At 68.0% G+C, this 54,078-nt stretch carries 53 protein-coding genes, 1 tRNA gene and 1 pseudogene (2 of these 55 running past the window's edge); 22 read left to right on the top strand and 33 right to left on the bottom strand.

Annotated features, from left to right (window positions below):
• The 5 genes and pseudogenes from MF270_RS23130 to MF270_RS23115 form a co-directional block, all read right to left on the bottom strand.
• Nucleotides 1-487, bottom strand: partial view of an AAA family ATPase gene (locus tag MF270_RS23130; protein ID WP_238368157.1) — the 5' portion only. The gene continues 1,211 nt to the left of window position 1, outside the view; 487 of the gene's 1,698 nt are visible here — the first part of the coding sequence; it begins with the start codon at nucleotides 485-487; its stop codon lies beyond the left edge, outside the window.
• A 322-nt stretch (nucleotides 488-809) separates the two neighbouring features.
• A complete protein-coding gene (locus tag MF270_RS23125) occupies nucleotides 810-2,339 on the bottom strand; it encodes a site-specific integrase (protein ID WP_238368156.1) in 1,530 nt (509 codons plus the stop codon).
• Between the two features lie 54 nt (nucleotides 2,340-2,393).
• Nucleotides 2,394-2,540 (bottom strand): annotated as a pseudogene (locus MF270_RS28465) (DUF6538 domain-containing protein); the annotation flags it as partial.
• A gap of 64 nt (nucleotides 2,541-2,604) precedes the next feature.
• Nucleotides 2,605-2,680: transfer RNA gene (locus tag MF270_RS23120), tRNA-Ala, on the bottom strand.
• 95 nt (nucleotides 2,681-2,775) lie between these two features.
• On the bottom strand, nucleotides 2,776-3,096 hold the full coding sequence (locus tag MF270_RS23115) for a TIGR02300 family protein (protein ID WP_238368155.1): 321 nt from the start codon (nucleotides 3,094-3,096) through the stop codon (nucleotides 2,776-2,778).
• 100 nt (nucleotides 3,097-3,196) lie between these two features.
• Between MF270_RS23115 and MF270_RS23110 the strand changes: the two genes are divergently transcribed.
• Genes MF270_RS23110 through MF270_RS23100 form a run of 3 tightly spaced genes read left to right on the top strand, consistent with a single transcriptional unit; the run spans nucleotide 3,197 to nucleotide 5,768 of the window.
• Nucleotides 3,197-3,889, top strand: a complete 693-nt coding sequence (locus MF270_RS23110; protein WP_238368154.1) for a M48 family metallopeptidase — start codon at nucleotides 3,197-3,199, stop codon at nucleotides 3,887-3,889.
• 32 nt (nucleotides 3,890-3,921) lie between these two features.
• Nucleotides 3,922-4,578, top strand: coding sequence for a GntR family transcriptional regulator (locus tag MF270_RS23105; RefSeq protein ID WP_238368153.1), 657 nt, complete (start codon nucleotides 3,922-3,924; stop codon nucleotides 4,576-4,578).
• Nucleotides 4,578-5,768 carry a cation:proton antiporter gene (locus MF270_RS23100; protein WP_238368152.1) on the top strand — a complete coding sequence of 397 codons (1,191 nt, stop codon included), beginning with the start codon at nucleotides 4,578-4,580 and terminating at the stop codon, nucleotides 5,766-5,768. Before MF270_RS23105 ends, MF270_RS23100 begins: the two co-directional genes overlap by 1 nt.
• Here the strand turns inward: MF270_RS23100 and MF270_RS23095 are convergent.
• The gene (locus MF270_RS23095; RefSeq protein ID WP_238368151.1) at nucleotides 5,765-7,741 is read right to left on the bottom strand and encodes a lytic transglycosylase domain-containing protein; all 1,977 of its coding nucleotides are present in this window, start codon (nucleotides 7,739-7,741) and stop codon (nucleotides 5,765-5,767) included. The genes MF270_RS23100 and MF270_RS23095 overlap by 4 nt on opposite strands.
• Before the next feature lie 134 nt (nucleotides 7,742-7,875).
• Here MF270_RS23095 and dapA point away from each other — a divergent pair, with 134 nt between their 5' ends.
• Nucleotides 7,876-8,748, top strand: a complete 873-nt coding sequence (gene dapA, locus MF270_RS23090; RefSeq protein ID WP_238368150.1) for a 4-hydroxy-tetrahydrodipicolinate synthase — start codon at nucleotides 7,876-7,878, stop codon at nucleotides 8,746-8,748.
• 54 nt (nucleotides 8,749-8,802) lie between these two features.
• On the opposite strand, the gene MF270_RS23085 is transcribed toward dapA, so the two are convergent.
• The 5 genes from MF270_RS23085 to mnmC2 form a co-directional block, all read right to left on the bottom strand.
• Nucleotides 8,803-9,765, bottom strand: coding sequence for a zinc-binding metallopeptidase family protein (locus MF270_RS23085; protein WP_238368149.1), 963 nt, complete (start codon nucleotides 9,763-9,765; stop codon nucleotides 8,803-8,805).
• A 64-nt stretch (nucleotides 9,766-9,829) separates the two neighbouring features.
• Entirely contained in the window at nucleotides 9,830-10,321 is a 492-nt protein-coding gene (locus tag MF270_RS23080; protein ID WP_238368148.1) for an ureidoglycolate lyase, read from the bottom strand.
• Nucleotides 10,318-11,733, bottom strand: coding sequence for an allantoinase PuuE (gene puuE / locus MF270_RS23075; protein WP_238368147.1), 1,416 nt, complete (start codon nucleotides 11,731-11,733; stop codon nucleotides 10,318-10,320). The genes MF270_RS23080 and puuE overlap by 4 nt, the downstream gene beginning before the upstream one ends.
• A gap of 197 nt (nucleotides 11,734-11,930) precedes the next feature.
• A complete protein-coding gene (locus tag MF270_RS23070) occupies nucleotides 11,931-12,815 on the bottom strand; it encodes a DMT family transporter (protein WP_238368146.1) in 885 nt (294 codons plus the stop codon).
• A complete protein-coding gene (gene mnmC2, locus MF270_RS23065) occupies nucleotides 12,812-13,486 on the bottom strand; it encodes a tRNA (5-methylaminomethyl-2-thiouridine)(34)-methyltransferase MnmC2 (protein ID WP_238368145.1) in 675 nt (224 codons plus the stop codon). The genes MF270_RS23070 and mnmC2 overlap by 4 nt, the downstream gene beginning before the upstream one ends.
• 48 nt (nucleotides 13,487-13,534) lie before the next feature.
• On the opposite strand from mnmC2, the gene MF270_RS23060 reads away from it, so the two are divergent.
• Nucleotides 13,535-14,683 carry an NAD(P)/FAD-dependent oxidoreductase gene (locus MF270_RS23060; RefSeq protein WP_238368144.1) on the top strand — a complete coding sequence of 383 codons (1,149 nt, stop codon included), beginning with the start codon at nucleotides 13,535-13,537 and terminating at the stop codon, nucleotides 14,681-14,683.
• A 236-nt stretch (nucleotides 14,684-14,919) separates the two neighbouring features.
• Here the strand turns inward: MF270_RS23060 and purH are convergent, their stop codons facing one another.
• From purH to rbfA, 3 genes are all read right to left on the bottom strand, one after another.
• Nucleotides 14,920-16,512 carry a bifunctional phosphoribosylaminoimidazolecarboxamide formyltransferase/IMP cyclohydrolase gene (purH, locus tag MF270_RS23055; protein WP_238368143.1) on the bottom strand — a complete coding sequence of 531 codons (1,593 nt, stop codon included), beginning with the start codon at nucleotides 16,510-16,512 and terminating at the stop codon, nucleotides 14,920-14,922.
• Nucleotides 16,513-16,602: 90 nt separating this feature from the next.
• Nucleotides 16,603-17,340: a phosphodiester glycosidase family protein gene (locus MF270_RS23050; protein WP_238368142.1), complete on the bottom strand. Its 738-nt coding sequence runs from the start codon at nucleotides 17,338-17,340 to the stop codon at nucleotides 16,603-16,605.
• Nucleotides 17,337-17,732, bottom strand: coding sequence for a 30S ribosome-binding factor RbfA (gene rbfA, locus MF270_RS23045; RefSeq protein WP_238368141.1), 396 nt, complete (start codon nucleotides 17,730-17,732; stop codon nucleotides 17,337-17,339). The genes MF270_RS23050 and rbfA overlap by 4 nt, the downstream gene beginning before the upstream one ends.
• An 85-nt stretch (nucleotides 17,733-17,817) precedes the next feature.
• Here rbfA and dapB point away from each other — a divergent pair, with 85 nt between their 5' ends.
• Nucleotides 17,818-18,639: a 4-hydroxy-tetrahydrodipicolinate reductase gene (gene dapB / locus MF270_RS23040; RefSeq protein WP_238368140.1), complete on the top strand. Its 822-nt coding sequence runs from the start codon at nucleotides 17,818-17,820 to the stop codon at nucleotides 18,637-18,639.
• Nucleotides 18,640-18,728: 89 nt separating this feature from the next.
• Here dapB and MF270_RS23035 read toward each other — a convergent pair whose 3' ends face one another.
• Nucleotides 18,729-18,905, bottom strand: a complete 177-nt coding sequence (locus MF270_RS23035) for a DUF1674 domain-containing protein (protein ID WP_238368139.1) — start codon at nucleotides 18,903-18,905, stop codon at nucleotides 18,729-18,731.
• Nucleotides 18,906-18,969: 64 nt separating this feature from the next.
• Here MF270_RS23035 and MF270_RS23030 point away from each other — a divergent pair, with 64 nt between their 5' ends.
• Both MF270_RS23030 and MF270_RS23025 read left to right on the top strand, forming a co-directional pair.
• The gene (locus MF270_RS23030; protein ID WP_272490858.1) at nucleotides 18,970-20,382 is read left to right on the top strand and encodes an RsmB/NOP family class I SAM-dependent RNA methyltransferase; all 1,413 of its coding nucleotides are present in this window, start codon (nucleotides 18,970-18,972) and stop codon (nucleotides 20,380-20,382) included.
• 153 nt (nucleotides 20,383-20,535) lie between these two features.
• On the top strand, nucleotides 20,536-22,278 hold the full coding sequence (locus MF270_RS23025; RefSeq protein ID WP_238368138.1) for a heparinase II/III family protein: 1,743 nt from the start codon (nucleotides 20,536-20,538) through the stop codon (nucleotides 22,276-22,278).
• Nucleotides 22,279-22,370: 92 nt separating this feature from the next.
• On the opposite strand, the gene MF270_RS23020 is transcribed toward MF270_RS23025, so the two are convergent.
• Nucleotides 22,371-24,302, bottom strand: a complete 1,932-nt coding sequence (locus tag MF270_RS23020; RefSeq protein ID WP_238368137.1) for a vWA domain-containing protein — start codon at nucleotides 24,300-24,302, stop codon at nucleotides 22,371-22,373.
• Nucleotides 24,299-24,835, bottom strand: coding sequence for an RNA polymerase sigma factor (locus MF270_RS23015; RefSeq protein ID WP_238368136.1), 537 nt, complete (start codon nucleotides 24,833-24,835; stop codon nucleotides 24,299-24,301). The genes MF270_RS23020 and MF270_RS23015 overlap by 4 nt, the downstream gene beginning before the upstream one ends.
• A gap of 150 nt (nucleotides 24,836-24,985) precedes the next feature.
• On the opposite strand from MF270_RS23015, the gene MF270_RS23010 reads away from it, so the two are divergent.
• Nucleotides 24,986-26,494: a calcium-binding protein gene (locus MF270_RS23010; RefSeq protein WP_238368135.1), complete on the top strand. Its 1,509-nt coding sequence runs from the start codon at nucleotides 24,986-24,988 to the stop codon at nucleotides 26,492-26,494.
• A gap of 40 nt (nucleotides 26,495-26,534) precedes the next feature.
• Here the strand turns inward: MF270_RS23010 and MF270_RS23005 are convergent, their stop codons facing one another.
• Together MF270_RS23005 and MF270_RS23000 are read right to left on the bottom strand one after the other, a co-directional pair.
• On the bottom strand, nucleotides 26,535-26,765 hold the full coding sequence (locus MF270_RS23005) for a DUF2798 domain-containing protein (RefSeq protein WP_238368134.1): 231 nt from the start codon (nucleotides 26,763-26,765) through the stop codon (nucleotides 26,535-26,537).
• A gap of 311 nt (nucleotides 26,766-27,076) precedes the next feature.
• A complete protein-coding gene (locus MF270_RS23000; protein ID WP_238368133.1) occupies nucleotides 27,077-27,730 on the bottom strand; it encodes a peroxiredoxin in 654 nt (217 codons plus the stop codon).
• 147 nt (nucleotides 27,731-27,877) lie between these two features.
• Here MF270_RS23000 and MF270_RS22995 point away from each other — a divergent pair, with 147 nt between their 5' ends.
• Entirely contained in the window at nucleotides 27,878-29,323 is a 1,446-nt protein-coding gene (locus tag MF270_RS22995; RefSeq protein ID WP_238368132.1) for an aldehyde dehydrogenase family protein, read from the top strand.
• Nucleotides 29,324-29,451: 128 nt separating this feature from the next.
• On the opposite strand, the gene MF270_RS22990 is transcribed toward MF270_RS22995, so the two are convergent.
• The 3 genes from MF270_RS22990 to pdxR form a co-directional block, all read right to left on the bottom strand.
• The gene (locus tag MF270_RS22990; RefSeq protein WP_238368131.1) at nucleotides 29,452-30,099 is read right to left on the bottom strand and encodes an RluA family pseudouridine synthase; all 648 of its coding nucleotides are present in this window, start codon (nucleotides 30,097-30,099) and stop codon (nucleotides 29,452-29,454) included.
• Nucleotides 30,100-30,212: 113 nt separating this feature from the next.
• A complete protein-coding gene (gene xsc / locus MF270_RS22985) occupies nucleotides 30,213-31,985 on the bottom strand; it encodes a sulfoacetaldehyde acetyltransferase (RefSeq protein WP_238368130.1) in 1,773 nt (590 codons plus the stop codon).
• 134 nt (nucleotides 31,986-32,119) lie between these two features.
• Nucleotides 32,120-33,586, bottom strand: coding sequence for a MocR-like pyridoxine biosynthesis transcription factor PdxR (pdxR, locus tag MF270_RS22980; RefSeq protein WP_238368129.1), 1,467 nt, complete (start codon nucleotides 33,584-33,586; stop codon nucleotides 32,120-32,122).
• A gap of 79 nt (nucleotides 33,587-33,665) precedes the next feature.
• Between pdxR and MF270_RS22975 the strand changes: the two genes are divergently transcribed.
• A complete protein-coding gene (locus tag MF270_RS22975) occupies nucleotides 33,666-34,508 on the top strand; it encodes an oxygenase MpaB family protein (protein WP_238368128.1) in 843 nt (280 codons plus the stop codon).
• A gap of 142 nt (nucleotides 34,509-34,650) precedes the next feature.
• Here MF270_RS22975 and MF270_RS22970 read toward each other — a convergent pair whose 3' ends face one another.
• Nucleotides 34,651-35,418: an SDR family NAD(P)-dependent oxidoreductase gene (locus MF270_RS22970; RefSeq protein WP_238368127.1), complete on the bottom strand. Its 768-nt coding sequence runs from the start codon at nucleotides 35,416-35,418 to the stop codon at nucleotides 34,651-34,653.
• A gap of 1 nt (nucleotide 35,419) precedes the next feature.
• On the bottom strand, nucleotides 35,420-35,872 hold the full coding sequence (locus tag MF270_RS22965; RefSeq protein WP_238368126.1) for a MarR family winged helix-turn-helix transcriptional regulator: 453 nt from the start codon (nucleotides 35,870-35,872) through the stop codon (nucleotides 35,420-35,422).
• Nucleotides 35,873-35,963: 91 nt separating this feature from the next.
• Here MF270_RS22965 and MF270_RS22960 point away from each other — a divergent pair, with 91 nt between their 5' ends.
• Nucleotides 35,964-36,440, top strand: coding sequence for a DUF3237 domain-containing protein (locus MF270_RS22960; protein ID WP_238368125.1), 477 nt, complete (start codon nucleotides 35,964-35,966; stop codon nucleotides 36,438-36,440).
• Nucleotides 36,441-36,494: 54 nt separating this feature from the next.
• Here MF270_RS22960 and MF270_RS22955 read toward each other — a convergent pair whose 3' ends face one another.
• Together MF270_RS22955 and dapE are read right to left on the bottom strand one after the other, a co-directional pair.
• Nucleotides 36,495-37,076 carry a TIGR04282 family arsenosugar biosynthesis glycosyltransferase gene (locus MF270_RS22955; RefSeq protein WP_238368124.1) on the bottom strand — a complete coding sequence of 194 codons (582 nt, stop codon included), beginning with the start codon at nucleotides 37,074-37,076 and terminating at the stop codon, nucleotides 36,495-36,497.
• Nucleotides 37,077-37,081: 5 nt separating this feature from the next.
• Nucleotides 37,082-38,230, bottom strand: a complete 1,149-nt coding sequence (dapE, locus tag MF270_RS22950; protein ID WP_238368123.1) for a succinyl-diaminopimelate desuccinylase — start codon at nucleotides 38,228-38,230, stop codon at nucleotides 37,082-37,084.
• Between the two features lie 347 nt (nucleotides 38,231-38,577).
• Here dapE and MF270_RS22945 point away from each other — a divergent pair, with 347 nt between their 5' ends.
• Nucleotides 38,578-39,663, top strand: a complete 1,086-nt coding sequence (locus MF270_RS22945) for a Hint domain-containing protein (RefSeq protein ID WP_238368122.1) — start codon at nucleotides 38,578-38,580, stop codon at nucleotides 39,661-39,663.
• Nucleotides 39,664-39,679: 16 nt separating this feature from the next.
• On the opposite strand, the gene MF270_RS22940 is transcribed toward MF270_RS22945, so the two are convergent.
• Nucleotides 39,680-41,029: an aminotransferase class III-fold pyridoxal phosphate-dependent enzyme gene (locus MF270_RS22940; protein ID WP_238368121.1), complete on the bottom strand. Its 1,350-nt coding sequence runs from the start codon at nucleotides 41,027-41,029 to the stop codon at nucleotides 39,680-39,682.
• A gap of 112 nt (nucleotides 41,030-41,141) precedes the next feature.
• Between MF270_RS22940 and smpB the strand changes: the two genes are divergently transcribed.
• From smpB to MF270_RS22925, 3 genes are all read left to right on the top strand, one after another.
• Entirely contained in the window at nucleotides 41,142-41,618 is a 477-nt protein-coding gene (gene smpB, locus MF270_RS22935) for an SsrA-binding protein SmpB (protein WP_238368120.1), read from the top strand.
• A gap of 270 nt (nucleotides 41,619-41,888) precedes the next feature.
• Nucleotides 41,889-42,746 carry a 3-mercaptopyruvate sulfurtransferase gene (gene sseA, locus MF270_RS22930; protein WP_238368119.1) on the top strand — a complete coding sequence of 286 codons (858 nt, stop codon included), beginning with the start codon at nucleotides 41,889-41,891 and terminating at the stop codon, nucleotides 42,744-42,746.
• Nucleotides 42,746-43,930 carry an amino acid aminotransferase gene (locus MF270_RS22925; protein ID WP_238368118.1) on the top strand — a complete coding sequence of 395 codons (1,185 nt, stop codon included), beginning with the start codon at nucleotides 42,746-42,748 and terminating at the stop codon, nucleotides 43,928-43,930. The genes sseA and MF270_RS22925 overlap by 1 nt, the downstream gene beginning before the upstream one ends.
• 67 nt (nucleotides 43,931-43,997) lie before the next feature.
• Here MF270_RS22925 and MF270_RS22920 read toward each other — a convergent pair whose 3' ends face one another.
• Entirely contained in the window at nucleotides 43,998-44,708 is a 711-nt protein-coding gene (locus MF270_RS22920; protein WP_238368117.1) for a metallophosphoesterase, read from the bottom strand.
• 132 nt (nucleotides 44,709-44,840) lie between these two features.
• Between MF270_RS22920 and MF270_RS22915 the strand changes: the two genes are divergently transcribed.
• On the top strand, nucleotides 44,841-45,707 hold the full coding sequence (locus MF270_RS22915; RefSeq protein ID WP_238368116.1) for a hypothetical protein: 867 nt from the start codon (nucleotides 44,841-44,843) through the stop codon (nucleotides 45,705-45,707).
• A 99-nt stretch (nucleotides 45,708-45,806) separates the two neighbouring features.
• Here MF270_RS22915 and serA read toward each other — a convergent pair whose 3' ends face one another.
• Both serA and MF270_RS22905 read right to left on the bottom strand, forming a co-directional pair.
• Nucleotides 45,807-47,405, bottom strand: coding sequence for a phosphoglycerate dehydrogenase (gene serA / locus MF270_RS22910; RefSeq protein ID WP_238368115.1), 1,599 nt, complete (start codon nucleotides 47,403-47,405; stop codon nucleotides 45,807-45,809).
• 94 nt (nucleotides 47,406-47,499) lie between these two features.
• Nucleotides 47,500-48,654, bottom strand: a complete 1,155-nt coding sequence (locus MF270_RS22905) for a phosphoserine transaminase (RefSeq protein ID WP_238368114.1) — start codon at nucleotides 48,652-48,654, stop codon at nucleotides 47,500-47,502.
• Between the two features lie 218 nt (nucleotides 48,655-48,872).
• On the opposite strand from MF270_RS22905, the gene serB reads away from it, so the two are divergent.
• From serB to MF270_RS22880, 5 genes are all read left to right on the top strand, one after another.
• Nucleotides 48,873-49,739 carry a phosphoserine phosphatase SerB gene (serB, locus tag MF270_RS22900; protein ID WP_238368113.1) on the top strand — a complete coding sequence of 289 codons (867 nt, stop codon included), beginning with the start codon at nucleotides 48,873-48,875 and terminating at the stop codon, nucleotides 49,737-49,739.
• 374 nt (nucleotides 49,740-50,113) lie between these two features.
• The gene (locus MF270_RS22895; RefSeq protein WP_238368112.1) at nucleotides 50,114-50,443 is read left to right on the top strand and encodes an ArsR/SmtB family transcription factor; all 330 of its coding nucleotides are present in this window, start codon (nucleotides 50,114-50,116) and stop codon (nucleotides 50,441-50,443) included.
• A gap of 4 nt (nucleotides 50,444-50,447) precedes the next feature.
• On the top strand, nucleotides 50,448-50,915 hold the full coding sequence (locus MF270_RS22890; RefSeq protein ID WP_238368111.1) for an SRPBCC family protein: 468 nt from the start codon (nucleotides 50,448-50,450) through the stop codon (nucleotides 50,913-50,915).
• Nucleotides 50,916-50,917: 2 nt separating this feature from the next.
• A complete protein-coding gene (locus MF270_RS22885) occupies nucleotides 50,918-51,235 on the top strand; it encodes a YciI family protein (protein WP_238368110.1) in 318 nt (105 codons plus the stop codon).
• An 84-nt stretch (nucleotides 51,236-51,319) separates the two neighbouring features.
• Nucleotides 51,320-51,802, top strand: a complete 483-nt coding sequence (locus MF270_RS22880; RefSeq protein WP_238368109.1) for an RNA pyrophosphohydrolase — start codon at nucleotides 51,320-51,322, stop codon at nucleotides 51,800-51,802.
• Here the strand turns inward: MF270_RS22880 and MF270_RS22875 are convergent.
• The 3 genes from MF270_RS22875 to leuD all read right to left on the bottom strand — a co-directional run.
• Nucleotides 51,797-52,798: an endonuclease/exonuclease/phosphatase family protein gene (locus MF270_RS22875; RefSeq protein WP_238368108.1), complete on the bottom strand. Its 1,002-nt coding sequence runs from the start codon at nucleotides 52,796-52,798 to the stop codon at nucleotides 51,797-51,799. The genes MF270_RS22880 and MF270_RS22875 overlap by 6 nt on opposite strands.
• Before the next feature lie 23 nt (nucleotides 52,799-52,821).
• Nucleotides 52,822-53,670, bottom strand: a complete 849-nt coding sequence (locus MF270_RS22870; RefSeq protein WP_238368107.1) for a hypothetical protein — start codon at nucleotides 53,668-53,670, stop codon at nucleotides 52,822-52,824.
• Nucleotides 53,671-54,057: 387 nt separating this feature from the next.
• Nucleotides 54,058-54,078 carry the 3' portion of a 3-isopropylmalate dehydratase small subunit gene (gene leuD, locus MF270_RS22865; protein ID WP_238368106.1) on the bottom strand. The gene runs 585 nt beyond the window's last position, so only the last 21 of its 606 coding nucleotides appear in the window; the start codon falls outside the window, past its right edge; its stop codon occupies nucleotides 54,058-54,060.

The following is a 54,078-nucleotide window of genomic DNA, read 5'->3' as shown; positions in this document are numbered from 1 at the left end:
TACTTAAAGTAACGGCATAAAGTATTGTCTCTTGCACGGCTTTGTTTATGGTCGTCGAGTTGCCGTTGCGGGTAATGTGTCTCCGTAGGTGCACCCATTCCGAGTTCTCAAGCCACTTAGCTGCGGCGTCCCAGTCTGGCAGGAATAGGACGTCTGGAAAGCTACCTGATCCGAGGGGGGGGCAGAGCCAGAGGTGGCCTGCGTTGCAGAGTTTCTCGGATACAATTCGAACAGCCTTGTCTACAATTGCCCTCATCTCTTCTGTTTGGTTTGAAATCTCCGCTCGCTCCAGAAGCGCCGCACGAAGGCTGCTGCTTGGTACGCCAACTGCTGCCATGAACCTACCTGTCTTTGGACCCCGGTAAATGTCAACTGATCCAACCTCGGGTGCGATGGCGTCGCTGCTGGTTCCAAATGGCAAATGACCGTGGAGAAAGTTCAGGATAATTGACTTCCCGGCGTTGTTCTCGCGGATAAAAAAATTCATGTCCGAGAGTGGGGCAATAAACTGCGCCTCGGGTCCGACGCCTCGAAAGTGCTGCAATGCTATGGCTTCTACATATACTGGCATTAGTCGGTCCAAGTGGTGTCATTTTATCGGATCGAGACACATGTGTGCATCGGGTGCAAGTATCCTTGGTTCAGCCGGGGGTAATGACGATGCTGCGGAATGTGGCCCAGTTCAATGCCTGAGGTCGACAGGTCGAGAGTTGGCCAGGACTGGCTGTCCTAGAAATCGTCGGCGTTCGCTCCGATCAACAGTAGCATTGCCGCCTACGGACAAGCGATGTCGAACTCAGTGACTTCAACTAAGGGTGACGCCACACTTGTTGAAGGGACAGGTTAGGGTAGCTCACTCGCTCCATAGCTTCTAAGAGAACTGGCAGCGGTGCGTCGCCAGCTCCGTAGCGGCCAGCCATGCCATGTAGCGAGTGCCCTTGCAGAATATCTGCAATGTCAGGCATCACACGGCCCCGGCGACATGCGTCCTTGAAGCCGTGGCGGAATGAGTGGAACGACGTCTTCTCAGTCTTAGCCCCAATTGTCTTGAGGTAATTGGAGAAGTCCTTGGAGGGTCGGTCAGAAAAGTAGCCGTTCGGCCCTTGAGTGAGCGTTGGGAAGACCCTGTCTGCCCCCTTCGCACGTAGTACTGCTGCTGCGTACCGAAGAAAGCCGACGTCGACTAGCTGCGGGTGTATCGGTACCTTCCGTGCCTTTCCGGTCTTGATCCGCTGTGCGTCGTCGCCTTCGCGCAAGTGCAGGAAGGGAATACCGTCTTCCTCGTCAACGTCCTCTTGCCGCAGTTGGCAGAGTTCGTTCAGACGCGCACCTGTGTAGAGCCCCAGGAGGGGTAGCCAGAACCAACTGGTGCCAGTCATGTCAGTATTGCCCGGCTGCGCTCTGAACCGTTCGGACTTGCACCCGGTAAACAGTGGGCTCGAAAAGATGGTTTGCAGTTGTTCCTTGCTGAAGGGGTCAGCCTCGTCTCTTGCTCTGACCTTCTTCGCGACCTTCATAGGTCCAAAGATGTCGGGCACCGTCTCGTCAAGCTGCTTGTCGGCCCAAGTCCAAAGTGACTGCAGTCGCCCGAGTGCCTTGTTGACCGTGTTGGTCGAGATCACTGCGAGGCCGTGACGCTTGGCTGCTGCTACTGCTTCTCTGGGTGGCAGGTTCTGGGTCTCTGTGTACTTCTGGCGGTTGGCCGGTAGCTCCTGTAGAACTGCCTTGAACTCTCTGGCATCGGTCTTCTGGTAGCTGAGAATGGGGCGGTCGCCTGCCAACTCTAAGAAGAGGTGCACCCAAGACGCATAGTCTTTTCTGACCGTCTCAGCCCATTCGCCCGCCCGGAGAGCCTGCGCCTCCCGATCCGAGAACAGTTGGGACAGGAGAGGCCCCTGCGCCTTCTGAGCGGGCTCCTGAGCGCCTACTTTGCTCGCCACGCCGTGACTATGCGCGGCGGCGAGGTGGGCAGCCAGAGGCTCGCTCCGGGGCTCTGAGAAGTCATAGGCTTCCAGCCGCTCGCCATGCTCGGCAATCTCTTTGAACGCCCCGATCCGGCCAAGGCGAATTTCATTCAAGACCTTCGGGATTTGCGCGTCGTAGTCGCCGCGCGGAAGTCCTGAGGCCGAAAAAAACCGATTGAGTTCGTCACGGGCAAACTGTGACCCCATGGTCTTCCAATACTCGGCATTGCCTTGCTGCAGCAGGTCAAGAGCGCCACGGGTGCTTTCCTTCTCCTGTTCGGAGAATGGGCCCAGCTTGTCGCGGCGAAGTTTGCCTGCGTCGAGTTGGGAGCGAAAGTACTCCATCACTGCCGCCCGGAGTGTCGTGTGGTCCATGCTTGTGTCTTGAAGTCTTGAGTTCAGAGCCAAGCCGCAGCTTGAGAGATGTCGCGCCAACATGCCAGCCTCTTTCGGGCATCTTGTGCCAAGAGACAGGCGCACAGTCTTGCGGGACGTTGTCTGAATGTCAGTGGGGACGGGCCAGCGAAAGTAGAAGATGCCGTGCCGGGACTTGCTCAGGTACGCATGTAGCTTCATCGTGTGTCACACCTTGGTGTCACACCACTCTAATGTTCAGCTATCATGTTGAACTGAAAGGTTTTGGTGGAGCCTAGGGGGATCGAACCCCTGACCTCTTGCATGCCATGCAAGCGCTCTCCCAGCTGAGCTAAGGCCCCATCGTTGCGGCCCGTTCAGGCCGTGCGCCGCTATCTAGTTAAAGCCGGGGGCGGGATCAAGCGGAAAAATCCAGCCCCCGGATGCTTTTTTCGACTTACTCGTCGTCTTCCGAGGACACGTCAGCGATCTCGTCCAGCGAGACGTTGTCGTCTTCTTCCTCGTCGTCCAGCAGGTCGTCGTCGATATCCACATCGACGTCGTCATCATCGAGGATGATGTCCTCGTCATCCGTCGAAGCCTTGGCCTTGGCCGATTGTGCATCCTCGGCGTCCGCGGCGATCATGCGGCTCTTGCCGGTGTCCACGTCAACCACTTCCCCTGTGTAGGGGCTGATGACGGGGGTCTTGTTCAGGTCGTAAAAGCGCTTGCCCGTCGTCGGGCAGACACGCTTGATACCCCATTCTTCCTTGGGCATGGGTCATCCCTTTCCATGGTTCGGGTCATGTCGACAATCCGCGCCAACTGCCATATCGCATGGGGCGAGTCAAAGGCTTTGCACGCATTTCCGAGGGCATATGGGCGAACATATCCTGCCGGGCAACCCCCCTGTCGCACTTATCCTGCGTCGGTCGTCCCGGGCGCGGCGAATCTCGCTGCGGGTTTCGGGGCTGGACGGGCGCGTGACGCTGACCCTGCCAAGGGGCGTGAGCGAGCGCGAGGGCCTTGCCTTTGCCCGCGAAAAGGAGCGCTGGCTGCGCGGGCACCTGGCCAGCCAGCCGGGCGATGTGCAGGTCGTCCCGGGCGCCGTGATCCCGGTCGAGGGCGAAATGCTGGAGATTCGGCAGGGCGCCGGCCGGTCGCTCAAGCGGGCCGAGGGTGCGTTGCTGGTGCCGGGCGATCCGGCCCAGGCGGGCGCGCGGGTGCAGGGCTGGCTCAAGGCACTGGCGCGGGACCGGCTGGCGGCTGCGTCGGATCGGCACGCGGCGACGCTGGGACGGGGCTATGCCCGGCTGACCCTGCGTGACACGCGGTCGCGTTGGGGCAGCTGCTCCAGCCAGGGCGCGCTGATGTACTCCTGGCGGCTGGTGCTGGCCCCGGCAGAGGTGCTTGACTACGTGGCCGCGCACGAGGTTGCGCACCTGGCGCACATGGACCATTCGCGGGCCTTCTGGGACCAGGTGACGGCGCTTTACGGCGACTATTCCGCCCCGCGCGCCTGGCTGCGGACCGAAGGCTCGGCGCTGCACCGATACCGCTTCGGCGCTTGACCAGACGACGGTTTGTGATCACAACGCGGGCCATGACCACCGTCCAGACCCGCCCCGCCGAACCCCCTGCCGGCTCTGCCCATGACCGCGTCTACCGCGGCCTGCGCACGCGTATCATGCACGGCCAGCTGGCGCCGGGGCAGGCGCTGACCCTGCGCGGGATCGGCCAGGAGTTCGAAGTCTCGATGACCCCTGCGCGCGAAGCGGTGCGGCGGCTGGTGGCCGAGGGTGCGCTGTCCATGTCCGCCTCGGGCCGGGTGGCCACGCCCGAGCTTTCCAACGAGCGGATCGAGGAACTCGCCGCCCTGCGCGCCCTGATCGAGGTGGAGCTGGCCAGTCGCGCCCTGCCGCGCGCCCATATCGCGTTGATCGAGCGGTTGCAGACCATCAACGGTGCCGTGTCGGACGCCGTGGCGCGGCACGACGCGGTCGCCTATATCCGCACCAACCTGGAATTCCACCGCACGCTCTACCTGCGCGCCCAGGCGCCGGCGATGCTGGCCATGGCCGAAACCGTCTGGCTGCAACTGGGGCCGACCATGCGCGCGCTCTACGGCCGGTTGCGCCGGAAAGAGCCGCCGCATTACCACCGCCTGATCATCGCAGCACTCAAGGCCGGGGACGAGCCCGGGCTGCGGCTTGCCGTGCGGTCGGACGTGACCCAGGGTCTCAAGATGCTGGCCAGCTGATGATGGGGCTGGGGACGATCTTCATCACGCTCGGCGCGCTCTTCCTGTGCGGCCTGGTCGCCGACCAGGTCGGACGCCGCACCATGTTGCCGCGGGTCACGCTGCTGCTGGGGCTGGGTCTGCTGGTCGGCAGCGCCGGGTTCGACCTGCTGCCGCCCGAGGTCGCGGCGCTGTACGATTTCCTGTCGGTGGCGGCGCTGACCATGGTGGCCTTCCTGCTGGGCGGGGCGCTGACGCGCGAGAACATGGCCGCCCATGGCAAGGCGATCCTGTGGATCTCGCTTTGCGTCGTGCTGGTCACCGTGCCGCTGGTGGCCGGGGCGCTGTGGCTCGTCGGCCTGGCCCTGCCGGCGGCGCTGGCGCTGGGGGCGATCGCGGCGGCGACCGACCCGGCGGCGACGGAGGATTCGTTGCGCCAGGCCGGGGCCAAGGGACCCTTTGCCGAGACCCTGCGCGGCGTGGTGGCCATCGACGACGCCTGGGGCATGATCGTCTTTTCGCTGGTCATCGTGCTGGCCCGCATAGTCGTGGGCGAGCCGGGCGAAGCCGGCAGCGAAATGCTGGCCGAGGCGCTGGTCGAGATCGCGGGCTCGCTGGCGCTGGGGGCCGCTGTCGGCTTTCCGGCCGCCTACCTGACCGGCCGCCTGACCCCGGGCGAGCCGCAGCAATCCGAAGCTTTGGGCGTCGTCTGCCTGACCGCCGGTTTCGCCATCTGGCTCGACCTGTCGTTCCTGCTGGCCGGGATGGCGGCGGGCACGGTGATCGTCAACATGGCCCGCCACCACGACCGCGCGTTCCACGAGATCGAACACGTGCAATGGCCCTTCATGATCCTGTTCTTCATCCTCGCCGGGGCCTCGCTCGAGGCCGAGGCGCTGGCGCAGGTGGGCCTGCTGGGCGTCGTCTATTCCGTCGGCCGGATCGTCGCGCGGGTGATCGGCGGCTGGGCGGGGGCGCGGCTGGGCCAGCGGCCACGGGCGGAACGCGCCTGGTACGGCACGGCGCTGCTGCCGCAGGCGGGCGTGGCCGTGGGCATGGCGCTGGTGGCGGCGCAGGAACTGCCGATGTACGGAGACCTCATCCTCACCATGGCCGTCGCCACGACCGTGGTGTTCGAGCTGATCGGCCCCGTCGCCACCTTTTTCGCCGCCCGCCAGGTGGCGAAGGTCAGCAAGGCAGACACGATCTAGCGGTCGGCGGTGGGCAGTAGCGTCGTGCCGACCAGTTCCTGCGAGAACGGTACCGGGTGGGGCGCATGCCCCAGCCGGGCGCGGTAGACGGGCAGGCTTTCCGCCACGCGCATCACGTAGTTGCGGGTCTCGTCGAAGGGGATCGTTTCGATCCAGTCGATCACGTCGATCTCGCCCCGGCGGGGATCGCCGTATTGCTCCATCCAGCGGCGCGGGCGGGACGGGCCAGCGTTGTAGCCCGCCGACATCATGACCACGTTGCCGTCGAATTCGCGCGCCAGCTTGGAAAGGTAATGCGCGCCGAGCCGGGCGTTGTAGGACCAGTCCGACAGCAGCTTGCCGCCGTCATAGCCCAGCCCCAGCTCTCCGGCCATGGCCTGGGCGGTGGCGGGCATGACCTGCATCAGCCCACGGGCGCCTGCGCCCGAGACCACGCGCGGGTCGAATTCGCTTTCCCGGCGGGCGATGGACAGGACCATCTCGGTCGGGACGGGGTGCTGCATCTGCGCCACCGGGTGGATGGCGTAGTAGGGCTGCGCCACCTCGATCCCGAACTGCGCCGCGCGCTTGCCCAGCATCACGCCGATATGCGGCTGGCCCAGCGTGTCGAGCATGGCGCCCATCTGGCCCATCCCCGTCCGGTCCTGGCTTTCCGCGAGATGGGTGATGAAGCGTTCGGCCACGGCGATCTCGTCCGCGGCCAGCAGCAGGACGAAGGCATCGAAGACCGAGCTTTTCGTGAAACCCGCCTGCTGCCAGTCGCCGAAATCTTCGTCTCCGGCCAGCTTGGCGTCGAACGGCAGGCCCCCCGCCTCGGCGGCCAGCAGCCCGTAGAAGCTGGTCTGGTAGGCCGCGCCCTCGGCATAGGCGGCGCGGGCGCCGTCGGCATCGCCGGCCTCTTCCAGCGCGCGGCCCAGCCAGTAGCCGGCCCGTCCGATGGAAATCGGCGTTTCCACCGCGCCGCGGAAGGCGCGGAAATGCTGCGCGGCCAGCGCGGGGTCGTCCAGCTTGCGCAGGGCAAGGAACCCGGCAAGCCATTCCAGCGAGGCAAAGGTCGACCCATCCACAAGGTGATGGTTCGCGGCCACCGCATAGGCCGTCCGCATATCGCCGTCGCGCATCAGGTCGCGCGCAAGATCGCCGCGGCGGCGCGCCCAGGGGTCCGGCTCGCCCAGCGTCTCGAGTGTCGCGGAATGCGCCACCAGCAGTTCGAGCGCATCGGCCGTCCGCCGCTTGCGCATCCGCCATTCGTAGCGCTCGTAGGCCAGGCCCGGGTGATCGGCCAGCGAGGCGGGCACGGCCGCGATCAGGCTGTCCACGTTGCCGGCCATGTCGCGCAGGCCAAGCCGCGCCAGCGCCAGCGCTTTCCAGCCGTCGCTGACCAGAGGCAGCATCCGCCGCGCATCGCTTTCCCAGCCGTTCCACAGCGCGTGGTCCAGCCGCGCCTCGTGATGCGGGGCCAGCAGGTCGGACCAGCCGGCCAGCATCCCGGCTTGCTCGGTCTCGCCCATCTGCATGGTGCGCCAGGCCAGCACGATCTCGATCTCGGCCGCGCCCCGGTCGCCGCGCCGGTCGAGCGCCCCCGCCAGGGCCAGCGCCCCGGTGGCGGTCTGCGCGGCCTCGCCGTCGAAGAAGGCGAGGATCACCTCGTCCGACGCCCCGGCGATCGCCGCCTCGGACTTGCGGCGCAGCCAGTCCATGCCGGGCCAGTCGGGCCGCTCGGCGATGAACTCCATCACATGCTCGGGGGCGCCGCGCCCCGCGCGCAGCCGGTGCCATTCGATGATGTCCACCGCGACCTTGCCGTCGCCTTCGGCCAGGCGCCGCGCCTCGGCCCAGTCGCCGCCGCGCATGGCATCCATGGCCTGCGCCAGGGGACGCGGTGCGGCCTCCTGCGCGCGCAGCGCCGCCCCGCCGACCGACAGGCCGACAAGACACAGGACAAGGCTCAGCAATCGCAAGGTGGCTTGCATTTCTCACGTCTCTGGCGGATAGACACCAAACTTTAGCCCGTGCCCCCGCATGCCTCCAATCACATTGGCGACAGGGCGGCGCAGACCCCGGACCGGCGGGTCGAATTCCCCGCCCAGACAATGAGGAGCGTGTCATGTTCAAAGGCTCGATGCCAGCCCTGGTCACGCCGTTCAAGGACGGCGCCGTGGATCTGGACACGCTCAAGAAACTCGTCGACTGGCACATTTCCGAGGGATCGCATGGCCTTGTCCCCGTCGGCACGACCGGCGAAAGCCCGACCCTGACCCATGCCGAGCATGAGCTGGTTGTGCAAGAGGTCGTCAAGGCCGCCGCGGGCCGCGTGCCCGTCCTGGCCGGCGCCGGATCGAACAACACCGCCGAATCGCTGCGGCTGGTGGGCCATGCCAAGGACGTGGGGGCCGATGGCGCGCTGGTGGTGACGCCCTATTACAACCGCCCGACGCAGGACGGCATGATCGCGCATTTCTCGGCGCTGGAAAAGCTGGGCCTGCCGATCATCATCTACAACATCCCGATCCGTTCGGCAGTGGACATGACGCCCGAGACGATGGGCGTGCTGTCGCACCTGCCGAACATCGTCGGCGTCAAGGACGCGACCGCGGACCTTTCCCGCGTCTCCAAGCAGCGGCTGACCTGCGGGCATGACTTCATCCAGCTCTCGGGCGAGGACCCGACCGCCGTGGGCTTCAACGCGCAGGGCGGCGTCGGCTGCATCTCCGTGACCGCCAACGTCGCGCCGCGCCTCTGTGCAGAGATGCAGGAGGCGACGGCCAACGGCGAATACAAGCTGGCGCTCGAGATCCAGGATCGGCTGATGCCGCTGCACCTGGCGATCTTCACCGAGCCGGGCCTCGTTGGCGTGAAATACGCCATGAGCCTGCTGGGCCTGTGCGAGCCCGACGTGCGCACCCCGCTGGTGCCGCTGACCGAGCCCACGCGCGAAAAGGTCCGCCACGGGATGCGCCACGCGGGCCTGATCAACTGATCTGACCGGAATGGATTGACGGGACGGGGCGCGGCTTTCGCGCCCCGTTTTGCGTCACAGGGGCGGCATCCGCAGCCAGCGATGGACAAAGCCCAGCTTGTCCTGCACCCCCGGCCCGATCACGAAGGGGTAGAGATCGGCCAGGTCAAGCGCGCGGTTCACGTGGTTGATCGCCAGCGAGACGTCGATCGCCTCGCGCACCACGCGCTCCGCATCCTCTTCGCGATAGGCGTCGTAGCCCTCGGGCACCGATCCGGGCAGGGTCAACCCGGCCTGCGCCGCACTGTCGAGCATGTCGACGAGGTGCAGCAGGTGGGCCGTCGTCTCGGCCCAGTCCTCGTGCGGATGCGATGTCGCGTAGCTGGTGATGTAATGGCTGCCCGCCGGTTGCGGATCGGCGTAGTGGCGTTTCAGCGCATCGCCGTAATCGGCCCGCTCGTCGCCGAAAAGCCCCCGGAAGGCCGCCGGGAAATCGGGCCGCTGCATCAGCCGTAGGTGCAGGAAATGCGCCGTCTCGTGCCGCATGTGGCCGATCATGGTGCGGTAGAGCTCGCCCAGCTCTTCCTGCCGCTTCGCCAGCGTCGCCTCGGAGGCTTCGGAGACGTTGATGGTGATCAGCCCGTTCGCATGGCCCATGATCACGTCGGTTTCGCCCTTGGCGGTCTTTTCCGACAGCAGCCGGAACACCGGCCGGGCGCCGGGGTCATCCGGCGTGAACCAGCCCCAGCGCGCGAGGTTGGCGAGGATCCAGCGCTTGGCCTGCTCGGTCCAGCCCCACAGCTCGACGTTTTCCGGCGCGCCGAGGTCGGGCACCATCTCGGTCATCGCGCAGGACCGGCAAAGCCCGTCCGTCTCGGCCTGCCAGTTGCAGCCGATCTTGCTGCGGTTCCGGCAGGAGGCGCCGTGTACATGCATGTGCTGCGCATCCGGGTCGAAGACCACGCGCTGCCCGCATTGGCAGATCGTGTTGTGAAACCAGATCCGCTGGTTGCATGTCGGACAGGTGAAGGTCTGCATGGGGGTCGGTTCCTGCATTGTGCGGCGACCAACCCGCGGGGCCGGCGGCGGTTCCATGGCGCGCTCAGGCGCCGGCGACGATTTCCCAGGGCTCGGAGAGCGGGAATTCCTCGAGGTTGGCGCCGATGCCGATGCGGTCGATCACCGCGAACAGGCCGGGCGCATGAAGCGGCGTCAGCACCCCGTGCCAGGTCGCGCGGTGAAAGTTCACCCCCTGGCCCGGCGCGGTGACAAATGCGCGGGGCGTGCCTGGCCGCGCGCCCATGTCGGGCGCGACGATCACCAGGAACGGGTGTTCATGCATCGGCAGAAAGCACTGGCTGCCGTCCGGGTGCCGTTCCAAGAGGTCGAGCGTATAGGGCAGGCTGCGCGGCTCGGCATCGAACAGCGACACGCCCGCGCGCCCGCCGACAAGGTCGATCCGCACCCGGTCATGGTAGCGCCCGCATTTGCCGGCGTTGATGATCTTGTCGGGGTTGCCGGCGGTGTCGATCACCTGGCCGAAGGGGGCAAAGGCCTCGGACGTCAGCGGTTCGGTCGCGATCTGGCGGCTCATGGCAGGATGTCCTTGAGACGCCAGGCCGCGATGCGTTCGACCTGGGCGCAGGCCTCGGCGAACTCGGTCTCGGTGTCGTTCTCGATCCGGCGGTAGAAGGCCTCGAGGATCGACGCCTTGGTGTTGTCGCGCACCGCGATGATGAAGGGAAAGCCGTGCTTTTCGACGTATTGCGCGTTGAGCGCCTGGAAGGTCTCGCGCTCGGTATCGGTCAGGGCGTCAAGCCCGGCGCTGGCCTGTTCGAAGGTCGATTCCTCGGTCAGCCGCTTGGCCGCAGCCAGCTTGCCGGCGAGGTCCGGGTGGGCCTTCAGCACCTCGAGCTTCTTCTCGGTCGGTGCGGTGCGCAGCACGCGGGCGAGCGCATTGGCGAGGCCGGTGGCGGTGTCGTGGGCCGGGCCCAGCTCCAGCTCCCAGGCGCCTTCGGCCACCCAGGGGGAGTGTTCGACGATGCCGCCGTAGAGCGCGACAAAGCGCGACTTGTCCATCTGGCTCGGCCGCTCGAAGCGCTGGTGCGGATGGGTTTCGGCCCAGTGGCGCGCGATGTCGACCCGGCGCGGGGTCCAGACGCCGTCGAATTTCGCGATGTAGTCGAGGAACTTCTTCAGTCCCTCGATCTTGCCCGGCCGGCCGATCAGGCGGCAATGGAGGCCAATGGACATCATGGCCGGGCGGCCCGCCTCGCCCTCGGCGTAGAGCGTGTTGAAGGCGGCCTTGAGGTACTGGTAGAACTGCTTGCCCGTGATCCAGCCGGGGCTGGTGGCGAACCGCATGTCGTTCGCCTCGAGCGTATAGGGGATGATCAGCTGGTCGCGGTCCCCGACCTCGAGCCAGTAGGGCAGGTCGTCGTCATATGTGTCGCTGATATAGTCGAAGCCGCCCTCCTCGGCGACCAGCCGCACAGTGTTGGCGCTGCAGCGGCCGGTGTACCAGCCGACCGGGCGTTCGCCCACGACCTCGGTGTGCAGGCGGATCGCCTCGGCGATCGACGCGCGCTCTTCCTCCTCGGGCATGTCCTTGTGTTCGACCCACTTGAGACCATGCGAGGCGATTTCCCAGTCCGCGGCCTTCATCGCCGCGACCTGTTCGGGGCTGCGGGCCAGGGCCGAGGCGACGCCGTAGATGGTCAGCGGGATCTCACGCTCGGTAAAAAGGCGATGCAGCCGCCAGAACCCGGCCCGCGCGCCGTATTCGTAGATCGATTCCATGTTCCAGTGGCGTTGCCCCGGCCACATGGCCGCGCCCGCGATGTCCGACAGGAAGGCTTCGGAGGCGGCGTCGCCGTGCAGCACCGAGTTCTCGCCGCCTTCCTCGTAGTTCAGCACGAACTGGACGGCGACCTTGGCATTGCCGGGCCACCCGGCGTCCGGGGGGGTGGGGCCATGACCGATCATGTTGCGGGGATATCTGTTCATCGGCGGCCTCCGGGAATGTGGTCAGCGGGCTGGGGTGCCCCATGGGACAGGGTTAGCCCCGCCCATGCAGAAAGGGAAGGTCTGCCTGATCCAATTGGGTGCTACGCACGCATGTCGGATTGCGTTCGGGCCACGCAGGCCTTGGGGGGCTGTCTGCCCCCCAAACCCCCCGAAGGTATTTTCAAAACGATGAAGGATCAGGGGCGGCGGGCCCGCCGGGCGGTGCGTTGTTCGCGCCAGAGGGTGAAGAGGCCGGCGGCGATGATCAGGACAGCACCGATGGCCACGTTGGGGCGCAGGGTTTCGCCGAAAAGCGTGAGGCCGAGGGCGGAGGCGAAGACCAGTTGCAGGTAGGCGAAGGGCTGGACCGAGCTCGCCTCGGCCACCTCGTAGCACTTGATCAGCAGGAAGTGTCCGCCCGCGCCGGTGAGGCACAGGAGCGCCATCCAGCCCCAGTCGGGGGCCGTCATCGGCTCCCAGAACCAGGCACCGATGGCGGTCATGAGGATGACGCCCGGCACGCCGGTCCAGAAGAAGCTGGTGGAGGAACTGTCCTGCCGCGCCACGTAGCGGGTCAGCAGGCCGTAGAGCGCGAACATGAGCGCGGCGATGAGCGGCACGATGGCGGCGGGAGAGAAGACGTTCGAGCCCGGGTCGAGGATGATGAGGACGCCGACGAAGCCGACGCCGATGGCCGACCAGCGCCGCCAGCCGACCTTTTCGCCGAGGATCGGGCCGGACAGGGCCGCGACCAGCAGCGGGTAGGCGATGAAGACCGCGTGGCTTTCGACGAGGCCCAGGAGGGTGAAGGCGGCGACCATGACGCAGATCTCGGCCGCAAGAAGCAGGCCGCGGAAGATCTGGACCACGGGCTGTTTCGTGCTGACCGACCGGCGCAGGCCGCCCGGCGCGCGGGCGGCCATGGTGACGACGAAGGCGGCGAAGAACCAGTAGCGGATCATCACCACCATGTAGACGTTGTACTCGCCGGCCAGGTGGCGCGACAGCCCGTCCTGCATGGCAAAGACAAAGGTGGTGGCGATCATCAGCAAGATGCCGAGCCGGGTGTTCTGTTCGGTCATGCCGGGCGCCTCGCGCGGGTCATGTGGCGTTTGCGGCCGTAGCCTTGCGTGCGGGTGACGTCGAAACCGGCCTCGGCCAGCGCGCGGCGCACGTGGCCGGCAGCGGTGTAGGTCGCGGCACTGCCGCCCGGGGCGGTATGGGCGTGGACCTCGGCCATGAGCTCCGGCGCCCAGAGTTCGGGGTTCTTGGCGGGCGAGAAGCCGTCGAGGAACCAGGCGTCGGCCCTGCCGTCCCAGGCGGGCAGCGTCTCGCGCGCGTCGCCGGTGAGGAGGGTAAAGTGCAGGTCGGGCAGGTCGATCACCTGCGCCGTACCGGTCCAGTGCGGGGCAAGGTCATCCGCCACCGGCGCCAGCGCCGGAAAGGCCGCCTGGGCGCGGATCATGTCGGCGGGGGCCATGGGGAAGGCCTCGAAACTGGTGACATGCAGCCGACCGGGGATGCCCGTCGCGCGCCATGTCGCGAGCGCGGTCAGCAGGTTCAGCCCGGTGCCGAAGCCCAGCTCGGCCACTTGGAATCCATCGCGGAACCGCTCCGGCAGGTCGTTGCCGGCAAGGAAGACGTGGCGCGTCTCGTCCATCCCGCTGTCGAGCGAGAAATAGGGGTCGTCGAAGCGGCGCGATACGGGCACGTCTCCGGCGCGCCAATCAAGCTGGGGCGGGTGGTCGGTCATGCGGGGATACCTTAGAAGTCACGCAGACCTACGCATGGGGGCAGGGGAATGGCAAGCATCGACGTGACGATCCTGGGGGCCGGGGCCTTCGGGCTGGGCATCGCCTGGGCCTGTGCGCGGCGCGGGGCGCGGGTGCGGGTGGTCGATCCGGGTGGCGTCGGGGCGGGGGCCTCGGGCGGGGTCGTGGGGGCGCTGGCGCCGCATGTGCCCGAGGCGTGGAACGAGAAGAAGGCGTTCCAGTTCGAGAGCCTCGACATGGGGGAAGCGTTCTGGGGTGAGGTGGCGGAGGTCTCGGGCCTGTCGCCGGGCTACGCGCGGACGGGGCGGCTTCAGCCCCTGGCGGATGCGGCCGCGGTGAGCCTGGCGCAGGCCCGGGCCGGGACGGCGCGGGCGCTGTGGCAGGGGCGCTACGCCTGGGAGGTGATCGCGGCGGAGGGCGCGCCCTGGGAGCCGCAGAGCGCCTCGGGGATGCTCGTGCGCGACGACCTGACCGCGCGCATCCATCCTCGCCGGGCCTGTGCCGCGCTGGCGGGCGCGATCCGGGCGCGGGGGGGCGAGATCGTCGAGACGGCCGAGATGCAGGGCGTGGTGGTCCATGCCACCGGCTGGCAGGGCTTCGACGCGCTGAACACAGCCTTCGGGCGGCAGGTGGGGGTCGGCGTCAAGGGGCAGGCCGCGCTCTTGTCCTACGCCGCGCCGGACGCGCCGCAGCTCTTCGCCGACGCGCTGCATATCGTGCCGCATGAGGATGGGACCGTGGCCATTGGCTCGACCACGGAGCGCGACTTCGACGACCCGGCCAGCACGGATGCGCAGCTGGACGCGGTGATCGCGCGGGCGCGGGCGGCCTTTCCGGTGCTGTCCGAGGCGCCGGTGATCGCGCGCTGGGCCGGGGTGCGGCCCCGGGCACGCAGCCGGGCGCCCATGCTGGGCGAGCATCCGCTGCATCCGGGGCAATTCATCGCCAACGGCGGGTTCAAGATCGGCTTCGGCATGGCGCCGAAGGTGGCCGAAGTGATGGCGGACCTTGTGCTGGAGGGGCGGGATGCGATTCCTGCCTCCTTCAAGCCGGGCGCGTCTTTGCCGCCCGGACAGGAGGAGGCCATCCCCCGCCGGCCCGATGGGCCACAGGACGGGCAAGAGGGGGCCAGCCCCCTCGGCCTGCGGCCTCACCCCCGGAGTTTACGGGCACAATGAAGGGGATCGGGGCGCGCCAGGCTTTCAACTCTCGCAGACTATGTCCGCCGGAGGCAGCGGAACGACAGTCAGAAGGCGCCTTGTTCAGGATAGCTCGTTAGCGCGAGTGCTTTCACTTTTCCCGAAATACTCCCGCCGGAGGCATCAGGGCCATGAGACTGCGAAACGGCCAGGGACGGGGCGTCGCCTGGCCGCTTGCTCGGGAGCGGTCGCCGGTTGGAGCGCAGCGCGGCCGGTCAGTGGCGGAAGTGGCGCATGCCGGTGAAGACCATGGCCAGGCCGGCCTCGTCCGCCGCCGCGATCACCTCGTCGTCGCGCATGGACCCGCCCGGCTGGATCACGCTCGTGGCGCCGGCCGCGGCCGCTTCCAGCAACCCGTCGGCGAAGGGGAAGAAGGCGTCCGAGGCGACCGCGGACCCCTTGGTCAGCGGTTCGGGCAGGCCGAGGGCCTCGGCCATGCGTTCGGCCTTTTTCGCGGCGATCAGCGCGGAATCGAGGCGGCTCATCTGGCCGGCGCCGACACCCACGGTCGCGCCGTCCTTGACGTAGACGATGGCGTTGGACTTGACGTGCTTGCCGACCTTCCACGCGAACAGCAGGTCGGCCAGTTCCGCGTCGGTCGGTCTGCGCTTTGTCACGACCTTGAGGTCCGAAAGGCCGATGTGGCCCGCGTCCTTGTCCTGCACCAGCAGCCCGCCCGAAACCTGCCGGACCGTCATCGACGTCGCCAGCGGGTCGGCCAGCGCGCCGGTTGTCAGCAGGCGCAGGTTCTTCTTGGCGGCAAAGATCTGTTTCGCGCCCTCGGTGGCCTCGGGGGCGATGACGACCTCGGTGAAGATGCCGGTGATCGCCTCGGCCGTCTCTTCGTCCAGCGTGCCGTTCAGGGCGATGATGCCGCCAAAGGCCGAGGTGCGGTCGCAGTCGAAGGCGCGCCCGTAGGCCTCGGCCAGGGTCGCGCCCTTGGCGACGCCGCAGGGGTTGGCGTGTTTCACGATCACGCAGGCGGCGCCATCGGCGGGGGCGAATTCCGAGACCAGCTCGAAGGCGGCGTCGGTGTCGTTGATGTTGTTGTAGCTCAGCTCCTTGCCCTGGTGCTGGACCGCGGTCGCGACGCCGGGCCGGGCCGAGCCGTCGAGGTAGAAGGCCGCCTGCTGATGCGGGTTCTCGCCGTAGCGCATTTTCTGCGCCAGCGTGCCGGCAAAGACCCGGCGGCGCGGGGTCTCTGCGCCAATCGCGCAGGCCATCCAGGTCGAGACGGCCGCGTCATAGGCGCCAGTGCGGGCATAGGCGATCTGCGCCATCTTCTGGCGGAACGACAGCGAGGTCGAACCGGCGTTCGCTTCCAACTCGGCCAGCAGGGCGTGGTAGTCTTCCACGTCCACCACGGTCGTCACGAAGCCGTGGTTCTTGGCCGCCGCGCGGATCATCGCCGGGCCGCCGATGTCGATGTTCTCGATGCAGGTGTCGTAATCGGCGCCCTTGGCCACGGTTTCCTCGAACGGGTAGAGGTTGACGATCAGCAGGTCGATGGCGCCGATCTCGTGCTCTTCCATCGCCTTGACGTGCGCGGGGTTGTCGCGAAGGGCCAGCAACCCGCCGTGCACCTTGGGGTGCAGGGTCTTGACGCGGCCGTCCATCATTTCCGGGAAACCCGTGACCTCGGCCACGTCGCGCACATCGATGCCGGCCTCGCGCAGCATTCCGGCGCTGCCGCCAGTGGACAAGAGCTCGACGCCCTGCGCCGAGAGGGCTGAGGCAAGCTCGACGAGGCCGGTCTTGTCGGAAACGGAAATCAGCGCGCGACGCAGGGGCACGAGGTCGGTGGTCATCGGGGGGCTCCGGGGCAGCTTGTGGGCAGGATTCGCGCTTCCCTTACGCCATTCCGCGCCCGGATTGAACCGCGAGGATGTCGCGGGGCCTCAGCGGGGGACGACGGTGCCGAGGATCGGGCCCATGGTACGACCGCCGTCGCGGCGCCCGTTCGCCGGGTCGTGCAGGCGGCTGACGTTGCCGTCGAAGTAAAGCGCCTGGGGCAGCTCCAGCACGTCGCGGAAGAGGCGGCCGAACTCGTGGAAGGTCACCGGGTTCTGCGAGATGGCGAGGACAACGCGGTCGCCGGCCTCGGTCGTGCCGACCCCGTTGCGAATGTAGCGCGAGGTGCTGTCGACCAGGAACCGGGGGTGCAACGCGCCGTCGATCACCAGCATGGGGCCCGATTGCGAGGCATGGCGGCAGGCGGGCGGGGCAGCCTCGAAGGCCTTCGTCTCGATCACCCGCGCCCAGCCGTCGCCGATGCAGAAGACGCCGTTCGGCAGCAGGCCGAAATTGCCGGGACCGGCCGAGGTGACCAGCCGCATCTCCTGCTGGCCGTCCTCGACGTACAGGCCGACGGGGCGGCGGTCGTCGTGGTACATGCCGGCGTTCATCGCGATGCCAAGCCGCTTGCCTTCGCCCGCCAGCGCGGCATCGACATTGCGGAAATGGCCGTAGGGCGCGCCGGTCCCGTCGCGCAGGAACAGGCGCAGCTCTTCGGTGGCCGGGTCGATGTCGCAGATCGTGTAGCGGTTCGATTCGTGGTCAATCGCGCGGCAGTCCCCGGCGAGGGCCGGGGAGAGTGCCGGCACGAGCGCCAGCAGGGCGGCCAGCAGGCGTCTCATTCGTCGGTGTCCCGGCGCACCTCGTCCTGGTCGAACAGGCGGCGGGTGTCGTCCATCCGGTCAAAGGTTTCGTCCAGCCGGAACCGCATCTCGGGCGCATACTTGAGGTTCAGCCCCTTGGACACCTGGCGCCGGATCTCGCCCTTGTTGCGCGACAGGATCTTCAGCGCGTCCTCCTGCCCCTTGCCGGCCAGCGGCAGGACAAAGGCGGTCGCGACCTTGAGGTCGGGCGAACAGCGCACCTCGCCCACGGTCAGGGACAGGCGGTTGAGGTCGGGGTCGTGGATGTCGCCCCGCTGCAGAACCTCGGACAGGCGGCGGCGCAGCAGTTCGCCGACGCGCAGCTGACGTTGAGAGGGGCCGGGGCCGTCGTTGAATCGGGAGTTTGCCATGGGCCACATCTAGAGGGGCCGCGAGGCTTTGCCAAGCGCCCGGCTTTGGGCTAGCAAGGCCTCCGACGGGAAACAGGAGCAGATCATGAGCGACTTGCCGGGAATCGTGGTGACGGGCGCCTCGGGGCGCATGGGGCAGATGCTGATCCGCACGGTGCTGGAAAGCGACAAGGCGCGTCTGGTGGGCGCGGTGGAGCGCGCGGGCCATGACTGGGTCGGCCGCGACCTCGGGCAGGCCATGGGCGGCGCGGCGCTGGGCGTGACCGTGACGGACGACGCGCTCGAGGCGTTCTCCAAGGCGCAGGCGATCCTCGATTTCACCGCGCCCGATGCGACGGTGGGCTTTGCCGACCTCGCGGCGCAGGCGCGGGCGGTGCATGTGATCGGCACGACCGGCTTTGACGAAACCCACCTGGCGCGGCTCAAGGCGGCGGCGCGGCATGCGGTGATCGTCCGCGCTGGCAACATGAGCCTTGGTGTCAACCTGTTGACCACGCTGGTGAAACGCGTGGCGGCGGCGCTGGACGAGGACTGGGACATCGAGGTGGTCGAGGCGCATCACAACCGCAAGGTCGACGCGCCCTCGGGCACCGCGCTGATGCTGGGCGAGGCAGCGGCGGCGGGTCGCGGCGTGACGCTCGAGGACGTGGCCGACCGGGGTCGCGACGGGATCACCGGGGCGCGCAAGCCGGGCGACATCGGCTTTGCCGCGATCCGGGGCGGGACCATCGTGGGCGATCACGAGGTGATCTTTGCCGGCCCGCACGAGCGGCTGGTGCTGAAACACGTGGCCGAGGACCGGTCGCTGTTCGCGCGTGGCGCGGTGCGGGCCGCGCTTTGGGGGCAGGGCAAGGGCCCGGGCGGATACGACATGCTCGACGTGCTGGGGCTGGGTGACGGGGCGTGAGGCCTAAAATCCTTCTGACGAAGGATTTTACGCAGCCGCGCGCCGGAACGAAGATTATTCGTCAGAATAATCTTCCGGGTCCAGCCCGGTCAGAAATCGATGGCGAGGCCTTTCTTCTCCCAGTCGCCGTAGCGCACGGGCTCGGGCCCGTCGCGTCCCCCCAGTTCCTTGGGCATGTCTTCGGCCTTGGCGGCCTTGCGCCGCGCCTCGGCTTCGGCAAGGGCGCGCTGGGCGGCGGGGGGCAGGTCGGGGCGGGGATCGCTCATGGCTCTTCCTTCGGCAGGCATGGCTTGATATAGGCCCCCACCGCCCCTGCCGCAAGGAATGCCCATGGCCCGCCCTCCTGCCTGCCCGCCGAAATCCGACCGTTCCGACGGGGCCAGGCGCCCGCGACCGGGGAAAGGCGCGGGGCAGGGCGGTCAGCGAAAGCCCGGCGGGTCGGACAAGCGCGGCGGACCTGATGGGTCCGACAAGCCCCGCGCGCCGAAGACCGCAAGGGGCGCCGCGCTGGACATCCTCGACCAGGTGCTGGGCCACGGCCGGCTGATGTCGGAATTGCCGAACGCCTATGACGGCCTCTCGGCCCCGGACCGGGCCCGGGCCCAGCGGCTGGCCACCCAGACCCTGCGCGGGCTCGAGCGGCTCGACCGGATGCTGCAGAAGAACCTGCGCAAGCCGCCCGACCTGCGTATCCGCAACATCCTGCGCCTCGCCCTGTTGGAACTGGCCGAGGGCGGCGACGCCCATGGCATCGTCAACGAGGCCGTCGCGCTGGCGGGTGCCCGCTCCAAGACCGCCCATTTCAAGGGCCTCGTCAACGCCGTGCTGCGCAAGGAATCCGAGGAGGCCCCCGCTCGCTACGCTGCCCTGCGCGTCCCGCGCCTGCCCAAGTGGCTGCGCGGCCCGCTGGTCGAAGCCTGGGGGCCGGACGCGGTCGCGGCCATGGAGACCGTGCACTTCGCCGGCGCGCCGCTGGACCTGACGCCGAAAGCCCCGGCCGAGGCCGCCGCCTGGGCCGAACGGCTGGGGGCAGACCTGCTGCCCACCGGGTCGCTGCGCCTGGCCGACGGTGGCCAGGTCACGGCGCTCGAGGGGTTCGAAGCTGGCGATTGGTGGGTGCAGGATGCCGCCGCCGCCGTGCCTGCCCGCCTGCTGGCGGCACAGCCGGGCGAGAAAGTGCTCGACCTCTGCGCCGCGCCCGGGGGCAAGACCATGCAGTTGGCCGCAACCGGGGCCGCGGTCACCGCGCTCGACCTCAGCGACACGCGCCTTGCGCGGGTGCGCGAGAACCTCGCGCGCACCGGGCTCGAGGCCGAGATCCTCGCCGCCGACATGTTCGACATCACCGACGGCGGCTATGACGCCATCCTGCTTGACGCGCCCTGTTCGGCCACCGGCACGATCCGCCGCCACCCGGACCTGCCCCATGCCCGCGACGGCGCAGGGATCGGGGAGCTCATCGAACTTCAGTCCCGGATGATCGACCATGCCCTGACGCTGCTGAAACCCGGCGGGCGGCTGGTCTTCTGCACCTGCTCGCTGATCCCCGACGAAGGCGAGGTCCAGGTCGAAGAGGCCCTCTCGCGCCATGCCGGCCTGACCGTCGACCGTGCCGCCGCCGAAGCCTTGCCGGGGATCGACCAGGCTTGGGTCGGCCCCGAGGGCGGGCTGCGCCTGCGTCCCGATTACTGGGCGGACCGGGGCGGGATGGATGGGTTCTATGCCGCGCTGCTGCGCCGCTGATCCCGCGCGGACGCCGCTTTCCCGGGCGCCGTGCCGCCCGCGGCCGCGCAGGGGCATTTCTGCGGTGACTCGCCCGGCCGGCTCACCTATGTTGCTGGGCAAGAATAATCGCCCGCAGGGTGGATGGATCTAGGCAGGCAGGCCAGGGCGCGCATGGTGAACACCGACAGCTGGGCGGCGCGTTACACGCGATGGATGCACCGCGTCCACGCGTGGTGGGCCGGTCGTGCGCGCCCGGCGACGGCCTTTGTCTGGCAGCCCGAGCCGCGCTCGATCGGCACCTTCGCCAAGGGGCGGCAGCTGACCGCGGGCAACATCCTGTTCGCCGGCACGCTGATCGAGGCACCGGACGACCTGCTCTGGGACCTGCCCGCACCCGACCCGGCCTTCGAAGCGGAGTGCCACGGGTTCGTCTGGCTCGACGACCTTGCGGCCGTGGGCGATGCGACCGCGCGGGCCCGCGCGCAGGCCTGGGCCTGGGGCTGGATCGACGCCTACGGCCGCGGCAGGGGGCCGGGCTGGTCCCCCGAGCTGACCGGGCGGCGGCTGATCCGGCTGATCCACCACGCGATCTTCCTGCTGCGCGGCACCGATACCGCCCAGTCCGAGCGCTTCTTCCGCAGCCTCGGGCGGCAGACCATCTTCCTTGGCCGGCGCTGGCAGATGACCTCGCCCGGCTTGCCCCGGTTCGAGGCGCTGACCGGGCTGCTTTATGCCGGCATCGCGCTGGAAGGGATGGAGGCCCGGATCGAGCCCGCCCTGCGCGGCCTTGCCGCCGAATGCCGCGACCAGATCGACGCCCATGGCGGCATCCCGACGCGCAACCCCGAGGAATTGCTCGAGGTCTTCGCCCTGCTGACCTGGGCCATCGCCGCGTTGACCGACTCGCATCGCGAGGTGCCCAAGGCGATCCTGCACGCGGTCGAGACCATCGCCCCCACCCTGCGCATCCTGCGTCACGCGGATGGCTCGCTCGCCCGGTTCCATGGCGGCGGGCGCGGGGTCGAGGGGCGGCTGGACCAGGCGCTGGCCGCTTCGGGCGTGCGCGACCGCAACCCCGAGGGGCTGTCGATGGGCTTCGCTCGGCTCTCGGCCGGGCGCACCAGCGTGATCGTCGACGCCGCCTCGCCGCCGAAAGGCGCGGCCAGTTACAATGCCCATGCCTCCACGCTGGCGTTCGAGCTGACTTCGGGGCGGCGCAGCGTGATCGTCAATTGCGGCTCGGGCGATGTCTTTGGTCCGGAATGGCGCCGCGCCGGGCGGGCCACGCCGTCGCATTCCACGCTGGCGATCCAGGGCTATTCCAGCGCCCGCCTCGGTCGCCCCGGCCGCATCAACGGCGCCCGGCAGGAGATGTTGGTTGACGCCCCCGCGCACGTGCCGATCGAGATGAGCCAGGCGCCGGACGGCATCCGGTTCGAGGGCGGGCATGACGGCTATGTCTCGACCCACGGGCTGACCCATGCGCGGCGGCTCGAGCTGACCTTTGACGGGCGGGGCCTTGTGGGCGAGGACATGCTGATGTGCCTCGACGAGGCGGCGGAAAGAAAGTTCGACAAGGCGCTGGATGCGGCGATGCTGCAGGGGATCGCCTGGCAGGTGCGGTTCCATTTGCACCCCGAGGTGGTGGCCGAGGCCGACATGGGCGGCATGGCGGTGTCGCTGATGCTGAAATCCGGCGAGGTCTGGGTGTTCCGCCACGACGGCAGCACGCAGATGGTGCTCGAGCCCTCGGTCTACCTCGAGCGCGGGCGGCTCAAGCCCCGCTCGTCGCAGCAGATCGTGCTGAACGGGCGGTCGTTCAAGCCGATGAGCCGGCTGCGCTGGTCGCTGTCCAAGGCGCAGGAGACGGCTGTGGCGATCCGTGATCTGCAACGGGACGAGCTGAAGATCTGACCGGGGCGCGGCGTGGCGTCGGTTGGATGTGAGTATTTTTGGAATAATGAAAGCAGGGGGCCGGGCGGTGAGGTTTCGCCCGGCCCTTTCGGTCAGCGGGCCGAGAGGGTTTCGGCCATGCGCATGAGGCGGACAGCTTCGGCGCGGTAGCCGAAGGGGTCGTCGCCCCGCGCGCCGTTGGCCAACGTGATGGCGTCGTCCCAGGACCAGCCGCCGAGGTAGGTCCCGCCGCGCAGGAGCTGGCCGAAGCCGGCGATGGCGGCGGCAAAGCGCAGCTCTGCGTCGGGGTCGGTTGTCTCGGAGGGGAGGGCGGTTTCGATCAGCTGGCTGACCTCCTGCCCCGGTGCCTTGTAGCGCAACTTGAACCAGCCCGGCTCGCCCGCGTCTCCGACCACGGGGGCGGGCTGGTAGCGCAGGGCGTCGTTGAGGATCGCGGCGCTGCCCACGGGCGTCAGCTCGTAAAGCGCGGTGACCTGGAGACCGGCGCCGATGTCGCCGGCATCGACCGCATCGTTGTTGAAATCCTCACGCCGCAGGGCGCGGGTCTCGTAGCCGATCAGGCGGTATTCGGCGATCTCGGCGGGGTTGAATTCGACCTGGATCTTGACGTCGTCGGCGATGGGGAAAAGCGCGCCGGTCAGCTGGTCGGACAGCACCTTCTGCGCCTCGGACAGGGTGTCGATATAGGCCGCCGTGCCGTTGCCGTTCTGCGCCAATGCCTGCATCGTGGCATCGTCGAGGTTGCCGCGCCCGAAGCCGAGGACCGACAGGTAGGTGCCGCCGTCACGCTTGCCCGCAATGTAATCCTTCAGCGCCTCTGGATCGCTGAGGCCGACGTTGAAATCGCCGTCGGTGGCCAGGAGGATGCGGCTGACCTCGCCATCCGCGGTCATACCCTCGGCCACCGCATAGGCCTGTTGCAGCCCTTCCTGCCCGGCGGTCGACCCGCCCGCCTCGAGCCGGTCGAGCGCGCCCAGGATCGCGGCGCGGTCGGCCGCCGGGGTGGGGGTGAGGACCTGGCCCGCGCTGCCGGCATAGGTCACGATGGCCACCTCGTCCTCGGGGCGCAGTTGCGACAGCATCAGCGACAGGCTCTGTTTCAGCAGCGGCAGCTTGTCCGCGTCCTGCATCGAGCCCGAGGTGTCGATGAGGAAGACGAGGTTCAGCGGCGGGCGATCCGCGACGGGCGGCAGGGCGCCCTGGATCGCGACGCGCAGCAGCCGGGTGTCCGCGTTCCACGGGGTCTGGGTCAGCGTGAGCGTGGGGCGGAAGGCAGCGGCGGGTTCTGGCGCGGGATAGGCATAGGGGAAGTAGTTCACCATCTCCTCGATCCGTACGGCCTCGGCCGGGGGCAGGTCGCCGCGCATCAGGGACGAACGCAGGATCGACCACGACGCCGTGTCGACATCGACCGAGAAGGTGCTGACCGGCTCCTCGGCCACCCGTTTGACGGGGTTCGGGTCGGCATGGGCGAAGGCTTCGGTGTCGGCCTCGGGCAGGGGGCGCATGTCGGGCAGGGGCACGGGGCGCTGCATGGCGGGGGCCGGGGCCGATTTCATCGCGCGGCCCATGGCCTGGTCGGGAGCGGACGGGAGGGCGGCCGTCTCTTCGACGATGACCGGAGCCTCGATGATCGGCTCGGCGAGGGTTTCGGGCGCCTCGCGCTCGGCATCGGCCAGGGTCGCGTCGTCGCTGCCGACCTCGGCCCTCATCGGCGCGCGGCCGGGCAATTCGGTGAGTTGCGGCAGGGCCACGACGAGGCCAAGCGCGACAAGGGCGGTGGATCCGGCCAAGAGGCCGCGATGTCCGATCTGGGCAAACATGTCTTTCACTCCTGCAAGAAGCCCCCGACGGGGGCGATCAGGAGTAGGACGCAGCCCGTCCCGCGATCCTTGTAGCGCATCGAAATTTTTTCGCGCCAGCGCCAGATCGGCCGCCTTGCGGGCGGCGTCCGGTTCGGGCGTGGCGGCGCGGATGGCGGCGGCCAGGTCGTCCAGATCGTCGAAATCGTCGGGGTCGCTCATGGCGCGCCCTCCTTGTCCTTCAGCGCGCGGAGGCGTTTCTTTGCCTCGCTCACGCGCCATGAAATCGTGCCTTCGCTGACGCCCAGAACCTCGGCCGCCTGGGCATGGGTCATGTCGTCCAGCACCAGCGCCAGCGTGTCGCGCAGGTCGTCCGGCAGGGCGCGCATGGCGCGGGTCAGCCAGTCGAGCCGCTCGGCCGCTTCGTCCATCGCGGCTTGCCGAGACAGTTCCCAGTCGCCCCAGCCGCCGGCGGCGCGGGCATGGGCCGCCTGGCGCCGCCGCCGGTCATGGGCGGCATTCACCACCACGCGGTAAAGCCAGCTACGCAGCGCCGCGCGCCCGTCGAACCCCGCCATCCTGGCGGGCAGGGCGGCGCAGATGTCCTGGGTCAGATCCTCGGCCTCGGCCCGCGATCCGGTCAGCCGGAACGCCAGCCGGAAGAGCCCGTCGTAATGCCGCCCCAGCAGCGCGGCAAAGGCCGCCCCGTCGCCGCCTGCCGCGGCCCGTGCCAGGTCCTGGTCGTCGCATTCCATCCGCATCACCAAGATAGGACGCAGCCCAAAGGTCAATCCTTGGCGCGGATCTGACACTTTCTGCCGGCTCCCGTCCTGCGCGACGTCCAACATTTCCAGACCCCGTCGGATCTGGCACAGTGACCGGGCATTGTTCAGAGGAGATTTGCCATGGCCACGTTCTTCATTCCCTCGAGCGGCGGCGGGACCGGCGTGCAGCACACGCTGGCCCAGGCCGACGATATCCTGGTCGCCAGCGGCGTCGAACGCTACAGCGAAAACGATTCGGTGATCGTCGGTGCCGGCAACAACTTGGTTATGCTCTCGCCCGATGCGACGCTGGCCACCTTCTCGGCCTCTTACGGCGAATCGGCCATCCAGCTGGGCGAAAACACCGTTTCGGCGTCGGGCAACAACAGCGTCACGATTTCGGACGGCGCCAGCATCATCTCGAACAACGCGGGCGTCGCGTTGTACGGGGGCGACGGCCATGTCACCAATTTCGGCACGATCAGCGCCGAGACCGTGGGAGTCGAAGCGTCGAACGGCGATCTCGGCGTCAATGTCGTCATGAACCACGGGGCCATCACCGGCATCTCGATCGCGGTGCGCGTCTGGGAGGGCTCGATCATCCACAACTTCGGGACGGCCTCGGGCCAGTTCTTCGGCCTTGTCGGCCGGGACGGGGGCAACCTCATCACCAATTTCGGTCAGGTTGCGGGAAATGCGGCCATCTGGATGGGAGGCACCGGAGCGGGCGACGACACCAACCAGTTCGTCAATTCGGGCGCGGTGCTGGGCGGTGATTACGGCGTCTTCAGCAATGCCGGGGGGATCGCGATCACCAATTCCGGCACGATCTCAAGCCTGGGGCAGGACTCCGGCGTCGCGACGATCTATCACAACAGCACCGATACCGCGGGCAGCTACGCGCTGTACAACACCGGCGTCATAACGGGCGCGCGCGCCTATTGGGGCGCCACGGTCACCGACGAAATCGAGAACGCGGGCGTGATCCTTGGCCAGATCGACCTGAACGCGGGCAACGACCTTTACAACGGCCGGAACGGAGAGGTCACCGGCCCCGTGTCGGGCGGCGACGGGGCGGACAGGCTGTATGGCGGGGACGAGGACAACCACTTTGCAGGGGACGCAGGCGATGACGAGCTGCGCGGCGCCGGCGGGTCGGACACGCTGCAGGGTGGGGATGGGCTCGACACGCTTGGCGGGGGCGACGGGGACGACCGGCTCGATGGCGGCAAGGGCGCGGACGAACTGCGCGGCGCGGCCGGAGAGGACACGCTGTTCGGCGGCGACTGGCGTGACACGCTGCACGGCGGGTCGGGCGACGACACGCTCTTCGGTGGCGGCGGCGACGATTCGCTGTTGGGCGGCACCGGCGATGACACGATGACCGGCGGCTCGGGGGCGGATGTCTTCGTACTGGGGCCCTGGTCCGGGTCGGACCTGATCACCGATTTCCAGGACGGCATCGACAAGATCGACATCAGCCGGTTCGGGCTGCAGGCCGGCGCCTATGGCACCGATATCGCCCCGGCAATCAGCGGCGCCGGTGGCGGCAGCCTGCGGTTCGACCTTGCGCAGATGGGCGGCAATGGCATCGTCATCATCGAGGGCATCTGGATCGGCCAGGTCGACGCGAGCGATTTCATCTTTTGAACAGGGGCGCCGGGGGGGGCGCAGCCCCCGGCGCCGCCATTCAGGCGGGCCCGCGCATTAGCGTGCGCCGGGCCAGCCAGAAGGCCAGCGGCCCGACGCCCAGGCTGAGCACGAAGGCAATGGGCCAGGCCATGGCAAAGGTCGCCGGCCAGGCGGCCAGCCACTCGCGCGTCGCTCCCATGTGGATCAGCCCCATGATCCCGCTCATGGAAAACGCCATGAGGCAGGAGATGATGAGTTGCGACAGGATGACGATACGTTTCTCGAGCATCTTTCTCTCTTTTCGGTCAGGTCCGGCCGGGGCCGGATGAAGGGCCGGGAAAGAAGATGCGGGCGGATCGCACGGCGCACCTCTGCCCCGGCGGGGAAGGGTGCTGCGGGATCGCGGAGCGACGAAATCCCGCGCGGGAATCTCCGCGGGGTGGCCGGGGTAACCGGACCGGCCTGCCATTTTTCAGCTGACCCGATGATGGCGACGTGTCGGGCGCGGGGCAAGGCGCATTGCCCTGTGCGCCGGGGCACAGACGGACAAGGGGCGCCCGCCGGGGCGCCCCTTGTCGTCAATCCGGGCAGGCTGGCGGATCAGGCCGGGGCCTTGGTCGTGCGCAGGTAGGGCAGCTTGACGTCGATCTCGCCGTATTTCTCGCGCGCCTGGTCGTCGTTCAGCGAGGTGGCGACGACCACGTCCTGGCCGACCTCCCAGTTGGCGGGGGTGGCCAGGGGCTGGCCATAGGTCAGTTGCAGTGCATCGAGCGCGCGCAGCACCTCGCCGAAGTTGCGGCCGATGGTCATCGGGTAGGTCATGGACAGCTTCAGCTTCTTGTCCGGGCCGACGATGAAGACCGAGCGCACGGTGGCGCTGTCGGCGGGCGTGCGGCCATCGGGCAGGTAGGCCTCGGCGGGCAGCATGTCGAAGGCCTTGGCGACCTCGAGCCCGTCATCCGCGATGATCGGGAAGCCGGCCTTGGCGCCCGAATAGCTTTCGATGTCGCCCTTCCATTTCTTGTGGTCCTCGACCCCGTCGACGCTGACGCCGATCACCTTGGTGCCCCGCTTGGCCCATTCGTCGGCCAGTTGCGCCACGGCGCCGAATTCGGTCGTGCAGACGGGGGTGAAATCCTTGGGATGCGAAAACAGAATCGCCCAGCTGTCGCCGATCCAGTCGTGGAAGGTGATCGTGCCCTGGTCGGTCTCGGCGGTGAAGTTGGGGACGGTATCGTTGATGCGCAGACCCATGTCGTGTCCTTTCGTTTCGCATTGCGGAATGTGGCTCTCTCCATGGGGAAAGCTATAGTCGCAAGGGCGTGAATTAAAGGGGCCTGAGGGTTGCGGCAGATCTGCACGGGTGACAAGTTGCGCGCCAAACCCCGAGGAGGTCTTACCATGATCGAGAAACGACAGTTCTACATCAACGGCGCCTGGGTCGATCCGGCCAGGCCGCATGACCACGAGGTCATCAACCCCAGCACCGAAGAACCCTGCGCGATCATCTCGCTGGGATCGCAGGCCGATGCCGACGCCGCCGTCGCCGCCGCCAAGGCCGCGCTGCCCGGCTGGATGGCGACCGACCCCGCGGACCGCATCGCGCTGATGGAAAAGCTGGCCGAGATCTACAAGGCCCGGTCCGAGGACATGGCCCAGGCGATCAGCACCGAGATGGGTGCGCCCATCGACCTCGCGCGGTCGAGCCAGTGGGGCGCGGGCTATGGCCACCTCAAGACCTTCATCAAGGCCGGCAAGGCGTTCCAGTTCGAAAAGCCGCTGGGCGACCATGCGCCGAACGACCGGATCATCCACGAGGCGGTGGGCGTCTGCGCGCTGATCACGCCCTGGAACTGGCCGATGAACCAGGTGATGCTCAAGGTCGGCGCGGCCATGGTCGCCGGCTGCACCATGGTGCTGAAGCCGTCCGAAGAGAGCCCGCTGAACGCCCTGCTGCTGGCCGAGATGATCGACGAGGCAGGTTTTCCGGCGGGTGTCTTTAACCTGGTGAACGGCGATGGCGCGGGCGTCGGCTCGGCGCTGACGGCACACAAGGACGTGGACATGGTCAGCTTTACCGGCTCGACCCGCGCCGGGATCGCGATCTCGAAAAGCGCCGCCGAGACGCTGAAGAAGGTGCACCTGGAGCTGGGCGGCAAGGGGGCGAACCTTGTCTTCGCCGATGCCGATGACAAGGCCGTCAAGCGCGGCGTGCTGCACATGATGAACAACTCGGGCCAGTCCTGCAATGCGCCCAGCCGGATGATGGTGCAGGCCGAGGTCTATGACCAGGCGGTCGAGACCGCGGCCGAAGTGGCGTCGAAGGTCACCGTCGGCCCCGCGTCGGAAGAAGGTCGCCACATCGGCCCCGTCGTCAACGCCGTGCAGTGGGAGAAGATCCAGGGCCTGATCCAGAAGGGCATCGACGAAGGCGCCCGCCTTGTCGCCGGCGGCACCGGGCGCCCCGAGGGTCTGAACCGCGGCTTCTTTGTCCGCCCGACGGTCTTTGCCGACGTGACCCCCGACATGACCATCGCGCGCGAGGAAATCTTTGGCCCGGTCCTGTCGATCATGAAGTTCGAGACCGAGGAAGAGGCCGTCGCCATGGCCAATGACACGGAATACGGGCTGACCAACTACGTCCAGTCGGGCGATGCCACCCGCCGCCAGCGCCTCGCGCGCCAGCTGCGGTCCGGCATGGTCGAGATGAACGGCCAGCCGCGCGGCGCCGGCGCGCCCTTCGGCGGGATGAAGCAGTCGGGCAATGGCCGCGAGGGCGGCACCTGGGGCATCGAGGATTTCCTTGAGGTCAAGGCGGTCTCGGGCTGGGCGAATACCGACGCCTGACCCGCGCGCGCCATCGGCGTTCCCGACCTGAAAACGAAGAGGCGGCGCCCAATGCTGGCGTCGCCTCTTTCCGTTTCCGTCCGGCCGCCTCCGGCGGGAGTATTTGAAGAAAAATGAAAGCTGCGGGGCTAGAACGGGGCCTTGGCCCGGAACGTCATGCCGCGCCCGCCATCCGGGTGGCGCAGCCGCAGTTCTTCGGCATGCAGCATCATCCGAGGGTATCGCGCGGCCGTCTCGGGCGCATACAGCGGATCGCCCAGGATCGGATGCCCCAACGACAGCGTGTGCACGCGCAGCTGGTGTGACCGGCCGGATTTGGGCATCAGCTTGACGCGGCTCTCGTCGTCATCGGCCTTGACCACGCGCCACTCGGTCAGGGCGGGCTTGCCGGTCTCATGGCAGACCTTCTGCAATGGCCGGTTCGGCCAGTCGACGATCAGCGGCAGGTCCACCGTGCCGGTCTTCGGCTCGAGCCGCCCGGCCAGCCGCGCCACGTAGGTCTTCTTTGTCCCGCGCTTTTCGAATTGCAGGCCAAGGTGGCGCTGCGCATGGGGCGTCAGGCCATAGACCATGACGCCGGACGTATCCCGGTCGAGCCGGTGCACCAGCAGCGCGGTCGGAAACGCCTCCTGCACGCGGCTCAGCAGGCAATCTGCCAGGTGCGCCCCTTTGCCCGGCACGCTGAGCAGCCCGGCCGGCTTGTCGACGACCAGCAGCTCGTGGTCCTCGTGCAGCACGACAAGCGGATCTTCGGGCGGGTCATAGGGATCGGACATGACGCCCAGATACGTGCCCGCGCGCCCGCAGACAAGGGCACCGATCCGCTCTTCATTGTGCCCCTAAACTCCGGGGGTGTGGGGGCTGGCCCCCACGTGCCCGGCCTCGGCGCTCAGACCGCCTGGGGCTTCATGTCCGCCGGGTCGATCCCCGCGACCGCAACCGGCTTCTTCATCGCGTCGCGGCGGAAGGGTTCGCCCAGTTCCTGGTTGATCAGCGCCTCGATCAACGTGGTCGTGCCGGCCATCTGGTCCGCGATGGCCTGTTCCAGCGCCGCCTTCAGCTCGTCCATGGTCCGTGCGACGACGCCCTTCAGCCCGCAAGCCTGCGCAATGCCGGCATAGCTGACCTGCGTGTCCAGCTCGGTCCCGACGAAATTGTCGTCGTACCACAGGGTCGAGTTTCGCTTCTCCGCGCCCCATTGGTAGTTGCGGAACACGACCTGCGTGATCGCCGGCCATTCCCCGCGCCCGATGGCGGTCAGTTCCGTCACCGCGATGCCGAAGGCGCCGTCGCCGGAAAAGCCCACGACCGGCACGTCCGGACAGCCGATCTTGGCGCCGACGATGGAGGGCAGGCCATAGCCGCAGGGGCCGAAAAGGCCGGGGGCCAAGTACTTACGCCCCTGCTCGAAGGTCGGGTAGGCGTTGCCGATGGCGCAGTTGTTGCCGATGTCGGACGAGATGATCGCCTCTTTCGGCAGGGCGCTTTCGATGGCGCGCCAGGCCATGCGGGGGCTCATCCAGTCGGGCTTGTCGGCGCGGGCGCGTGCGTTCCAGGTCGTGCCCGGATCGTCGTCCTCGTGGTCCATGCCCGAAAGCTGCTGCGCCCAGGCGCTCTTGGTCTGCGCGATCAGCGCGCGGCGTTCGTCGCGCCCCTCGTCCCCGGCCGTGCCCGAGAGTTTCTCGAGGATCGACCGCGCCACCTTGCCCGCATCCCCGACGATGCCGACGCTGACCTTCTTGGTCAGCCCGATCCGGTCGGGATTGATGTCGACCTGGATGATCTTGGCCTCCTTGGGCCAGTAGTCAATCCCGTAGCCCGGCAGAGTCGAGAAGGGGTTGAGCCGCGTGCCAAGTGCCAGCACCACGTCGGCCCTGGCGATCAGCTCCATCCCCGCCTTGGACCCGTTGTAGCCCAGCGGCCCGGCGAACAGCGGATGCGAGCCGGGGAAGGCGTCGTTGTGCTGGTAGCCGACGCAGACCGGCGCATCGAGCCGCTCGGCCAGCGCCATCGAGTCCGGGATCGCCCCGGCCAGCACCACGCCCGCGCCGTTCAGGATCACCGGGAAGCGGGCGGTCGACAGCAGCTCGGCCGCCTTGTCCAGCGCCGCCTCGCCCCCGCCGGGGCGTTCGAACTCGACCACCTCGGGCAGGTCGATGTCGATCACCTGCGTCCAGTAATCGCGGGGCATGTTGATCTGCGCGGGCGCCGAGGCGCGGCGGGCGTTCAGGATCACGCGGTTCAGCACTTCGGCCACGCGCGACGGGTCGCGCACCTCTTCCTGGTAGGCGACCATGTCCTTGAACAGCGCCATCTGCTCGACCTCCTGGAAGCCGCCCTGGCCCAGCGTCTTGTTGGCGGCCTGCGGGGTGACCAGCAGCAGCGGCGTGTGGTTCCAGTAGGCGGTCTTGACGGCCGTCACGAAATTGGTGATGCCGGGGCCGTTTTGCGCGATCATCATCGACATCTTGCCGGAGGCGCGGGTGTAGCCATCGGCCATCATCCCGCCCGACCCCTCGTGCGCACAGTCCCAGAAGGTGATGCCGGCCTTGGGAAAGAGATCCGAGATCGGCATGAAGGCCGAGCCGATGATGCCGAAGGCATGTTCGATGCCGTGCATCTGCAGCACCTTCACGAAGGCTTCTTCGGTGGTCATTTTCATGGGCGGTCTCCTTGGTGGGATTCGGGGCATCTTCGGCCTTGGTCGGTTCAAGCAATAGGCCGGGCGGCGTGGAAAGTTTAGGGCCAATGCGCCCGTTGGCCTATAGCCACATCCCGCATGGATCGCCCAAAAAATCAGGCCTGCATGGCCGCGATCTCACGCGAAATCAGGGCGATTCCCGCTGCGATCCGGTCCATCGGGATCGACGAATACGCCAGCCGGTAAAAGTGCGCCGGAGGGGTCGCATCGGCAAAGAAGGGCGCGCCCGGCTCGATGATGACGCCCTGCGCGCGCAGCCGCTCGGTCAGCGCGGCGGTGTCGATCCCGTTCGGCGCGCGCATCCAGAAGGCCGAGCCGCCAAAGCGCGCCCGCCCGGCGATGTCGAGGCCCTGGGCGTTCAGCGCCTCTTCGGTCACGCGGCGGCGCTCGGCAAAGCGCTTGCCGGTGCGCCGGATCAGCGCGTCGTAATGGCCAAGCGACAGGAAATAGGCCGCCGTGCGCTGCATCAGCCCCGGCGGGTGGCGCAGCACGCTGGCGCGCAGGGCGCGGGCCTCGCGGATGAAGGGCTCGGACCCGACGAGGTAGCCGAGGCGCAGGCCGGGAAAGAGCGACTTGGAGAAGCTGCCGACATAGATCACCCGGCCATCGGGATCGAGGCTTTTCAGCGCGGGCAGGGGCGGCGAGAGGAAGGACATCTCGAACTCGTAATCGTCCTCGACGATCAGCGAGTCGAGGGCGCGGGCGCGGTCCAGCAGGGCTTGGCGGCGGGGCAGTGGCATGGTGGCCGTGGTCGGGCATTGGTGCGACGGCGTGACAAAGATCACGTCCGCCGCCTCGGGCAGCTGTTCGGGCGGCAGGCCGTCGCCGTCCACGTCGATGGGGGCGAGATGGCAGCGCGACTGCGTGAGGATGTCGCGCAGGGCGTGGTAGCCGGGGTTCTCGATCACCGCAGTCCGGCGCTGGGTCAACAGCACCTGCGCCGTGAGCCAAAGCGCATTCTGGGCGCCGAGGGTGACAAGGATCTCTTCGGGCCGGGCGGTGATGCCGCGCCGGGGCAGAGTATGGCGGGCGATGAATTCGACCAACTGCGGGTCGTCCTGGTCGTATTGGTCGGCGGTCTGGGCGGTGAAATCCTTCTGCCCCAGCGCCTGCACCGCGCAGAGCCGCCAGTTGGCGTGGTCAAACAGGGTCGGGTCCGCCTGGCCGTAGACGAAGGGGTACCGCGCCTCGGCCCAGTTGCCGGGCTTTTCGGGCGTGGCCCCGCCCGAGAACCGCTGGCCGATGGCGCGGGTCCAGTCGACGCGGTCGCGGTCGGGGCGGCGCGGGGGCGTCGGCGGCGGCTCGGGCGCGTTGTCGCTGACGTAATAGCCCGAGCGGCCGCGCGCGGTGAGGTAGTCGTTGGACAGCAGTTCGGTGTAGGCGAGCGTGACCGTGATCCGGCTGACCCCGAGGTGGGTCGCCAGCTTGCGCGACGAGGGCAGCTTTTCGCCCGGCCGGAAGCGACCCGACAGGATGCCGCCCGCGATCATCTGCTGGATGCGCGCCTGCAGGGTGCCTTGCCCGGCCGGGTCGAGGAACAGGGTTTCGACGGGGATCGCCATGGCGGAAGGCTAACTGGCGCCAAACCGCTCGGCAACTGGCCTCATGGCGCGGCGGGGGAAGCTGTGGCACATTCGGGCCATGACAGACGCGCCCGACTTCGACATGGACCTTGCCCGGGCCGAAGCCATCGCGCGGCGGCTGAGCACGCTGACCTTCGCCTGGGATATCGAGAAGGCGCTCGAATTCGCGCTGTTCCGCACCTACGCGGTGCCGGCGATCTCGGGCCTGCTGGCGCGGACCGGGGCCTTCGAGACGGCCACCCGCAAGCGATATGACGACACCGAATTGCTGCTGTCCGAGCCGATGGAGCATGGGCTCGACAGCGCCCGGGGGGCCGAGGCCATCGCCCGGATCAACGCGATCCACGGCCGCTTCCGGATCGACAATCGAGAGATGCTTTACGTGCTCAGCACCTTCGTGCTGGAGCCGATCCGGTGGATGGAGCACTACGGTTGGCGGCCCTTCACGGGTGAGGAAAAGCGCGCCTGGGTCCTGGTCTACCGTGCGCTGGGCGCCCGGATGGGGATTGCGGATATCCCCGAGGACCTGGCCGGGTTCGAGGCGCTGAACGCAGCCTACGAGGCCACGCAGTTTCGCCAGGCCGAGAGCAATGCGCGCATCGGCAAGGTGACGCTGGACCTGCTGCTGGGGTTCTACGCGCCGAAGGTCCTGTTCCCGGTTCTGCGGCCGGTGGCCTATTGCCTGATGGACCGGCCCCTGCTTGTGGCGATGGGCTTTCCCGAGCCGCCGCGCTGGCTGCGGTGGGTCGTGCTCGGTGGGATGAAGGCGCGGGCCATGGTGCTACGGGAGCTGCCGAAGCGGCGGCGGCCGCGGTTCATCACGGCGCGGAAGCGGCCGACCTACCCGGGTGGATATGTTATTTCGCAGCTGGGGAACGGGCCGGTGGGCGCGGGACGCTGAGCGGGGCGCGTCTGGCGGATCGGGTTTGCATATTTGGGGAAAGGTGAAAACTGCGGCCCGTGCGGGGCGGCGGCCGTGGATTGAGTATTTGTGGAATAGTGAAAGCAGGGGGGGGCGCGGACCTGGGCCCGCGCCGATGGGTTCAGCGCGGGGCCATGCGGATCGCGCCGTCGAGGCGGATCGTCTCGGCGTTCAGCATGGAGTTTTCCACGATGTGCTGTGCCATGGCCGCGAATTCGGCCGGATCGCCGAGGCGCGAGGGGAAGGGGACCTGCTGGCCAAGGCTCTTCTGTGCGTCTTCTGGCAGGGAGGCCAGCAGCGGCGTCTTGAATATGCCCGGCGCGATGGTACAGACCCGGATGCCGTATTGGCTGAGGTCGCGCGCCATGGGCAGGGTCATGCCGACGATGCCGCCCTTGGAGGCGGAATAGGCGATCTGGCCGATCTGGCCGTCGAAGGCCGCGACCGAAGCGGTGTTGACGATGACGCCGCGCTCGCCGTCCTCGGTCACCGGGTCGCCCGCCGCCATGACGGCGGCCGCCTGGCTGGCGCAGTTGAACGTGCCGGTGAGGTTCACCGCGATGCACTTGGCGAAGGTGCCCGCATCATGCGGCGCGCCGCGGCTGACGGTCTTGGCTGCCGGGCCGATGCCGGCACAGTTGACCAGGATCTGCAGCCCGCCGCGCGCGTCCTTGACCGCTGCGATGCCGGCGGCGACGCTTTCGGGGTCGCTCACGTCGACCTTGTGGAAGGCGCCGTTCAGCTCGGCCGCCTTGGCCTCGCCCGCTTCGGCGTTCATGTCGAAGACGGTGACATGGGCGCCGGCGGCGGCCAACGCCTCGGCCACGGCCGCGCCGAGGCCCGAGGCCCCGCCGGTCACGATGGCGGTGGTTTCGGAAGTGATCTTCATCTCAGCTCTCCTCGCTCTGGATTGTCGAAAGCAGGGCCGTCAGCTGCTGGGCCTCGGCATCGGACAACCCCGACATGATGGTGCGCTCGGCGCCCTGGATGGCGTCGCGGGCGCGGATGTAGAAGTCCTGGCCGGCTTCGGTCGGGTGCAGCGCATAGGCACGGCGGTCGCCGGGCACGCGTTCGCGGGTGATCAGGTCGCGGCTTTCCAGCTCGTCCACGATCACCACGGTGCCCGAGCGTTCGATGGCCAGCGCGCGGCTGATCTCGGATTGCGAGATGCCGGGGTTGCCGATCACCACCGAGAGCACCGAGAAATTGCGCTGGGTCAGCTGGAATTCGTCGAGAACCGGCTTGAGGTCGCGGTGAATGCGCATGTAAGCCCGCTTCATCCGGTAGCCGAGGATGGATTCCAGGTCTGACAGGTCGGGGGCGCGTTTCTCGGTGTCCACCATGTGTCCGGCCCTCCCCGCCAGGAAATCGGTGTTGCAACAGTTCGGAAACCGAACGATGCCGAAGGAACAGCCAGAGGGAGGCTTTGTCAACATGTCCGCGACGTCCATTTTACCGGCGCCCAGCCTGAGCCATGTGTGTGACCTGACGGTCGCGCTGGATCCGATCCGCGAGATGGGGCGCGGGCGGGCCGGGCAGCGGCGGATCATTCCCATCGTCGGGGGCGTGATGGAGGGACCGCGGCTGAACGGGCGCATCCTGAACGTGGGCGCCGACTGGCAGACGATCTGGGAGGGCGGCGTGGCCGAGCTGGACACGCGCTATGCGCTCGAGACCGATGATGGGGCGCTGATCGAGATCATCAACTACGGGTTTCGCCATGGGCCGGCCGAGGTGATGGCGCGGGTCGCGGCGGGCGAGGAGGTCGACCCGGGCGCCTATTACATGCGCACCCATGCAAAGCTCGAGACCGGGGATGCGCGCTACGATTGGGTGAACCGGACGCTCTTTGTCGGGACCGGGGCGCGGATGGCGGGGCAGGTGAAGATGTCGATCTTTGCCATGGACTAGCCTGCGGTCAGGCCGTGGTGCCCGTGGCAGGGGCAGGATGCCTCCGGCGGGAGTTTAGGGGCACAATGAAGCGGGCAGATCCGCAAGCGTGTCGACGTCGCGCAAGGTGTCGGTTGTCGCAAGGCGCAGATGACCGAGTTGCGCCCGCGTGTCGGCCAGGGTCTGCGGGCTGGACCAGCGGATGTTGCGGAACAGCGGGCGCGGGGCCGGGGCGGAGGGCGAGAGGCCGACCAGCCAGAAGCCGCCGTCCTCCGAGGGGCCGAAGACCATGTCGTGGCTGGCGAGACTGTGCAGCGCGCGCGCGATATGGGCCGGGGTCACGCCGGGGATGTCCGAGCCGATGAGGACAGCCGGGGCGGGGCGTTCGGCGCGCAACAGGCGCTCCATCCGGGCGCCGAGGTCGCCGGGGCCTTGCGCGCGGCGCGTGCCGGCGGGCAAGGCACGGCTGGTCAGCGCGCTGTCGGGCGCAACGGCAAGGGTGATGTCCCAGCGCGGGTCCGTGAGGCGGCGGGTGAGGCGCGCCAACTGGTGCCGGTACCACCAGGCAGCGGGGACCAGGCCGATGTCCTGCCCAAGGCGGGTCTTGACGCGGCCTGCCCGGGGTTCCTTGGCCATGATGATCAGGCGGGGGCGCATGGCCCTCAGGCGAAGTAATCGGTGAGGATGCGGGAATAGATCGCCTTGAGCTGGGTGATCTGCTGGGTGGGCACGCATTCGTCGACCTGGTGCATGGTCTTGCCGACCAGGCCGAATTCCACCACAGGACAGTGCGATTTCACGAACCGCGCGTCGGACGTGCCGCCAGTGGTCGAAAGCTCGGGCGTGACGCCGGTCTCGGCGGCGACGGCGCGCGACACGAGGTCCGACAGCTCCCCCGGCGGGGTCAGGAAGCTTTCGCCCGAGATCTTGAGCCGCATGTCGATGGTGACGCCGAATTCCTCGGCGACCTTGGCCGCCTCGGCCTCGAGCCACTCGGTCAGCGAGGCGCCGGAATGGCTGTCGTTGAAGCGGATGTTGACCGTGCCGGTGCAGCGTGCCGGGATCACATTGGTGACGATGTTGCCGGTGTCGATGGTCACCACGGCGAGGGTCGAGGGGTCGAAATGCTCGGTTCCCTTGTCCAGCTCGTGGCTCGCCAGCCGGTCCATCAGCCGCGACATGGCCGGCAGCGGATTGCGCGCGCGGTGCGGGTAGGCGGAATGGCCCTGCACGCCTGTCACGGTGAACCAGGCCGACATCGACCCGCGGCGGCCGATCTTGATCATCTCGCCCATGGTGTTGGGGCAGGTCGGCTCTCCGACCAGGCAGTGCGTCATGCGCTCGCCCTGCTCATCCATCCAATCCAGCAGGGCGGTGGTGCCGTCTACGGCATCGCCTTCCTCGTCCCCGGTGATGGCCAGGATTACGGCGCCGTCCGGGGGCGTCTGGCGCACGAAATCCACCGCCGCGGCGGCAAAGGCGGCGACGCCCGATTTCATGTCCGTCGCACCGCGGCCGTACATCACGCCGTCCACGATCTCGGCGGCAAAGGGCGGGTGGGTCCAGGCCGCCGCATCGCCGATCGGCACCACGTCGGTATGGCCGTTGAACCCGAAGGACTTGTTCGCCCCCCTGGCGCCCCAGCGGGCGTAGAGGTTGGCGATGCCGCCCCGGTCGACGCGGGTACAGGTGAAACCCGCGTCGGTCAGCAGCTCCTCGAGCAGGACCAGCGCGCCGCCCTCCTCGGGCGTGACCGAGGCGCAGCGGATCAGCCGGGCGGTCAGGTCGACGGGATCGACGGGTGTGCTCATGCGGGCCTCCTGTAGCTGCGCCTTGGATGCGTGGTCGCGGCGCGGGCTTCAAGCAAAAAATGTGGCACAAAGGCCGCAGCGGGGCGGGGCAGGCCGGGCCCTTGGTCAACAAGCCATTTGCAAATCCGCGCCGCCATGGGACCATCAGGCCAAGGATAAAAAAACCGCCCCGAGGCAGGGCACAGGCGCGGCCGCGACCCCGAGCAGGGCCAGCCCGCAGATCGAACCGGACCCGTCGCGCACCCTTGGGGGCGGGGCCTGTCCGTCGTCCTGCCCTGTGTGCGGCCCAAGAGGCACCGCATGACCGCCGCATTGCACTCCGTGATCCCTGCCCCTGGCAGGCCCGCATGACCTGGCTCGCGCTGGCCACGCACGAGATGGCGCGCTTTCACCCGGCCGGCATCGGGTGCGACAAGCCCGCCGGCAGCATCGGCGCGAGCGAGCTTCTGCCGCGCGGGTCGATGATGATCGAAACGCGGATCTCGGCTGATGCGCGGCCGCAAAGCCTGCTGGAATTCAAGCGCATGCATCCCTGGAAGGGGCGCGTGTCGGTGCAGGCGATTCCGGGCGGGGCGATTGCGCTGATCCTCGTGCAGGGGACGGACGTGTTCCACACCGTCCTGTCGCATGGCACCGACCGGCGGGCGGACGTGTTGCGCATCACCTACAGCTGGGATGCGCCCCGGCGTTGGGGCCGGCTGGCGATCGAGCGGCCCGAAAGCGAAGGCGTGGTGATGGTCGAGACGCCGCCGCCGCCGCCGCTGATGCTCGAGGATATCCGCGTCATGGCCGAACGGCCGCGGCTGCGCCGGATGGATCGCGACATGATCTATTTTGCCGTGTCGGACCGGGTCGAGCCGCTGGGTCCGATGCCGGGCCTGACCATGGCCGCGCCGGTCGCGGTGCCCGGCGGTACGCGGCCCGCGCGCGACCTGCGTCCCGGCGACCTGGTCGAGACGCGCGAGCGGGGGGCCATCCCGGTGGCCGAGGTCATCTCCCGCGTGGTGCCGGCCCAGGGCAGCTTCGAGCCGATCCGCCTCCGCGCCCCCTATTTCGGTCTGACGCGCGACGTGGTGGTCGCTCCGCAGCAGCGGCTGGTGATCGGCGGGTCCGAAGTCGAATACCTCTTTGGCAAGGAATCCGTGCTGGTGCCGGCCCAGCACCTTGTCCACGGTTCTGCCGCCGTCGCCGAACGCGGTCATGCGCTGGTGCGCTACACGCAGGTGCTGCTGGCCGGCCATGAAACGCTCGACGTCATGGGCGCCCCGATGGAGAGCTTCTACCTGGGCCGTATTCGCCGCCACCCGCTGACCCATGCGGCGAGCCTCGTGGCGCACATCCCGCGCAGCCGGCTGCCGGAACATGCCCATTCCGGGCACCGGGTGCTGGCCCCGTTCGAGGCAATCACCTTGGCGGAAGCCCGCGCCGCGTAAGGCGCGGGCACCGGTGTCACGCGGCCGACAGGCCCGCGTCGATGGCCGAGAGCATGGTGGCGATCTCACCCTCGGTGATGATCAGCGGCGGCGACATCATGATGTTGTTGCCCGAAGGCCGGACCATCGCGCCGCTCTCGTAGATCACCTTGTGGATCTTGCCCACGGTGGCCGCATCCAGCGGCGTCCTGGCGGCCTTGTCCGACACCAGCTCGAACGCGGTCATCAGCCCGTGGCCGCCGCGCACGTCACCGATCAGGCTGTGCTTGCCCGCCAGCGCCTTGAGGCCGTCGTACAACTGCTTGCCCCGTGCGGCGGCATTGGCGCGCAGGTCCAGCCGCTGGGTTTCCGCGAGGCAGGCGACGACCGCCGCCGCGCCGACCGGGTGGGCGGAATAGGTGTAGCCGTGGTAGATGCCTTCGCTCTCCGGCGCGGTCTCGAACACCTCGGCCACCTGGCCCGCGATCAGCGCCGCGCCGACCGGGTAGTAGCCGCTGGTGATGCCCTTGGCGGTGCTCATCATGTCCGGCTGCACGCCCCAGTGCCGCGCGCCAGACCAGTCGCCGGTGCGTCCAAAGCCCGTGATCACCTCGTCCGAGATCATCAGGATGCCGTGGCGGGTGCAGATCTCGCGCATCAGGGGCATGAAGGTTTCATGCGGGACGATCACGCCGCCGGCGCCCTGGATCGGCTCCATGATGAAGGCGGCGATGGTGCCCGCGCCTTGGAATGCGATCTCGTCCTCCATCGCCTGGGCAATCAGCTGCGCCAGCTTGGCGGGGTCGGTCTCGTGGAACGGGTTGCGGTAGGTGTAGGGCGACGGCAGGTGGAAACAGCCCGCCAGCAGCGGCTCGTAGGCGGTGCGGAAGCGGTTGTTGCCGTTCACGCTTGCGCCGCCGAAATGGGTGCCGTGGTAGCCCTTCTTGAGGCTGAGGAACTTCACCCGGCCGGGCTTGCCCCGCAGCTTGTGGTACTGGCGGGCAAGGCGCAGGCAGGTCTCGACCGAATCCGAGCCGCCCGAGGTGAAGAAGACGCGCTCCATCCCGTCCTCGGCAAAGAACTCCTGCACGGCATAGGCGGCCTCGATCGCGGGCGGGTTCGAGGTGCCGAAGAAGGCCGAGTAATAGGGCAGAGTGCCCAGCTGGTCTGAGATGGCCTGTTTCACCGCATCGTTCGAATAGCCGAGGTTGACGCACCAGAGCCCGCCCACGCCGTCGATGGCGCTGTGGCCGTCGATGTCGGTGATCCGCACGCCCTCGGCGCTTTGCACGATGGTGGGCGGGTTGGCCCGGGCGACGCCGGGATGGCCCATCGGGTGCCAGAGCTGGCGGGCGTTGTTCTCTTTGAGGAAGTTGGCGTCTTTCATGGGGCACCTCTGGCAAACCGTTCGCGGCGGACGGTATCACGCGGCCCGGGGCACAGGAAGCGGCGCGCGACACGTGGACAGCGCGCCTTCGAGCCACTAGATACGCCTGACCATGGCCAAGAACCCGAAATCAGATCCGAACTACAAGGTGATCGCCGAGAACCGGCGGGCCCGCTACGATTACGCGATCGAGGACGACCTCGAATGCGGGATCATGCTGCAGGGGTCCGAGGTGAAGTCGCTGCGCGAGAACACGGCCAATATCGCGGAAAGCTACGCGGCGGTCGAGAATGGCGAGCTGTGGCTGGTCAACAGCTACATCGCCCCCTACGAGCGCGCCATGTTCGGCCACGAGGAACGCCGCCGCCGCAAGCTGCTGGTCAGCCGCAAGGAGCTGGCGCGCCTCTGGAACGAGACCCAGCGCAAGGGCATGACGATCGTGCCGCTGGTGCTGTACTTCAACCACAAGGGCATGGCCAAGCTGAAGGTGGGCATCGCCAAGGGCAAGAAGGTCCACGACAAGCGCGAGACCGAGGCCAAGCGCGACTGGAACCGCCAGAAACAACGCCTGCTACGCCAGGGCGGCTGACCGGGTCGGGCGCATGTGGCGGGCGTTTGCCTCCGCATTGGGCGGATGCACGGGTCGCGGGTCCGGGATGCCTCCGGCGGGAGTTTATTGGCAAGATGAAGCAGGGGATCCGATCCTTCATTCATCTTGCCCCTAAACTCCGGGGAGTGTGAGGGGCTGGCCCCTCACTCCGACCCACGTCTCATGCGCCGCGCACTGAGTTTGGCTTGCCACCCCTTCCCCCCGGATGTAGGGAAGGCGGCGACCGAAATCAGCCCGAGGGCCCGAGGCATGGCGCAGGACGATCCCCGCACGCTCGTATCGACCGACTGGCTTGGCCGGCATCTGAAGGATCCCGACCTCAGGATCCTCGATGCCTCCTGGTACCTGCCCGCCATGGAGCGGGACGGGAAAGCCGAGTACGCGGCGCAGCACATTCCCGGCGCGCGCTACTTCGACATCGACGAGATCAGCGACCTGCGCAGCGCGCTGCCGCACATGGCCCCGCCGGTCGAGAAGTTCATGAGCCGCATGCGCGCCATGGGCGTCGGCGACGGCCACCAGGTGGTGGTCTATGACGGCGCCGGGATCTTTTCCGCCGCCCGCGTCTGGTGGTTGTTCCGGCTGATGGGCCAGATGGACATCGCCGTGCTGGACGGGGGCCTGCCCAAGTGGCTGGCCGAGGGGCGTGAGGTCGAGGACCTGCCCCCCGTCATCCGCGACCGCCACATGACCGTCCGCCGCCAGAACCAGCTGGTCAAGGACGTGACGCAAGTGGGCGCGGCCTCCAAGCTCGGCGATCATGAGATCATCGACGCCCGCGGCCCGGCGCGGTTCCGGGGCGAGGAACCCGAGCCGCGCGACGGGCTGCGGTCGGGGCATATCCCCGGCTCGAAGAACGTCTATTACCGCGACCTCGTGACCGAGGACGGCACGATGAAGGAGGCGGCGGAGCTGCGCGCCACCTTCGAGGCCGCCGGCGTCGACCTTTCCAGGCCCGCGATCACCACCTGCGGCTCGGGCGTGACCGCCGCCATCCTCAGCCTCGCGCTGGAGCGCATCGGCAAGACCGACCATTCGCTTTATGACGGGTCCTGGGCCGAATGGGGCCAGTTCCCCACCCTGCCCGTCGCAACCGGAGACAACTGATGTTCGAGACCCTCAAGGAACTGCCGGGCGACAAGATCCTGGCGTTGATGGAGCTCTACCGCGACGACCCGCGGGCCGAAAAGATCGACCTGGGCGTCGGCGTCTACAAGGACGCGACCGGCAAGACGCCCGTCATGCGCGCGATCAAGGCCGCCGAGAAGCAGCTGTGGGACCAGCAGGACAGCAAGTCCTACGTCGGCCTGCTGGGCGACAAGGCGTTCAACGACGCCATGGTCGAACTGGTGCTGGGCGATGCCGTGGCCCGGGATACCGTCGCCTCGGCCGCGACGCCGGGCGGCACGGGTGCCGTCCGCCAGGCCTTTGAGCTGGCCGTGCGCGCCAACCCGGATGTGACCGTCCACGTGTCGAACCCGACCTGGCCGAACCACGTGTCGATCCTGACCTACCTGAAGCTGCCGACTCAGACCTACCGCTACTTCGACGAGGACACCTGCGTGGTGGACTTCGACGGGATGCTCGAGGACCTCAAGAAGGTCAAGAAAGGCGACCTGGTCCTGCTGCACGGCTGCTGCCACAACCCGACCGGCGCCAACCTGTCGATGCCGCAATGGCGCGAGGTCGTGGCCGTCTTGCAAGAGACCGGCGCGATCCCGATGATCGACATCGCCTACCAGGGCTTCGGCGACGGGCTCGACGCGGATGCCGAGGGCACGCGCCTTATCGCCGCCTCCTGCCCCGAGGTGATCATCGCCGCCTCCTGCTCCAAGAACTTCGGCGTCTACCGCGAGCGGACCGGCATCCTGATGACCGTGACGCATGACACGTCGCGCACCGCGATCAACCAGGGCACGCTGGCGTTCCTGAACCGGCAGAACTATTCCTTCCCGCCGGACCACGGCGCCCGCGTCGTCACCATGGTACTGACCGATCCCGAGCTGCGCGCCGACTGGAAAGCCGAGCTGGAGGATGTCCGGCTTGGCATGCTCAAGCTGCGCGAACAGCTGGCGGGCGAGTTCCAGAAACTGTCTGGCTCGGACCGCTTCGCCTTTGTCGCCACGCACCGCGGCATGTTCTCGCGCCTCGGGTTGACCGAGGAGATGGTGATGAAGCTGCGCAAGGATAACGGCATCTACATGACCGGGGACAGCCGCATCAATATCGCCGGCCTCAACGCCCAGACCGTGCCGGTGCTGGCCAAGGCCGTGATCGACGCCGGCGGCTGAACCGGATCGACGCGAAATCAGACGGGCGCGCTTCCACGCGGGGCGCGCCCTTTTTCGTGGGCGGGGCCTAGATCTCGACCCGGCCGTGACGGGTCAGCAGCCAGCCCCGCGTGCCCTCCAGCACCAGCGGCCAAAGCTTGCGCCCGTAGCCTGTGCCACCGTCCATGTTGATGCGGTTCGGATAGCGCATCGGCGCCTCGAGCGCGGTGTGGCCATGCACCACGAGTTTCTCGAAGGGGGCGTCATGCTCGAGAAAGGGCGTGCGGATCCACAGCAGGTCATCCTCGACCTGCGCGGTCAGCGGCACACCCGGCCGGACCCCGGCATGGCAAAAGAACACATCCTCGGTGTCATGGCTCAGGCGCAGGCTGCCGAGAAAATCGACATGGGACTGCGGCACCGCCTCCAGGGCGTCGCGCCGCAGCTCGGAGAGCGGCCGGTCCAGCCCCTCGACCCCGTAGGAGCCCAGCGTGGTGCGTCCACCGACGTTGTCGTGCAGCCAGCTGATGCCTGACCGGATGTTGCGGTCATGCACGATCTCGCGGGTCAGGAACCATTGCATCATCCGGTCGTGGTTGCCCTTGAGCACGGTCCAGTCGCGCCCCGCGGCGATCCCGTCGATCAGCCGCTGGATCACGCCGCGGGCATCGGGCCCGCGATCCACCAGGTCGCCCAGGAACACGATCCGGGCATCCGGCCCGCCGTCGGCCTCGATCTTCTCGAGCGCCCAGTCCAATTCCCCGGAAAAACCGTGGATATCCCCCAAGACATAAATCATGGCGTGACGGATATCCGCGTGGGCGGGATTGTCCAGAGGAGTGAAGGCAAATTTAACCAATCTTCTTCATCAAGGGCGACAGCGTGGCAGAACGCCACGTTTGCGGGCACGGGCTGGATGGAGTGCAGGGCGATGGCGGCAGGACGAAGAGGGGCGGCGCTGCTGGTGCTGGGCCTGCTGTGCGGCTGTGCCGCGCCGATGGGCCCGCAGGCGCCGATTGCCAGCGTCGCGCCGTCGCCCGGCAAGGTGCTGGCCGCGCAAGAGGCGCGCGCCCTTGTCGAACGCGAACGGGTGGAGGCCGCCGCGCGCGCCCGGGCCGAGGCGCAGGCGAGGGCCGAAACGGCCCGCAAGGCCCGGGAAGAGGCCGCCGCGGCCCGGCGCGAGAAGGTGGCGAACGAGCGGATGCAGAAACTGGCGCAGGCCCGGACCAAGGAGAATACGTTGCTGGCCCGGCGCAAGGCCCAGATCGCCGCAAAGGAGCGCGAGGCCGTGATCGCCGCGCAGCGGGCCGCCGCCGCCCAGGCCGCGCACGAGGCGGCGAAGGCGGCGATCCCCGTCTACCCCTCGACCCCCGGGCGGCCTTACACCGCCATCGGCCCGATCCGCGCGGTGGTCACCCGCCTGCTGCCGATCGAAGAGGCCCCGTCCGAGGCCAAGGCCATCGACGCCCTGCGCGAAGTGGCGCTGAAGCAGGGCGCGGATGGCATCATCCATGTCAGCGTGTCCGAGATGCACCGCGTGCCGATGACCGGCGGTGGGCGCACGGCCACCGGGCTTGCCGTGCTGTTCCCGGACCCGGCGCCCGCGCCCGCCGGCCCCGCCCCGATGAGCGCGATGCGCACGGCGCCTGTCGCCTTTGTCCGCCCGGCGGTGGCTCCGCGGGCTGCAGTGCCGGTGCCGGTGCCGCAGGCGTCCCGATCCGTGTCTCTGCCACCACCCGCCACCCTGCCCGCGCGGCTGCCCGGGGCCGATTCGCTGTTGGCGCCAGAGGAAGGCTGACCGCCAAGCCGCCGCGGATCGCTTGCCGATACCGCAAAAAAAAACCGCCGCCCGCGGGATGCGGACGGCGGTCATGTCATGGCCGATGGCCGGGGCGGGTCAGGCCACGTCGAAACTCAGCGTCTTGACCTGGCCGAACATGCCGGTCGCGCAAAGCTCTTTCAGCGCCTCCTCCTGCACGGCCTCGTCGACGTAGAGCAGGGCGATCGCCTCGCCGTTGGCCTCTTTCCGGCCGAGGGTGAAGTTGGCGATGTTCACGCCATGCTTGCCCATGGTCATGCCCAGGGTGCCGATGATGCCCGGCACGTCCTCGTTGGTGGTGTAGACCATGTGGGCGCCGACCTCGGCGTCAATGTTGATGCCCTTGATCTGGATGAACCGCGGCTTGCCGTCGCTGAACACCGTCCCGGCCACCGACCGCTCGCGCTTGTCGGTCACCACGGTCACCTTGATGTAGCCGTCGAAGGCGCCCGACTTGGCCTGGTTGGTGGTCGAGATGTTGATCCCGCGCTCGGTCGCGATGACCGGGGCCGAGACCATGTTCACGTCCGGGTTCGCGCGCTTCATGATACCGGCGATGACCGCGCAGTTCAGCGCGTTCAGGTTCATGGTCGCGGCGACACCGTCGTAAAGGATGTTGATCGCCTTGATCGGCTCGTCCGTCATCTGGCCGACGAAGTTGCCCAGGTGCTCGGCCAGCTTGACCCAGGGGCCCATGACCTTGGCTTCCTCGGCCGTCATCGAGGGCATGTTCAGCGCGTTTTCAACGGCGCCGTCCAGCAGGTAGTTGGCCATCTGCTCGGCCACCTGCAGGGCGACGTTTTCCTGCGCCTCGGTGGTGGCGGCGCCGAGGTGCGGCGTGCAGACCACGTTGGGCAGGTTGAACAACGGGTTCTCGGTCGCCGGCTCGACCGAGAAGACGTCAAAGGCGGCACCGGCCACGTGGCCGGACTTCAGCATGTCGGCCAGCGCTTCTTCGTCCACCAGGCCGCCGCGGGCACAGTTGATGATCCGCACGCCCTTCTTGGTCTTGGCGAGGTTCTCGCGCGACAGGATGTTGCGGGTCGTGTCGGTCAGCGGCACGTGCAGGGTGATGAAATCGGCGCGCTTGAGCAGGTCGTCGAGGTTCTCGATCTTCTCGACGCCCATCTTGTCGGCCTTTTCCTGGCTCAGGAAGGGGTCGAAGGCGATGACCTTCATCCGCAGGCCCTTGGCGCGGTCGCAGACGATGCCGCCGATGTTGCCGGCGCCGATCACGCCCAGGGTCTTGCCGGTCAGCTCGACGCCCATGAACTTGGACTTCTCCCACTTGCCGGCATGGGTCGAGGTGCTGGCCTCGGGGATCTGGCGCGCCACCGCGAACATCATCGCGATGGCATGTTCCGCCGTCGTGATCATGTTGCCGAAGGGCGTGTTCATCACGATGATGCCCTTCTTGGAGGCGGCTTCCTTGTCGACGTTGTCGACACCGATGCCGGCGCGCCCGATCACCTTGAGGTTGGTCGCCTTCTCGATGATCGACGGCGTCACCTTGGTGGCCGAGCGGATGGCGAGGCCATCGTAATTGCCGATGATCTCGGCCAGTTTTTCCTTGTCCTTGCCGACTTCGGGCATGAAGTCGACTTCGATGCCGCGATCCTTGAAGATCTGCACGGCAGCGGCGGAAAGCTTGTCGGAAATGAGAACCTTGGGGGCCATGTCTCTGGTCCTTGGATGGAAGGAGGGGGAGGGTGGGCGCCGCGCGCCCACCTGGAAAGGGGTGTCTTGGAAGTTGGGCCGCAGGCCCGCCGGATCAGGCCGCCTCGGTCTGCTCGGCCAGGACCTCTTCGAAGGCCCAGGTCAGCCAGGTCGTCAGCTTTTCGACATCCGACGATTCGACCGTGGCACCGCACCAGATGCGCAGCCCGGCCGGGGCATCCCGGTAGGCGCCGATGTCATGGGCGGCGTTCTGGTCGTCCAGCTTCTTGGCCACGGCCTTGGCAAAGGCCGCGCCGTCCTTGATCCGGTCGTCGGTGAACTTGAGGCAGACGCTGGTGTTCGACCGCGTGGCCGGGTCGGTCGCCAGGTTGGCGATCCAATCGTTGCGATCGCAGAAGTCCCACAGCACCTTGGCGTTGGTGTCCGCACGCTTCATCAGCGCGGGCAGCCCGCCGATCTTGCGCGCCCAGTCCAGCGCGACAAGGTAATCCTCGACCGCCAGCATCGAGGGCGTGTTGATCGTCTCGCCCTTGAAGATGCCTTCGATCAGCTTGCCGCCCTTGGTCAGGCGGAAGATCTTGGGCATCGGCCAGGCCGGGGTGTAGCTTTCCAGCCGTTCGACGGCGCGGGGGCTGAGGATCAGCATGCCATGCGCCGCTTCGCCGCCCATCACCTTCTGCCAGGAGAAGGTCGTAACGTCGAGCTTGTCCCAGGGCAGGTTCATCGCGAAGGCGGCCGAGGTGGCGTCGCAGATCGTGAGGCCCGCGCGGTCTGCGGGGATCGCGTCGCCGTTCGGCAGGCGGACACCGCTCGTGGTGCCGTTCCAGGTAAAGACGACGTCGGTGTCGAAGTCGATGGTGGTGAAGTCGACGATCTCGCCGTATTCGGCGGTCTTCACCTCGGCCTCGATCTTGAGCTGCTTGACCACGTCGGTGACCCAGCCGGCGCCGAAGCTTTCCCAGGCGACCATGGTCGCCGGGCGTGCGCCCAGCAGCGACCACATGGCCATCTCGACGGCGCCGGTGTCGGACGCGGGCACGATGCCGATCTTGTAATCGGCGGGGATGCCGAGGATCTCGCGCGTGCCTTCGATGGCGGCGGCGAGCTTGTCCTTGCCGATCTTGGCACGGTGCGAGCGCCCGAGGGCGGCATCGGCCAGCATGTCGACAGTGAAATGAGGGATCTTGGCGCAGGGGCCAGAGGAGAAACGCGGATTTGCCGGCCGCGTTGCCGGGTGCTTGATAGCCATGTCGGCCTAACCTTCCAGATAGATGCCCCTCGTTGGGGAGGGGTGTCCCGCGGTCGGATGTATGGGGAGGCGCGAAAACGCGCAAGACGGAAAATGCGTCCGAATGGTCGCATCCGGGCTGGAATGCGATTGCGGGCGTTCCGATCGGAAACTTGGGCTGCGGGCTGGATTTGCCGCGCGCGGCGGGCTAAGGGGCCGCAAACCGCAGGAGGTGGCCCATGTATATCGCAACCCTGATCGCCCGGCCGGGCCAGCTGGACGCGGCGCTTGTCGAAAGCCTGCGCAATGCCTGGGGCGGCGGCGACGCGCTGTGGCTGGCGCCAGACGAGGCGGCGGAGTTCCCGCTCGCAGTGATGCCGGCGAATCGCTGGGACGTCTGGGCCGACATCCAGCCGCTGGGCGTGGACCTGATGGTGCAGCCGGTCGAGGGGCGGCGCAAGCGGCTGCTGATCGCCGACATGGACAGCACGATGATCCAGCAGGAATGCATCGACGAGCTGGCCGATGTCGCCGGCGTCGGCGCCCGGGTCAAGGAGATCACCGCGCGGGCGATGAACGGCGAGCTGGATTTCGAAGGCGCGCTGATCGAACGGGTCGGCCTGCTCAAGGGCCTGCCCGAGGGGATGATCGCCGATGTGCTCGAAACGCGGATCACCCTGATGCCCGGCGGCCCCGAACTGCTGGCCACCATGCGCCGCGACGGCGCCTATGCGGCGCTGGTCTCGGGCGGGTTCACGGCCTTCACGGCGGCCGTGGCGGGCCAGCTCGGCTTTGACGAGAACCGCGCCAACACCCTCATCATCGAGGGCGGCGCGCTGACCGGAGAGGTCGGCCGCCCGATCCTTGGCCGCGACGCCAAGGTGCAGGCGCTGACCGAGATTTCCGCCCGCTTGGGCCTGACGCCCGCCGATGCCATCGCCGTGGGCGACGGGGCGAACGACCTTGGCATGCTTGGCCTCGCCGGCACAGGCGTCGCGCTGCATGCCAAGCCCAGCGTGGCCGCCGAATGCGACGTGCGCGTCAATCATGGCGACCTGACGGCGCTGCTGTTCCTGCAAGGCTACGCGCGGTCGGACTTCGCCTGAGCGTTTCGCCGGGCGGATCCGTCAGGAGCGAGGGGCCAGCCCCTCGCGCTCCCCGGAGTTTATTGGCAAGATGAAGGGGATCGGGGCGCGCCTGGCCAGAACGTTGCGCTCTGCTTGTCCGTCGAAGTCTGCTGCCGTGGACATTGGCACGGTCAGTCGTGGCCAGCACCGTCGCCCCTGCTTTCACTTTTCCCCAAATACTCGTTCCGACGGCGCAGCCTTGGCTGACCGCGGGGTTCGTGCGGGGCGCCGGGGCGAGGGGCCGGCTGCTTCCGACGGCTTTGCCCGGGGTTGGGACGGGGCCGACTCCGAGTGATTTATGGAATCTTTAATTAACGGTTGTGTGAAATAAAGGAATCGGTCATGCTTGACCCATGATCGACATGACCCGCACCTTCGCTGCCCTCTCGGACCCGACTCGCCTGAGTTTGGTCGAGTACCTGATGCGGCAAGGCGAGCAACCCGCCGGTGCTCTGTCCGAGCTGACCGACATCTCCGCCCCGGCCGTGTCGCGCCACCTCAAGGTGCTGCGCGAGGCTGGCGTGATCGGGCAGCGCGTCGCCGGAACCCACCGCTATTACAGCGTGAATCCCGAGGCGATGCGGGCCATCGCGAGCTGGACCATGGATCACAAGGCGTTCTGGGCTGGCAGCCTCGAGCGGCTGGACGGGTTGCTGGCCATTGACCCCGAAGGAGAGGAGTAGACCCATGCGCGACCTGGACTTCATCCGCGACTACGACGTGGAGGTGATGCGCCTCTGGCGGGCGGTGACCACGCCGGTGCAATTGCTGCAATGGTTCGGGCCCGAGGGTGTCTTCATTGACGCCTGCGAGATGGACTTCGAGCGCCCGGGCCCCTGGTGGTGCGCCATGCGGGGCAAGGAGAGTTACCAGGTCTTCAAGGTGTCCGGCCAGGTCACCAGCGTGCATCCGCCCGAAGACGGGCGCGGCAGCGTCAGCTTTACCTGGGCCTGGCATGACGCGGCAGACCGGCGCGGGCCCGAGAGTTTCGTGAGCTTTACCGTCGAGGCGACCGCCGCGGGCGCCCGGCTGACGCTGAGCCACCGCGAGCTGGCCGATACCGAGACGGCGCAGGATCATACGACGGGCTGGCTGTCGACCCTGCGCAAGCTCGATCGTTTTTTCGGAAAGACCTTGGCTGAACAGGAGGATTGATGATGCCGAAGTACCTATACGTCTACCACGGCGGCGGGATGCCCGAGGGCGAGGCCGCGCAAGCCGAGAGCATGGCGCGCTGGGGCGCCTGGATGGCCAAGACGGGCGCAGCCCTGGTCGATCCGGGCAACCCGGTGGGCATGTCGAAGACGGTCGGCAAGGATGGCGTGACCGACGGCGGCGGGGCGGACCCCTGCATGGGCTACACCATCGTCGAGGCCGAGAGCCTGGACGCCGCCTGCGACATGGCGCGCGACAACCCGATGATCGCCGATGGCGGCCGGGTCGAGGTGGCCGAGATCCACGTGATCGAGATGTGACAGCGCCGGGGCCGGCTCGTCCGGCCCTTGGCAAGCCTCCGGCCAGGGCGATAGGGTGCGCCCAACCCTGAGCCGGAGCCCCCGATGACCCCCGAAGAGATCGAAAAGCTGCCCTATCGCCCCTGCGTCGGCGTGATGCTGGTCAATGCCGAGGGGCGCGTGTTCGTCGGCCAGCGGATCGACAGCGAGACCGCGGCCTGGCAGATGCCGCAGGGCGGGGTCGACCCGGGCGAGGCGCCGCGCGACGCGGCCCTGCGCGAGCTTTGGGAAGAGACTGGCGTGCCGGCCGACAAGGTCTCGGTCGAGGCCGAGACGGCGGGCTGGATCCCCTACGACCTGCCCCATGACATCGTGCCGCGCATCTGGAAGGGGCGCTTTCGCGGGCAGGAACAGAAGTGGTTCCTGCTGCGCTTTCACGGCACGGACGCGGATGTGAACATCGCGACCGATCATCCCGAGTTCTCGGAATGGTGCTGGCTGGCGCCCGAGGACCTGCCGGGCGCCATCGTGCCCTTCAAGCGGGCTGTCTACGAGCAGGTGCTGGACGCGTTCCGCGCGCAGCTATGAGCCGGGCCGGGTGAGGTCGACCCAGACCAGCCCGTGGCGGCTGGCGGTGGCGGCAGGGGTGCCGGGTGTCGGCCAGATGACGCCCGCATCGGTGACAATCCAGTCGGCTGACGGCAGCACGTAGCTGACCCGCAGGTTTCCGGGGCGCGGTTCGGGCCAGTCGGCGGTGTCGAGCCCCGGGTCGCCCGCCTGCGCCGGGTCGGGCGGGGCATCGCCGCGGGGCTGCGGGTCCTGCAGGCGCGGATCGGAGAGCAGGGCGCGGATCGCGTCCCGCCGGCCGTCGCCGTCCTCGGGGTCGAGGTTGGCATTGCCCAGCAGGACAAAGGGCAGGTCCGCGCGCGGGCCCAGCGTTCCGTCCAGATAATGCGGCCACAGCGCCACCTCGTCGGCGTTGCGGCGGCCATTGCGGTCCTCGGGACCGTCAAAGACCGGCGGGCCGGCCATCAGCAGCAGCAGCTCGGGGCCATCGTCGAGCGTGACCGACCAATGGCCGATGGTGCCAAGGGGGAGCGGTTCAAGGGCGGCGCGCTCGTCCTCGGTCATCAGGCTTCCCGGCGCCTCGGCCCAGGGCAGGGCGGAGAGGTCGCGCAAGGGTTCAAGCGGTCGGTTCGCCAGCAGCAACAGGCCGCCGTCGCCGCGAAAGCGGCCGTAGCCGAGGGCGTCCTCGGGCTCTCCGGTCCGGCCATCGCCATCCACGTCGAGCCCGCGCTGCACACCGGCATTGGGCGGTGGGGCAAAGGCATGGGGAAGGGGGGTGCCGGCCGTGTCGAGCAGGTGTTGCAGGGCCAGCGCAGCCTCGCCGCCGGAATCCCAGTCCACGTCGGTCAGAAGGATCACGTCGGGCCGCGCAGAGGCGATGACATCGACCACGGCGCGGACCTGGTCATCAGGTTCCATGAGGTCGCCCAGCAGACGGCCGGGGCCGTCGCGGGACAGTTCGACATGCCAGGTGGCGATGCGCAGCGGCTCGGCCGCGGCAAAACAGGGGAGGAGCAACAGGACGATGCGCGTCAGCGCCCTCAGGCGTGCGCTTCGACGATCTCGCCCTTGGCCTCGGCCTTGGCGTAGGCGCGGCGGCGTTTCTGTTCGATCAGTTCGGCCACGCGGCCAAGGGCCAGGCCGCGCACGATCAGGCTGGCAGGCAGGAAGGCCCATGCGCTCAGCGTCCAGACAAGGGTCTGCGGGGCCGTGATCGAGATGGGGTCGAAGGCATCCGAGGTCACCTTGATGATCGCCGGGATCAAGAATGGCAGCAGAAACCCTAACGCAATGTTAACGTTGGCATCGCGCTTGAGGCGGATCAGCACGTCTCCGCCCGCGGTGGGATCGAAGAGCGGCAGGTTGACCCAGACGTTGAAGGTGCCCTGCCGGGTCGGCCAGTCGCGCAGGCGGACCTGCACGAAGAACACGACGATCATGGCGAGCGAGATGATGTAGGCGGTGCCGGCCCCGGTGCGCACGATCTCGATTGCGGTCTGCGGCGCGTCCGGAGGCATCATCAGCACGACCATGCGCACCGGCGAATAGGGGAAATCGGTCCACCGGCCCAGCGTGCTGCCGATATCGGCCACGGTGCCGGTCAGCAGGACCGGGGCGATCGTGTCGCGGCAGGCGAGCGTCAGCAGGACAACGGTGAGGGCAAGGGCACAGAAGCGGACGCGGTTGAAGGGCCGCGCGTCGCGAAATTCGATGATCGAAGGGTAGGTCGCGAAATATTCGACGAAGGTCAGCGCGGCTGCCACGATGGCCACCAGGGACACCACCTGCGCCGCCTCTGCGCCGTCAGACGGCAGCACGAGCGACGGAAGTAAGATGACCACGGCCACGAGCACGGCCCGAAGACCGGCGCTGATCATGCGTCTGATCACTGCCCAAACCTCTCATCGCGGACGGGCGCGATACGATGCCGCCCCCTTGTCCCACTTTGATCCCGCCGTTTGTGGCGGGCTGCCTCATTGTTGCCCAATTTTTGCCCCCTTCCATGGACGACCTCAAGAAGTGTGAACAATAGAGCCGGGAAATCGGGCCTTTTGAGGGAGGAACTGGTGCGGGAATGCATCAATTGTGGCGTGCTTGTGTGGCGAACCCCCATGCCAAAACAATATGTTGTTGGAATAGCGCGCAAAGCACATAGGCGAAATGTGGCAAGGGCAAGGACTCGGTTAACAGATGGTTAACCGGGGGTGTTTCGCCCTGAACGACAATGGGGCGCCAGATCGTGGCGCCCCATCGGAATACTCAGCCTGTGGCGGGGATCAGACCCAGGGACGGGCCGC

Origin of the sequence: Mesobacterium pallidum, assembly GCF_019966535.1 — a bacterium.
Lineage (GTDB): Bacteria > Pseudomonadota > Alphaproteobacteria > Rhodobacterales > Rhodobacteraceae > Mesobacterium > Mesobacterium pallidum.
This window is presented reverse-complemented; position numbering and strand designations above follow the sequence as displayed.

Excerpts from the sequence above, each read along its gene's own strand:
- MF270_RS23050 (WP_238368142.1), bottom strand. The coding sequence starts at position 17,340 with ATGAGACGCCTGCTGGCCGCCCTGCTGGCGCTCGTGCCGGCACTCTCC.
- MF270_RS23080 (WP_238368148.1), bottom strand. The coding sequence starts at position 10,321 with ATGAGCCGCCAGATCGCGACCGAACCGCTGACGTCCGAGGCCTTTGCC.
- MF270_RS22965 (WP_238368126.1), bottom strand. The coding sequence starts at position 35,872 with ATGGTGGACACCGAGAAACGCGCCCCCGACCTGTCAGACCTGGAATCC.
- MF270_RS22955 (WP_238368124.1), bottom strand. The coding sequence starts at position 37,076 with ATGCGCCCCCGCCTGATCATCATGGCCAAGGAACCCCGGGCAGGCCGC.
- MF270_RS23070 (WP_238368146.1), bottom strand. The coding sequence starts at position 12,815 with ATGACCGAACAGAACACCCGGCTCGGCATCTTGCTGATGATCGCCACC.
- MF270_RS22915 (WP_238368116.1), top strand. The coding sequence starts at position 44,841 with ATGGCGGCAGGACGAAGAGGGGCGGCGCTGCTGGTGCTGGGCCTGCTG.
- MF270_RS22970 (WP_238368127.1), bottom strand. The coding sequence starts at position 35,418 with ATGAAGATCACTTCCGAAACCACCGCCATCGTGACCGGCGGGGCCTCG.
- MF270_RS23105 (WP_238368153.1), top strand. The coding sequence starts at position 3,922 with ATGACCACCGTCCAGACCCGCCCCGCCGAACCCCCTGCCGGCTCTGCC.
- MF270_RS22920 (WP_238368117.1), bottom strand. The coding sequence starts at position 44,708 with ATGATTTATGTCTTGGGGGATATCCACGGTTTTTCCGGGGAATTGGAC.
- MF270_RS22895 (WP_238368112.1), top strand. The coding sequence starts at position 50,114 with ATGATCGACATGACCCGCACCTTCGCTGCCCTCTCGGACCCGACTCGC.
- MF270_RS23085 (WP_238368149.1), bottom strand. The coding sequence starts at position 9,765 with ATGCAGACCTTCACCTGTCCGACATGCAACCAGCGGATCTGGTTTCAC.
- MF270_RS23100 (WP_238368152.1), top strand. The coding sequence starts at position 4,578 with ATGATGGGGCTGGGGACGATCTTCATCACGCTCGGCGCGCTCTTCCTG.
- MF270_RS23000 (WP_238368133.1), bottom strand. The coding sequence starts at position 27,730 with ATGGGTCTGCGCATCAACGATACCGTCCCCAACTTCACCGCCGAGACC.
- sseA (WP_238368119.1), top strand. The coding sequence starts at position 41,889 with ATGGCGCAGGACGATCCCCGCACGCTCGTATCGACCGACTGGCTTGGC.
- MF270_RS23110 (WP_238368154.1), top strand. The coding sequence starts at position 3,197 with ATGGGCGAACATATCCTGCCGGGCAACCCCCCTGTCGCACTTATCCTG.
- purH (WP_238368143.1), bottom strand. The coding sequence starts at position 16,512 with ATGACCACCGACCTCGTGCCCCTGCGTCGCGCGCTGATTTCCGTTTCC.
- MF270_RS23125 (WP_238368156.1), bottom strand. The coding sequence starts at position 2,339 with ATGGACCACACGACACTCCGGGCGGCAGTGATGGAGTACTTTCGCTCC.
- serB (WP_238368113.1), top strand. The coding sequence starts at position 48,873 with ATGTATATCGCAACCCTGATCGCCCGGCCGGGCCAGCTGGACGCGGCG.
- MF270_RS22990 (WP_238368131.1), bottom strand. The coding sequence starts at position 30,099 with ATGTCCGATCCCTATGACCCGCCCGAAGATCCGCTTGTCGTGCTGCAC.
- pdxR (WP_238368129.1), bottom strand. The coding sequence starts at position 33,586 with ATGGCGATCCCCGTCGAAACCCTGTTCCTCGACCCGGCCGGGCAAGGC.
- MF270_RS23020 (WP_238368137.1), bottom strand. The coding sequence starts at position 24,302 with ATGAGCGACCCCGACGATTTCGACGATCTGGACGACCTGGCCGCCGCC.
- MF270_RS22940 (WP_238368121.1), bottom strand. The coding sequence starts at position 41,029 with ATGAAAGACGCCAACTTCCTCAAAGAGAACAACGCCCGCCAGCTCTGG.
- xsc (WP_238368130.1), bottom strand. The coding sequence starts at position 31,985 with ATGAAAATGACCACCGAAGAAGCCTTCGTGAAGGTGCTGCAGATGCAC.
- MF270_RS22890 (WP_238368111.1), top strand. The coding sequence starts at position 50,448 with ATGCGCGACCTGGACTTCATCCGCGACTACGACGTGGAGGTGATGCGC.
- MF270_RS22925 (WP_238368118.1), top strand. The coding sequence starts at position 42,746 with ATGTTCGAGACCCTCAAGGAACTGCCGGGCGACAAGATCCTGGCGTTG.
- MF270_RS23005 (WP_238368134.1), bottom strand. The coding sequence starts at position 26,765 with ATGCTCGAGAAACGTATCGTCATCCTGTCGCAACTCATCATCTCCTGC.
- MF270_RS22885 (WP_238368110.1), top strand. The coding sequence starts at position 50,918 with ATGCCGAAGTACCTATACGTCTACCACGGCGGCGGGATGCCCGAGGGC.
- MF270_RS23115 (WP_238368155.1), bottom strand. The coding sequence starts at position 3,096 with ATGCCCAAGGAAGAATGGGGTATCAAGCGTGTCTGCCCGACGACGGGC.
- MF270_RS23010 (WP_238368135.1), top strand. The coding sequence starts at position 24,986 with ATGGCCACGTTCTTCATTCCCTCGAGCGGCGGCGGGACCGGCGTGCAG.
- dapA (WP_238368150.1), top strand. The coding sequence starts at position 7,876 with ATGTTCAAAGGCTCGATGCCAGCCCTGGTCACGCCGTTCAAGGACGGC.
- rbfA (WP_238368141.1), bottom strand. The coding sequence starts at position 17,732 with ATGGCAAACTCCCGATTCAACGACGGCCCCGGCCCCTCTCAACGTCAG.
- serA (WP_238368115.1), bottom strand. The coding sequence starts at position 47,405 with ATGGCCCCCAAGGTTCTCATTTCCGACAAGCTTTCCGCCGCTGCCGTG.
- MF270_RS22905 (WP_238368114.1), bottom strand. The coding sequence starts at position 48,654 with ATGGCTATCAAGCACCCGGCAACGCGGCCGGCAAATCCGCGTTTCTCC.
- MF270_RS23035 (WP_238368139.1), bottom strand. The coding sequence starts at position 18,905 with ATGAGCGATCCCCGCCCCGACCTGCCCCCCGCCGCCCAGCGCGCCCTT.
- MF270_RS22975 (WP_238368128.1), top strand. The coding sequence starts at position 33,666 with ATGACAGACGCGCCCGACTTCGACATGGACCTTGCCCGGGCCGAAGCC.
- MF270_RS23030 (WP_272490858.1), top strand. The coding sequence starts at position 18,970 with ATGGCCCGCCCTCCTGCCTGCCCGCCGAAATCCGACCGTTCCGACGGG.
- MF270_RS23095 (WP_238368151.1), bottom strand. The coding sequence starts at position 7,741 with ATGCAAGCCACCTTGCGATTGCTGAGCCTTGTCCTGTGTCTTGTCGGC.
- MF270_RS22880 (WP_238368109.1), top strand. The coding sequence starts at position 51,320 with ATGACCCCCGAAGAGATCGAAAAGCTGCCCTATCGCCCCTGCGTCGGC.
- puuE (WP_238368147.1), bottom strand. The coding sequence starts at position 11,733 with ATGAACAGATATCCCCGCAACATGATCGGTCATGGCCCCACCCCCCCG.
- MF270_RS22995 (WP_238368132.1), top strand. The coding sequence starts at position 27,878 with ATGATCGAGAAACGACAGTTCTACATCAACGGCGCCTGGGTCGATCCG.
- MF270_RS22945 (WP_238368122.1), top strand. The coding sequence starts at position 38,578 with ATGACCTGGCTCGCGCTGGCCACGCACGAGATGGCGCGCTTTCACCCG.
- MF270_RS23025 (WP_238368138.1), top strand. The coding sequence starts at position 20,536 with ATGGTGAACACCGACAGCTGGGCGGCGCGTTACACGCGATGGATGCAC.
- MF270_RS23060 (WP_238368144.1), top strand. The coding sequence starts at position 13,535 with ATGGCAAGCATCGACGTGACGATCCTGGGGGCCGGGGCCTTCGGGCTG.
- dapE (WP_238368123.1), bottom strand. The coding sequence starts at position 38,230 with ATGAGCACACCCGTCGATCCCGTCGACCTGACCGCCCGGCTGATCCGC.
- mnmC2 (WP_238368145.1), bottom strand. The coding sequence starts at position 13,486 with ATGACCGACCACCCGCCCCAGCTTGATTGGCGCGCCGGAGACGTGCCC.
- MF270_RS22960 (WP_238368125.1), top strand. The coding sequence starts at position 35,964 with ATGTCCGCGACGTCCATTTTACCGGCGCCCAGCCTGAGCCATGTGTGT.
- MF270_RS23015 (WP_238368136.1), bottom strand. The coding sequence starts at position 24,835 with ATGGAATGCGACGACCAGGACCTGGCACGGGCCGCGGCAGGCGGCGAC.
- dapB (WP_238368140.1), top strand. The coding sequence starts at position 17,818 with ATGAGCGACTTGCCGGGAATCGTGGTGACGGGCGCCTCGGGGCGCATG.
- smpB (WP_238368120.1), top strand. The coding sequence starts at position 41,142 with ATGGCCAAGAACCCGAAATCAGATCCGAACTACAAGGTGATCGCCGAG.